This is a genomic window from Rhodococcus erythropolis NBRC 15567 (assembly GCF_001552595.1).
GTDB classification, from domain to species: Bacteria; Actinomycetota; Actinomycetes; order Mycobacteriales; family Mycobacteriaceae; genus Rhodococcus_F; species Rhodococcus_F erythropolis.
In genome coordinates this window covers 1-57,671 of the sequence record NZ_BCRM01000036.1, presented here as the reverse complement: position 1 = coordinate 57,671, position 57,671 = coordinate 1, and the positions used below count along the sequence as shown (strand labels likewise).

The window sequence follows — 57,671 nt, the reverse complement described above, 5'->3', positions numbered from 1 at the left end:
CCAGCCCGGCAACCATTGTCGTGTGCATGTTGTTCTTCGACTGGCGGCTCGGGCTGGCGCTGGTGGTCAGCGTTCCGATTCTGTTCGCGGCAGCCAGATTTGCCTCGACGATGACTGCGAAGGCGGACGATCGGGCACATGCCGCAGCCGTCGAATCGAACAATCGAGTGCTCGAGTACGCGCGTTGCCAACCGGTCCTGCGTGCTTTCGGACGCACACACGGGGTGTACGAACCGCTCGACGACGCGATCGAAGCGCAACACACTGCGGGTCGTTCACAACTGTGGTTCGTGGTGATCGGGTCCGTGGTCAACGGGATCGCCCTGCAATTCGTCTTCTCTGCCGTGATCATCCTGGGTGCATTCCTCGCGCTCGGCGGCGACATCGACCCTGTCACGTTGATCGCGCTACTCGGCCTGACCGCACGGTTCATCCAACCGCTGGGTGAGATCGGCGAGTTCGGCGGTGCAATCAGAATGGCACGCAACGAAATCCGTCGGATGTCCGAGATCCTCGAAGTGGAACCACTGGTAGAACCCGATACCAGCGGGCAGCCGACGGGGGAGACGGCCGTGCAGTTCGACGCCGTCGACTTCGGCTACGCGGACGGTGGGCAGGTGCTGCGGGACATCTCCTTCGAGGTGCCGCGGAAGTCGCTGACGGCGTTGGTCGGTCCGTCAGGGTCTGGCAAAACCACCGTCACCCGGCTGATCTCGCGCTTCTACGACGTCGACTCGGGGGTGGTGCGTGTCGGCGGCGTCGATGTGCGGGACCTCACGAGTGCCGATCTGATGTCGCAACTGTCCTTGGTTTTCCAGGACGTGTACCTCTTCGACGACACGTTGATCGCGAACATCCGCCTCGGTCGCCCCGAAGCCACGGACGATGACGTCTTCGACGTGGCTCGGATCGCGGGCGTCGCGGAAATCGTCGAGCGACTTCCGCGGGGTTGGGACACCCGCGTCGGTGAGGGTGGGACGGCACTGTCCGGTGGAGAGCGGCAGCGGGTCTCCATCGCGCGCGCACTCCTCAAACGCGCACCTATCGTTCTGCTCGACGAGGCGACGGCCGCGCTCGATCCCGAGAACGAGGCCCATGTACAGCGTGCGATGCAGGAACTCGCCAGTGAAAGCACACTGCTCGTGATCGCGCACAAGCTGTCGACCGTCGTGGCCGCAGACCAGATCATCGTGCTCGGTGACGACGGCTCGATCGTCGAAGTGGGAACCCACGAAGTTCTGCTCGCAGCCGGTGGGAACTACGCCGCGTTCTGGAACCAGCGCCACCGTGCGTCGGGATGGCGGTTGGTAGCGGGCTGAGCAGGTGGCAGGCTGAGCAGAATGCAAACCGGAAAGAAGACGGGGCGGCCGCCGACGTTGTCGACAGTGGACATCGTCGAGGCCGCCCTGGCTGGTGATCTGAGTGAATTGACCATGCCGAGTGTGGCAAAACGACTGGGCGTCAGCCATTCTGCACTTTATCGCTACTTCGCGGACCGTGAAGCGCTGCTGCGGGCTTGTGCGGATCACGTTGTGCGTCAGACTGTATGGCCGGACACGGATCGTCCGTGGCGTGAGTTTCTGACGGATTTGTGCGACGTTCTGTGGTCCTCGTTCGAGCGCTATCCAGGTCTAGCCCAGGTCGGTCTCGCAGTTCCGGGCACGCCACCGGCGATAATCGAGATCGTGGAGAAACTGGTCGGTTCGTTGACTGCGCAGGGTTTCACACCACATGACGCGGTCCTGGCCGTGGACTTCATCTCCGAGGTGACCATGACGCAGTTCGCAATGATGGCGGCGATGGACAAGACCGTGAGCTCCGCGGATTCGCGTTCTGCGCGCCAGGCGTATCAGGAGAGTTGGAATGCGTCGGAGTCGTTGGTCGAGGGGATCGGCGACGAATCAACGTGGCACGGGCGAGGTTGGTTGGACGAGAAGATCACGATCATGCTCGACGGCCTGGAAAAGCGTGTTATCGGCTGACATTTCTACTAGCTTTGAGAGTAATGCCCGTTTCGGCGTGATACAGGCTAATGTGCACACATAGGACGGGTGGTTGCTGCACCGGGAGGCGGGGATCATGGATCTCGAAGCGATTGTTCTCATCCAAAGACTCAAGTACCGATACGCACGCGCCTTGGACACCAAATCGTGGGTCGAATTCGCCGACACTCTGACCGTCGACGCCACCGCGATCTACGGAGAACAACTCAGTTTCGATTCCCGAGATTCGTTCGTCTCCTTCCTCGAGAACACCCTCGGATCACACGTCATCACTGAACATCAGTGCGGGCAACCCGAGATCGACGTCGACGGAGACACCGCAACCGGGATCTGGTGCCTCGCGGACACTGTGGTGATCCCCGAAGACGGCATGCTTCTTCGCGGATCGGCCTTCTATCACGACAGATACACCCGCTGCAGCGACGGTGAATGGCGAATCTCCCACACGAGCTACGAGCGGACCTGGGAATCGGTGGTGGCGCTCGCCGACATGCCGAGTTTCCGATTGACGTCCAACAAGTGGGCGCTGCTGCAGCAACCGTCGTTCGGCGACTCGGTAGTTCGCAACGTCTCCTGAGGCCGCCCGCGATTAGAGTCGGCTCATGGTTGATGCAGATTTTTCGCTGCCTGACGTACGGACGTGGATTCGCGGTATCCCCGCACTGACCGGAACTCCGCCGCCCGCGCCTGAACATTTTCCGGAAAAGCCGGGAGAGCTGTTCCTCGACTGGCTCCGTGCGGCCGTGGCCTTCGGCGTCGTCGAGCCACACGTATGTGCGCTCGCGACCGTCGACAGTGACGGTATGCCCGATTCCCGCTTCCTCATCCTCAAGGACGTGACCGAGGGTGGGTTCTGGTTTTCGGGTTCAGCTGCTTCGCCGAAAGGCATTGAGCTGAAAGAAAATCCGCGAGCATCGCTCGCCTTCTACTGGCGTGAGACGGGCCAGCAGGTCCGGATCCGCGGGTTGGTTCGCGAGGGCGACGACGCACTTCGAAGCCGAGACTTCGTCGAACGCTCCGTCACTGCGAGAGCGGTGGCGACCGCAAGTAAGCAGAGCGAGGTGCTCGAAGACTTAGGGGCGTACGACGCCTCGGTGGCGGCTGCGGAAGCAAGAATCAGTGACGACCCAGGGTTCGTGTCGGAGGACTGGCGTGCGTGGTGCCTCGAGCCGGAGTCTGTCGAGTTCTGGCAGGCAGACTCCGGGCGTCGGCATCAGCGATGGTTGTACCGGCGCGGCTCGGACCGAGCATGGACACGAGCAGTGCTGTGGCCCTGAACAGCTGGGTCGAGCTCAGCTGGCGCTGATCTCCGGCGACACGAGGTTGACGACGATCGACTGTCCACCGAGCTTGGCGTGGATTTCGGGATGTTCGAACCCCGAGGACAACAGGTAGCTGCCGAGCATCGTGAGCAACTCGTCCAGATCCATCGTGGGATCGGAGGAATGCGTGCTCGAGGGTGAGGCCTGATTCGCGATGAGTTCGGTGTGGGTGAGTCGACCGGCCACTCGAACGGCGGCTACGCCCATCGCGTCGCGCCGTACGACGGTGCGACTCCGAGTCTCGAGTGTCCTCGATGATTCGCGTGTTGAAGCTGGCACTGAAAGGTCCTCTCCGCTGCTGTGTGCGGCCGTGGTTCGGGCAGGAAGCGGAAACGTGAATGCATCCGATTGCTTGGGTGCGGTCGACAGAAAATCCGCTGTGGCGGTGGCACTGCTGGAACCGTTGCTCGTGGAAAGGTTGCTCGCAGAACCGTTACCCGTGGAAAGGTTGCTCGCAGAACCATTACTCGCGGAACTACTGGCTCTCGATCCGTTGCCGGAACCGTTGGCGCCCGTTATTCCGTGAGAATTCTTGTCTTCCATTGTTTCGCTCCTGATGCCCGTAAACAGACCGCTGGTTTGCTTAATCGACGCAAACATACCAGGAGTTCGTTTACGGTCATACCCCTTGTGGAGTCCGGCGCTGAATACGTAGCCACATCGCAAAGCCCCACAATACGAAGAATGCGTAGACCAGATAGAGGATTGCCGACGGGTAGTACCCGGCCCGGAATAGAAGGGGAACGCCGACAGCGTCGACGCCGATCCAGATGAGCCAGAACTCGGTCCAGCCGCGTGCCATCCCGTACGTCGCGAGGATCGAGCCGGTGAAGATCCAGGCCTCCGCCCACGCTCCGTACGAGCCGAGAAGGTCGAATATCCAGGCGAAAGCGATTGTGCCGCTTGCCATGACGGCGATCATGGCGACTCGCTCGCGAGTTGTCGCCCAGTGGGGCAGGACTGCGCGACCGGAGTCACGTGCCCCACGTCGCCACTGGGTCCACCCGTAGACGCTGACGGTGATGAACAACAACTGACGGCCGGCCTGGCCGTAGAGATTGAGCTCTTGCGGCGTGTGGAAAAGTGCGCCCATGAAGACCGTGAACAACAAGGCATTTCCGGCTATACCGACAGGCCACGCCCATACCGAGCGTCGCGCGCCCGCGATCGCGGAGCCTATTCCGAACGCGTTTCCGATGATCTCTCGCCAGAGAATTGTGGCGCTGCCGATGTGCAGTTCAGCGTCGAACAGCGCCTCGATCAGGCTCATCAGTCCGCAGCAGCGACGAGGGGTTCGAGCGTCAGATCCGGGAGTTCCTTCTGGATGTACTGCAGGCGCCACTTGTCACTGACAAGGGCGAGCAGGACACCGTCGGATCGGGTGAAGACCTCCACACCGCGCTGACGGTTCAGTTCGACCTCGGACGCGGCGTCGGTACGGCGGGCCAATGCGTAGCCGAGTGGTTCCATCTTGGCCTCGACGTTGAACTCGGCCTTCATGCGCGCTGCGACGACCTCGAACTGCATCGGGCCGACAGCAGCCATGACGGGGGAGGCGTCGCCGCGGATGTCGTTGCGGAGAATCTGGACGACGCCCTCGGAATCGAGTTGATCGACTGCACGGCGGAACTGCTTGTACTTGCCGGCGCTTTCGGCGCGCAGGATCGAGAAGTGTTCCGGCGCGAACGACGGGATCGGCGGGAACTCAACCTTCTTCTCGGTGTACAGCGTGTGGCCGGGTGCGAGTGCGGTGGCGTTGACGAGGCCGACGACGTCGCCGGGGAACGCGGATTCGACGGTGGAACGTTCACGGCCGAATACCGTCTGCGCGTACTTGGTCGTGAAGGGCTTGCCGGTTTGAGCATGTGTGACAACCATGCCGCGCTCGAACACGCCGGAGACGATGCGCATGAACGCCAGACGGTCACGGTGCGCGGTGTCCATACCGGCCTGCACCTTGAAGACGACCGCACTGAACGGATCGGTGACCTCGCGCGGCTTGCCGCTGAGGTCTTCGCGGCCCCGCGGCGGCGGCGCCAATTCGACGAGAGTGTCGAGGATCTGGCGGACACCGAAGTTGAGCATCGCGGACGCGAAGATCACCGGGGACGTCTGACCGGCGAGGAACATCTCCTGATCGTGGTCCTGGCCGGTAGCGGAGAGCAGTTCACTCTCCTCGGCCGCGGTCTCCCACTCGGAGCCTTCCTTGGCGAGCGCCGCGTCGGCGTCCATGACCTCTTCGGGGGCGATCTTCGCGCCGCCTGCGGTACGGGTGAAGCGGACGTACTCGCGAGCCTCACCGTCTTCGCCGCGCCGCAACAGTCCTCGGAAGTCGCCGGCGATGCCGACGGGCCAGTACAGGGGAGTGGGCGTGAGGCCGATGCGTTCGCTGATCTCGTCGAGCAGTTCGAGAGGAGTCTGGCCGGGACGGTCCCACTTGTTGATGACCGTGATGACCGGAATGCCGCGGTGACGGCACACCTGGAACAACTTGAGCGTCTGCGGTTCGAGGCCCTTGGCAGCGTCGATGAGCATGACGGCTGCGTCGACGGCGGTCAGGACGCGGTACGTGTCCTCGGAGAAGTCGGAGTGACCGGGGGTGTCGACGAGGTTGATGACGTTGATCTGCTCGTCCGGGGTCTCGGACGAGTGGTAGTTGAACTGCAGTGCGGTGGAACTGACGGAAATGCCGCGGGCCTTCTCCATCTCCATCCAGTCCGAGACCGTCGACTTGCGGCCGGCCTTGCCGTGGACGGCACCTGCCTCGGAGATCTTCTTCGCGTGCAGTGCCAGCGCTTCGGTGAGTGTCGACTTACCGGCGTCAGGATGCGAGATGACGGCGAAGGTGCGGCGACGCTCCGCCTCGGCGGACAAGCCCTTGGTCGTCGTCGTGACCGCGACCGCCCCGCTCTCGGTTGAATCGGGGCCTTCGGTGTCGGACTGGACAGTCGAGTCGGACGGGGTAGTCAACGAAGAACCTCTCGAAGTGGGCGTCGGTGCCGGCGACGTGCCGGGGCGCGGACAGGTGGAGAGTGCGGCAGCACAACAGAGAAAGGATACTCGCAGACCACGAGGCAGTAGCCACTGCGGCGTAACACTCGGCGAACGATCGCTGATTATCAATGTATGTGTGTGTTCGAACACACAGCCATTTGTGTCCTGCGAAAGAGTTGCACTGAATCGAAGAGTGACACTGACCGAGGAGTTGCGTTGAGCAAGTTCACCGAAGAGATGTACGCGACCGCCGCAGTCACCGACCGCGGCCTGGTGACGGGAGAGCCCGACAACGCTTTCCGTCAGACCTGGGGCGACATCCACCAGGAAGCTCGGCGCATGGCCGGTGGCCTGGCCGAGGTCGGCATCGATCGCGGCGTCGCGATCGGCATTCTCGCCGGACAGCCCGTCGACATCGCGCCTGCCTGCCAGGCGACGTGGATGCGCGGTGCGTCGGTGACGATGCTGCATCAGCCGACCCCCCGAACGGATCTGGGCGTCTGGGCTCAGGACACCGAGACGGTGATCGACATGATCTCCGCAAAAGCCGTCATTCTGGGTGCACCATTCGACGCGGCCAGGCCGCTCCTCGAAGAGCGTGGCATCACCGTCGTGACGGTGGACGAGCTTCGTGGCGGAACGTCGATCGATCCCGTGGAGACGGCCGAATCGGATATCGCACTCCAACAGTTGACGTCAGGTTCCACCGGTTCGCCCAAGGCCGTGCAGATCACGCACGAGAACTTCTACACAAATGCGTACGCGATGATCAACCGCATCAAGTTCTCCATCGAGGACGACGTGATGGTGAGCTGGCTTCCGCTCTTCCACGACATGGGCATGGTCGGCTTCCTGACGGTTCCGATGCAGGTGGGCGCCGAGGTCATCAGCATCACGCCGATGGATTTCCTGCGCACCCCGGTGCTGTGGGCGGAACTCATGGGCAAGTACGGCGGAACTGTCACCGCCGCACCGAACTTCGCGTACTCGCTCTTGGCTCGTCGACTCGCACAGGCAGAAGACGGGGCAGTCGACCTCTCCAGCGTCCGATACATGTGGAACGGCGCCGAACCGGTGGATCCCGACACGATGGATGCCCTCGCCGAGGCCGGTGCGCGTTTCGGTTTGAACCCGACCGCGCTCGCTCCCGTGTACGGAATGGCGGAAACCACGCTCGCCGTGTCGATTCCGGATCCCGATCAAGGTCAGGTCCTCGACTACGTCGATCCCGACTTCCTCGAGTCGATGTCTCGGGCGGTGCCGTCCAATCGCCCCAACGCTCGTGCCCTCGCCACACTCGGAAAGATGGTGCCTGACCTCGAGGGACGCATCGTCGACCGCGACGGCCAGGTACTTCCGGCCCGCGGCGTCGGAATCATCGAGGTTCGCGGCAAGGCAGTGACCCCCGGTTACGTCACGGTGGAAGGTCACAAGCCGGCGCAGGACTCCGACGGTTGGCTCGACACCGGTGACGTCGGGTACTTCACCGAAGAAGGACTGGTCGTGGTGTGCGGGCGAGTCAAGGACGTCATCATCATGGGCGGCCGGAACGTGTACCCCACAGACATCGAACGGGCGGCCGGAAGCGTTGCCGGTGTGCGCCCGGGAAATGCCGTCGCAATCCGTCTCGATGCCGGCCAGAAGCGTGAGAGCTTTGCGGTCGCCGTCGAGACCAACGCTTTCGAAGATCCGGAAGAGGTCAAGCGCATCGAGCGCGAAGTGGTCCACGCCGTGGTTGCCGACGTCGGTGTCCGACCTCGCGCCGTTGCGGTTCTGGGCCCCGGCAGTATTCCGAAGACGTCGTCGGGAAAGCTCCGCCGCGCCAATTCGGCTGCCCTGCTGGGTAACTGACTGTCAGTGCAAGCGGTTCTGTGCGGCTTCGAGCCCGAGTTCGAGCAGTAGCTCCACTGCATCCGCAGCTTCTTCGCACACGAGATCGAGTTCTTTTCGCTCCGTGGACGAGAACGGCTTGAGAACGTAGTCCGCCGGGTCCATTCGGCCCGGCGGGCGACCGATCCCGACGCGCGTGCGCAGGTAGTCCTTGGTGGTCAACGAACTCGAAATGGACCGCAGACCGTTGTGTCCGCCTTCGCCGCCGCCGAGTTTGAGTCTGATGGTCCCGAAATCGAGATCCAGTTCGTCGTGGACGACGATGATGTTCGCGGCATCGACCGAGAAGAATCGCGCGAGACCGGCGACCGCGCCACCCGAGAGATTCATGTACGAGCGTGGTTTTCCGAGAATCACACGTCGGCCGGCGAGGCGACCTTCGACGATTTCGGCGCCACTCTTCTTGTGTACGTTGAACTTTCCGCCCATGCGCCCGGCAAGGGTGCCGGCGACCATGAAGCCGACGTTGTGCCGGGTCTTCTCGTACTGCGGGCCGGGATTACCCAGGCCGATGACGAGGGCGGTATCTGTGCTCAACGGACGCTACTTTCTGGCTTGTTTTTCCTGCTACGCACGAACGGCGCGTCACTCCGAATCGGAATGACGCGCCGCGCGCAGTGAGTTCTGTTGGAACCGAGAGGATCAGGCCTCTTCTGCAGCCTCGTCGGCGGCGGGAGCTTCTGCGCCCTCTTCGAGGTCAGCCTCGGTCGGTGCAGCAACGACGTTGACGATCAGGGTGTCGGCGTCAGCCTGCAGGACGGAGCCGGCGGGCAGTTCGAGCTGGCTTGCCAGGATCTGGGTGCCGATTTCGAGGCCCTCGACCGAGACCTCGATCTGCTCGGGGATGTGGAGGGCGTCTGCCTCGATGGAGATGGTCGATGCATCCTGCGCGACCATGGTGCCTGCAGCAGCGTCACCGACGACTACGACGTGAACGTCGATGGTGACCTTCTCGCCCTTCTTGATGACGAGGAGGTCAGCGTGCTCGATGTAGCTGCGGATGGGGTGCACGACGACCGACTTGGTCAGTGCAACTTGCTCCGTGCCCTCGATGTCGAGGGTGAGGATGGCGTTGGTGCCCTGTGCGCGGAGGATGCGAGCGAAGTCGCGAGCCGGCACGTTGAGGTGGCGGGGATCTTCGCCGTGGCCGTACAGAACCGTGGGGACCTGGCCGTCGCGACGTGCGCGGCGAGCTGCGCCCTTGCCGAATTCGGTGCGGACGACGGCGACGAGGTTGTTTTCTTCAGACATGATGAAACGGCTCCTACAACTCACGGGGTTCGTGCTCGGTTTACTGACGTGTGGTTTTGCCTGCGGCAAGGCGGACAGGCGCGCACACGGCCAGGAGCGAAACGCTCGAGCTGAGCCGTAGCCGCGTCGATCACGGTAAACCTGCAACGTGTGGAACTGCTGCGATTCACCCTCGCCGAGACAACTTTGGATACGTTACCGGAGTTTGCTCCCCGCCGCTAATCGCAGGTGGTGGGGACCTGGCCGTGTGGACGTGGTTCGCGTCACATCGAAAGCGGTAGCCTGACGGAGTGACCACCGTGGGGAGCGCTCCCGAAGGCAGTCGGCTCGGTGCCGTCGTGCCGGGTACCGACCTGTCGCAGCATGCGCGCCTACTGAGCCGGGTGCACGACGCAGTTCTCTCGGGGCAGGAACCACCGGCGCAGCCGCGGACCGTCGTGGCGCGATCGTGGTCGCGGGTGGCCGCGGGTGGGCTCGCGCCCGATCATTGCGGCGCGTCCGCTGTCGCCGATTTCTCCGAGTTGGAGTCGAGGCGTTCGCGTACCGCGCTGCGCAGCGTTCTGCCCGAACTGAGAACCACGCTCACCGAGGTCGCCGAGGACGCGGGCTTCATCGTGGTCGTTGCCGACGCCGACGGTGTCCTGCTCTGGCGCGAAGGGGCGAAGACCGTCAAACGTGCGGCGGACGCACTCGGGTTTGCCGAAGGCGCGCGCTGGTCGGAGCAGTCGGTGGGTACCAACGCGATCGGTACCGCGCTGATCGAAGATTCTGCGGTGCAACTCTTCTCGGCCGAGCACTATGCGCCGACGCATCACAATTGGTCATGTACCGGCTCGCCTGTGCACGACCCCCGGACAGGCGAGATCCTGGGTGTGGTGGACATCAGCGGGTCCGCAGCCTCGGTGCATCCCACCACTGTCGCGCTGGTTCGCACCGCGGTTCGCCTCGCGGAGGCGACGCTGTGGCGCGAGCATGCAGCTCAGCTCGATCGCCTGCGCTCGCGGGCGGCGCCATTGTTCGCGGCGGGCACGGGTCCGGCATTGGTGGTCGACGAGTTCGGCTGGGTGGCCGGCGCCAGCGGGATTGCCGCGCCTGACCGGGTGGCGGCACCCAGTGCGGGAAAGCCCGTCATCGTGCCAGGTCTTGGGATGTGTCTGCCTGAGCCGCTCGGTGACGGCTGGCTGTTGCGCACCGGCGTCGGCGGGCCGGTGATCGAGCTCGAGCTGTCACTCGGTGCATCGCCGCAGGTGACGGTCCGTGGTGATGCAAACTGGACGCGCGCGCTTTCGCCGCGTCACGCTCAGATCTTGCGTGCGCTGGCAGCCGTGGGATCGGCTGGCGTGGATGCCGCAGGCCTGAGCGAAGTGCTCTTCGGTGATCGCGAGCATGTGGTGGCAGTGCGCGCCGAGGTGTCCAGATTGAGGAAACACCTCGGCGCGGTTCTGCAGACTCAGCCGTACCGCTTTGCCGACGGCGTGCGGGTTGTGGTGACCTAGCGCGCTGCGCTGATTCCGGCACGACGTCCGAAGAAGCTGCCGTCGCCGAGACTGGTTCCGCTGGCGTAACCACCTGCGCAGACACCGGACGTGCAGCGCCCCGCTGCGAATAGTCCGGGGATCGGCGCACCCGAGACGTGCAGAACCTCGGAATCGACGGTTGTCTTCAATCCTCCCAGCGTGAATCCGCCTGTGCGGCCACGTAGATCGATTGCCGCGAACGGGCCGACGATCGGCTTGACCCACTCGGACTTCTTGCCGAGCACCGGGTCGGACCCTTCAGCCGCGTGACGGTTGTAGAGGTCGACGGTCGATTGCAGCGATCCGGCGGGAAGCCCCATCTCGGCTTCGAGTTCCTCGACGGTTTCCGCCACCCAGGTCGGCTGCGCCCGCAACTGCGCACTGGACGATTCGGCATTCATGCCTTCCTCGTACGCAGCTTCGTCGATCACGAGGAATGCCTGGTTGTCCTGCTGGAACAGTGTTGCCTGTCCGATGCGGCCCGGGTAGGTGTCTTCGGGGATGTATCGCTGACCACGGCCGTTGACAAGAATGCCGCGCACCATCAACTGTGGGTCGCAGAAGAACGCGACCTCGGTGGCGTCCATGTGTGCGGTGTCGGCGCCCAGAGCCTGACCGATCTGGATTGCGCGGCCGTCGTGCGCTTCGATCGAGGCCGCCGGGTGGCCGAAGATACGCGGTGCGTTCGAGCGCACCATCTCGTTGTTGTACGCGAAACTGCCCATCGCAAGCACGACGCCTTTGCGGGCACGAATCGCGACGTCCTTGCCGTAGCGCTTGGCGACAACTCCCACGACCCGATCGCCGTCGACCACCAAAGTCTGGACACGCAGATCGTATTCTGCACGGACACCGAGCTTTTCGGCCGTCTCGACGAGTGGCTTCATCAGCATGTAGCCGCCGCCCTGCTCGCCGGTCTTCTTCTCGCTCATCTGCGGGACGTGTCCGCGGGGCGCGGGATCGACGAGCGCGTTGAACGGTGCGGCGTTTTCGCCGCCCGAGTACATGAGGCCGTCGTCGTACGGCGGTTCCCAGCCGGGCTGACCCCAGAACGATTCCTTGAACGGGACGCCGGCGTCGACGAGCCAGTTGTAGTGATCGACGCTGCCCTCGCAGTACGCGTCGATCTTCGTGTCGTCGGTTCCGGGGCCGAGCGCTGCCTTCATGAACGTCTTCATGTTCTCGACCGAGTCCTCGAACCCGCACGCCTTCTGCAACGGCGTTCCACCGCCCAGGTAGATGAATCCACCAGCCAGTGACGCGGCTCCGCCCCAACCGCCCGTCCGCTCCAGGACGAGCACCTCGGCGCCCGCACGCGCTGCTTCGATCGCAGCGGTGACGCCGGCGATGCCGTATCCCGCGACGACGACGTCGGCCTCGTAGTCCCAGGTGGTGATGTCTGCAGCGGAGATCGGTCTGACGGTCGGGTCGGCCATGCGAAGCGTCCTTTCGGAAGACGAAACTACTGATCGCCACACAGTTGCAGTTTCGACTTCCGCGGATCAGGTGTGGTCCCGGTCAACGGGAGGTTTGTAATCTCCTGACCGCGCCAAGGAATGCGTCCAGGTCCGCTTCGTCGACGAAGTAGTGCGGCGATGCGCGAACCACGGCGTCGAGCCCGCGTGCATCCATGTCGAGGAGCGTGGACCCGCGACCGCTGACGGTGACGGTGATGTTCTGTGCTGCAAGCTGATCCCGCACGAGGTGCTCGGAAATACCTTCGACGGTGAAGGAAACGATGCCGCTCAGCTGGGTCCCTCGATCGTGGACGTCGACTCCGGGAATCGATGCCAGCCCTTGCCGCAGCGCGACTGCTCTGGATTCGATCTGTGCCCACACCGTGTCGGTGCCGATCGAGAGCAGATAATCGGCGGCGACGCCAAGACCCAGGCGCGCAGCGACACTCGTCTCCCAGAGTTCGAATCGTGTTGCGTCCGGTGCAGGGACGAAGCTGTTCTCGCTCGTCCATTCCGCTCCGTGCAGATCCATCGCAGCAGGTTCGAGCGCGTCGACGAGTCCGGGGCGGACGTACAGGAATCCGGTTCCGCGTGGCCCGCGGAGCCACTTGCGGCCGGTGGCGCTGAGGGCGTCGATGCCGAGTTCGGTGACGTCGATGGGCAACTGGCCGAAGGACTGGCACGCGTCGAGCAGAACGAGAGAGCCATGGGCTCTGGCCAATTCGACGACCTCGCGGACTGGGTTGATCAGGCCGCCGTTGGTGGGGACGTGGACGACGGAGACGAGGCGAACCCGATCGTCGAGCATGTTCTCGAGTGCGTCGAGGTCGATGCGTCCGCACTGATCGCTCGGGATGATCTCGACGTGGGCGCCGGTCGAACGCGCCCGCCCCAGGGCAGCGATGGCGTTGCTCGCGTATTCGACTCCGCTGATGAGGATTCGATCACCAGGTCCGAGCGAAACCGAGGCGAAGAAGTCGTTCCACGCGCGGGTCGCGCTGTCCGTCAACGCGATATCGGTTGCCTGAGCGCCGATGACCCGGGCCAGCGAATGCGGAACAGCAGCCAGGGCGCCGCTCTGACGAGCAGCTGCGACGTATCCGCCGACGTCGGCTTCACGTCGCAGGTGCTCGATCATCGTGGTCAGCACCGGCTCGGGCGGGAGCGAGGATCCCGCGCTGTCGAGGAACACCTTGTCGAGGCATCCGGGAGTGTCGCGGCGGATCGTGTCGAGATCGAACATGGCACCTTCCGTTCATGTCGGTGTGGTTCAAACTACCTGTGAACGAAGCTGTCCCGATGGAGCGAAGGCTGGGCACGGTCGATGCCGTGGTGATCGGCCTCGGCGCGATGATCGGCGCCGGAGTCTTCGTGGTGTTCGCGCCCGCTGCCGCAGTAGCCGGTACCGGGTTGCTTGTGGGCCTGGCGATTGCAGCGTTCATCGCATTCTGCAACGCGACGTCGTCGGCGCAGCTTGCGGCCAGATACCCAACGTCAGGTGGGACCTACGTCTACGGACGTGAGCAGCTCGGACCCTGGTGGGGGTTTGCCGCAGGCTGGTCGTTCGTGATCGGGAAGACCGCGAGTTGCGCGGCAATGGCCCTGACTTTCGCGACGTATGTTGCGCCTACCGCCTGGCGTGTTCCCGTCGCGGTATTGGTGGTGGCGGCGCTGGTTGCAGTCAACTACCGCGGAGTGACGCGGACGGCGCACATGGCCAGGGTGATCGTCGCTGTGTCGGCGACAGCACTGTGCGTAGCGCTGCTGGTTGCCGTCGTCGGTCCTGGTGCAGTGCGCGAGCTCCCGGATCTCGCGTTCGGGTCGTGGTACGGAATCCTGCAATCGGCCGGGCTGCTGTTCTTCGCCTTCGCCGGCTACGCCAGGATCGCGACGCTGGGGGAGGAAGTGCGCGATCCGCGCCGCACGATTCCGCGGGCGATCCTGATTGCTCTCACCGTCGCCGTCATCCTCTATGCACTGGTAGCAGTGGTGCTGTTGGTGACGTTGGGACCTGATCGGCTGGCGAACTCGGCACGGCCCTTGGCCGATGCAGTGGGCGCGACCGGGTGGAACTGGGCGCTTCCCGTAGTGGTGATCGGTGCCGCGGCGGCGTCGGCGGGGGCGCTGCTGGCTCTGATCGCGGGGGTGAGCCGTACGGCGATGGCGATGGCACGCGAGCGTGATCTGCCGGTTGCCCTGTCAGCCGTCCACCCACGGTTCGAGGTACCTCACCATGCGGAACTTGTGGTCGGTGCTGTCGTGATCGTTTTGGTGTCGACAACCGATCTTCGTGGGGTGATCGGCTTTTCGTCGTTCGGAGTGCTGCTCTACTACCTCGTCGCGAACGTGAGTGCGTACAGCCAGCGCGGGGTGGACCGGATGTATCCGAAGTGGCTGCAAGCGGTCGGCGCGGCTGGTTGTGTCGTTCTGGTGGTCACACTTCCGTGGATCGCGGTTGTTTCGGGGGTAGGTGTTGTTCTGGCCGGTTGTGGGTACCGGTGGATACGACTGAAGAAATTCAACGACACGTAACACCACAAAGGGTGCATCTCGGACGTTGGCGTTCTATCGTCGGTAGCGACCGCGAAGACCGCCCGAAGGGGAAGTCGAATGGTGACAGCAGCGTTGACAGCAGCACAGACCACGCAGGTGGATTCGCGTCCTGCGGCCGAGGCCTACGTCGGTGGTGTGTGCTTCAAACAGGGGCCACCCCGCTTGGTAGGAGCTGAGCTCGAGTGGCTGACCAGCCACGTTCCCGGTGGAGAGAGGCCGTCAGCCGCGACTCTGGCAAGGGCACTCGGGCGACATGCACCCACCAGCATCGACCCTGATTCACCGGCGGCACCGCTTCCTCGTGGCAGCCTCGTCACCGTAGAACCTGGCGGACAAATAGAACTCTCCTCAGCGCCGCGCACGTCCGCTCGCGAACTGTGTGACTGCCTCGACGACGACCGTCGTACTCTCGAAACACTCCTCGCGCCGTACTCCATCGAAATCAGTTCGGCGGCGGCCGACGTCGCCCGCCCACCTTCCCGGATTCTCCGGCTGCCGCGTTATTGCGCAATGGAATCCCGCTTCGCCGGGATAGGACCGTACGGCACCTTGATGATGTGCAATACCGCGGCAGTACAGATCAGTGTCGATGCCGGCGGCAGCCCGGAGTCCATCGCCCAGCGTTGGCGGCTCCTCGGGGACATGGGCCCGGCTCTCATCGCAGCGTTTGCGTGTTCTCCACGCTTGCAAGGGGTTCCGAAGGGAGATTGGGCGTCCCAACGCATGCGGACGTGGCTCGAACTCGATTCCTGGCGAACGGTCGCAGTCCCGGAAGTGCAGGACTACGCCGGCTGGGCGCTCGATGTTCCGCTGATGTGTGTGCGAAACGAGGGTGACGATTGGACGGCTCCGCGGGGTGCCACTTTCGGAGACTGGATAGACGGCGCTGTGGATGCCGAGATCGGACGCCGACCCGTCTGGGCAGACTTGGACTATCACCTGTCCACGCTGTTCCCGCCGGTTCGCGCCGTCGGGCATCTGGAGGTTCGCTACATCGATGCGCAGCCGGGAGATCTGTGGCGAGTACCGGTAGCAGCGATCGACGCGTTGCTGTCCGGGCCTGCCGTGATGAGGGAGGCCAGTGATGCTGCAGCATCTACGGCCGGGCGGTGGCGAGACGCGGCGGAGTACGGATTGGACGATGTCGAACTGCGTTCGGCTGCAACCTCTCTGATGTCGCTCGCCGCGTCGTACGCGCCGGAGCCGCAGTTCGTTCGTCTTCTCGATGCCGCAGCCGAACGGTGTTGTCGCGCAATCGTGCCCGGTGAGAGCGACACATGACGGGGGAGATCACCAAGGAAGCGGTCGAGGCCGTACTTCTGCGAGCGCGTGAGCGGTCGACGCTGCTCACCGACTGCGTCGACGATACCGAATTGATCGCTCAGCATTCCCCGTTGATGAGTCCACTCGTGTGGGACCTGGCGCACATCGGTAATCAAGAGGAACTCTGGTTGGTGCGTGATGTCGGTGGTCGCGATCCGGTGCGTAGCGACATAGACGAGCTGTACGACGCTTTCAAGCATTCGAGATCGTCGAGACCTACACTTCCCCTGCTCAACCCGGCCGAGGCGCGCGAATACGTACGTACGGTCCGTGGGAAGGTCTGGGATGTGCTCGAAGCCAGCACGTTCGGTCGTACAGAACTCGACGTGGACGGTTTTGCCTTCGGGATGATCGCGCAGCACGAGCAGCAACACGCCGAGACCATGCTCGCGACCCACCAATTGCGTTCGGGGCCCACGGCACTCGTTGCGACTCCCGCTCCGCAAGCGGCCCGCATGCCGGAACTCGACGAGGTCACCATCGCGGCCGGCCCCTTCGTCATGGGGACCGACGACGAACCGTGGGCACTCGACAACGAGCGCACTGCGCATCAGGTCTATGTCACCGACTTCGCGATCGACAGATTCCCGGTCACGAACGGGCAGTTCGTCGAATTCATCGAGGACGGCGGGTATTCCCGACCGGAACTGTGGTCTCGCGACGGTTGGCGGCATCGCGTCGACGCGAAACTTCGTGCACCCCTGTTCTGGGAACACGACAGTTCGGGTTGGTGGCACGAGACTTTCGGCGTCGAGGCTCCGGTTCCGCCGGACAAGCCGGTCGTGCATGTGAGCTACTACGAGGCTGAGGCCTACGCCAGCTGGGCAGGCAAACGGCTTCCCACCGAGGCGGAATGGGAAAAGGCCGCGCGCTGGGATTCGGAATCCGGAAGATCACGACGGTTCCCCTGGGGGGACGTCTCCGCAGACGAGAATCTCGCCAATCTCGGTCAACGCCATCTCGGCCCTGCCGGCGTCGGCTCTTACCCAGCAGGGGCGTCAGCAGCGGGTGTCGAGCAGTTGATCGGCGACGTATGGGAGTGGACGTCTTCGGGTTTCCATCCGTATCCGGGTTTCCGGGCATTCCCGTATCGGGAGTACTCGGAGGTATTCTTCGGCGGCGACTACAAGGTGTTGCGAGGGGGATCGTTCGGGACCGACAGCGTTGCCTGTCGTGGGACGTTCCGTAACTGGGACCATCCGATCAGGCGCCAGATCTTCTCGGGTTTTCGTTGCGCCAGAACGATTTCGGGTAGACCCTGACATGTGTCGGCACCTCGGGTATCTCGGGCCGCCACGTTCGGTTCGTGAACTCATCCACGACGGCGAGAACTCACTGATGCGACAGTCGTGGGCACCTCGCGAGATGCGTGGCGGCGGGACCATCAATGCCGACGGATTCGGTGCGGTGTGGTGGAACGGTGGGAGACAGGGACGGTACCGCAGTATCTCGCCGATCTGGTCGGACCCGACCGTCGACGAGACGTTGTCCCACATCGGTTCCGGAGCCGTCCTCGCCGCCGTACGTTCCGCGACGGAGGGGATGGCCGTCGAGATCGGTGCCTGCGCACCGTTCGTCGACGGAACCTACGCCTTCAGTCACAACGGAGCGGTATCCGGTTGGCCTGGATCACTTGCCGACTTGGCGGCAGAAGTTCCGGCCGTCGAACTGCTGAAGATGCCCGCCCCGACGGATGCTGCCTTGTTGTGGACAGTGCTTCGGCATCGGTTGAAGTCGAAGCCCGCGGAGGACGCCGTGACGAGCCTCGTTCACGATGTGGCTGCGGCGGCGCCGGATTCACGATTGAACCTCCTGTTCGGCGACGGGCAGGAACTGTGGGCCACGGCTTGGGGCCACACGTTGTACACGCGGGTCGACGAGTCGCGGGCCCTGATCGTTTCCGAACCGTTCGATCGATCCCCGGACTGGGAGCAGGTGCCGGACCGGCACATCGTCTGCGCGCGTCCCGGCCATGTGATCATCACCCCGATCCCGATGGGAGAAAAATGAAAACCCCTACGCTCGAGGTTTATCTGACACCGGCCGAATCGGTCGACGCACTGCGAGCCGAGGCCAGGGAAGGGCTCAGCGCAACGCCGAAGTGGCTCTCGCCCAAATGGTTCTACGACGCGCGTGGAAGTGAACTGTTCGAGGAGATCACGGCCTTACCCGAGTATTACCCCACCCGTACTGAACGCGGCCTTCTCGCTCGGTACGCCGACGAGATCGCGGCGTTGACCGAACCCGAGATCCTGATCGAACTGGGTTCAGGTTCCTCGGAGAAGACGCGGTTGCTCCTCGACGCGATGACGGCTCGCGGAACTCTGCGAACGTATGTACCGCAGGATGTTTCGGTGACGGCCCTCGAAGGCGCGGCGCAGCAAGTCGGTGCCGAGTTTCCCGGAATCGACGTGCTCGGAGTGGTCAGCGACTTCACCGGTTCGCTGCATCATCTGCCCGGTGGTGGACGGCGCGCGGTCGCTTTTCTCGGCGGAACTCTCGGTAATCTCGTTCCCGCAGAACGAGCCGAGTTCCTCTCGGGGATCGCAGCGGTGCTCGCTCCGGGGGAGAACCTGATCCTGGGGGTGGGATTGGTGATCGATCCGGCGGTTCTCGTGCCCGCCTACGACGACGCTGCCGGCGTGACTGCCCAGTTCAACCTCAACGTTCTCGCGGTCCTGAACAAGCAACTGGGAGCGAACTTTCCCTTGGAAGACTTCCGTCACGTCGCGCTCTGGGATGCCGAGAACCAGTGGATCGAAATGCGGTTGGAAGCACTTCGTGAACTCTCGGTGCATATCGACGACCTGGATCTGGAGATCACCTTCGCGGCGGGCGAGCAGCTGCGCACCGAGATCTCGGCGAAGTTCACCGAGGACGGGATTGCCGCGGAGCTCGCATCCGCGGGATTTGGGGTACGGAAGGTGTGGACGGATCAGGATCAGCGCTTCGCGCTGTTGTGCGCGCAGCGGGCGTGAAGCGAGCGCATGTCAGAGGATGCGGTCTCCTCCTAGGGGATCGGTGAATACCCCGGGATTCCGCAAGACTTGTCGGTGGGCGCCCGTAGAATCGCTCATATGTTCGAATCGAAGACTTCCGCGGACGCGCTGTTTCGGCAGCATGCGGAAATCGCGCGCGCCCACTTCCTCGAGATCGACGCGGTCACTGCGCTGTACTTGGACCGTTGTGAGGAGGATGCCGCGGTTGGAGTCAATGAGGCTTTTCGGGGTCAATTCGCGCACGTGGAGATCGCGTCGATACTGAGCATTACGGAGTACGCCGCGCAGAAAATGATTGCACTGGGATGTGACCTGCGCTGGCGACTTCCGCGGGTGGCGGCCGCTTTTGCTTGCGGTGACATCGATCTGGCCAAAGCGACGGCACTGTCCGAAGCTCTCGCCAACGTTTCCGAGCACGCGCTCGATGACATCGAGCGACTCCTCGTGGACGGTGCCTGCCGTGTAACCGGTAACAAGTTGAAGGCGCGCGCACGAGGTCTCATTGCTCGGCACGACCCTGATGGGGTGCGTGCCAGGCGAGTTCGTGCGGAGGCGGATCGGGACGTTCGGACGTGCGCGTCGCACGACGGTATGTCGACTCTGGACGGAATGCTTCCAGCGGTCGGCGCTCAGACTTTGGCCACCAGGCTCCGTGCGATGTCGATGCAGGTGTGTGGTTCCGATCCGAGAACTTTCGGGCAACGTCGTGCCGATGCACTGATCGCATTGGCGGAAGGAAAGACGTCGTTGGATTGTCAGTGCGACGGCGATTGCACCCGTAGGGATGATACGAAGACCTCCGCGCTCCCGATTGCGACAATTCTTGTGGGTGTCAACGCTTCCACCCTGCTCGGATTCGACGATCTGCCAGGCTATTTGCAGGGGTACGGCCACATCGATGCCGACCTTGCGCGCGCGATCGCCGCGGACGCCACGTGGCAGAGAGTCCTCACCCTTGCACCGTCCGAGATGCAACACTGTTCGACTGCGGGGGCGGTCGGACCGGTGCTCGGCCTGGGTCGGTCGATGCGCTCACCGGAGATATTGCCCGCTGCGGCAAGGGGTAATCGCTCGAGAAGGAACAGTGGTTCGCGGCGCGGTGAATCCACGTACCAGCCGTCCGCGGCGTTGGCGACGATTGTAAGGACGCGAGACGGTACGTGCCGCTTTCCGAATTGTGTTGTGCGTTCTGATAGTTGCGATATCGACCACACGGTGCCGTTCGATCACGGCAACCCCGCTCAGGGAGGGCCTACTGCAGAACAGAACTTGGCCTGTCTGTGTCGAAAACATCACCGACTGAAGACGTTTGGCAGGTGGACAGTGAAGCAAATCGGAGGTGGTCTTCTGGAGTGGAAAAATCCGTCAGGACGACGAACGGTTACCGCGCCCGTAGGCCCATTCTGTGACCCGGAACTGAGAGTGCCCGACGCGGCGAGACTGCATTTGACGGACGACGATGCGCTGGAACGACGTTTCGGACTTCGGGACAGGGGAGTGGAAGCGGATCTCGAATACCTCCTGGACTGGAGTGTGCCCGGCTGGCGGAAGGCACGATCTGCATCAAGACGCAACGAGTCCCCACTGGCGAACGCCTTGCCGGAGTTTGCCGACTTCTGAAGGGGTTTCGCTTCTCCTGTGGCCTGCGGGTATAGCGAGAGGGCCCGAAAAATGGTGTTTGTCTGTTTATAGTGAGGCGCAGAACGGTTTCCGACCCGAGGAGAACGCGTGCGTCATCCGAAGCTCGCCGCATTGACCGTGGCCCTGACTGCAGTACTGGTGATGCCGGTAACGCAGAGCGTGGCTCAACCCTTTCCCTTCGACCCCGGCAGTTTCGGCAACGGAAGCACCGGATCGCTGGGCGGTGACGACCCGGACATCCCCATCGAGAACACCCTCCCGCAGCTGTCGGTCACCACACTCGTCGACGGACTCGACCACCCCTGGGACGTCGTGGCAGCCCCGGACGGCGCGATCCTGACGGGACAACGGTCCGGCGGATTCTTCGTTCGCCGAGGCGACAACACGACAGGTCCAGTCTCTGCTGACCTTTCGGATCTCTACGCTCAGTCCGAAACCGGGCTCATGGGCATCGCGCTTGCCCGTGACTTCGCTCAGTCGCGCACCCTCTACACCTGCCAGGGATTCAGCGCTGGGGGAGTCACGGACGTTCGAGTGATCTCGTGGACCGTCGACGCCGGATGGACCGCCCTCACTCGAACCGGAACCGTATTGCCAGGAATCCCGGTCTCGTCCGGGCGTCACGGGGGTTGCCGAATTCTGGCGGCCCAGGACGGAACGCTGTTCGTCGGGACGGGTGACACCGCGACGCCGAGCGTTCCGCAGGATCCGAATTCGCTGGGCGGCAAGGTCTTGCACATCAACGCCGACGGATCTCCAGCAGGGGGGAATCCGAATGCAGGCAGCCCCGTCTACACGCTCGGGCATCGCAACGTCCAAGGCTTGGCCGTGCAACCTGGAACCGGCCGGGTCTACTCGGTTGAACAGGGCACAAGCGTCGACGACGAAGTCAATCTGCTTACCCCCGGCGGAAATTACGGCTACCGCCCGGATCGGCTTCCCGGAACGTACGACGAATCCGTGCCGATGACCGATCCGGTGCGAGTGCCGGGAGCAATTGCGGCGGTGTGGCGTTCGGGTAGCTCCACGTTGGCTACCGCCAGCGCTGCCTTCACGGGCGGAGCCGCGTGGGGTGCCTGGGACGGTGCGCTCGTAATAGGTGGTCTCAAGAGCAAGGAACTGATTTTCCTCCGCCTCAGTGCCGACGGACGCTCGGTCGACGCGCAGACCTTCGGATTGGTGAACCAGTTCGGGCGCTTGCGCTCGGTGACTCCGACGCCGGACGGCTCGCTCCTGGTGACCACCGACAACGGAGCAGGCGACAAGGTGCTGCGGGTGACGCCAACGCCCTGATCTTCAATACCAGGCGATGACCCGGCACGGACCACCCGAACCACCCGCATGCGTCGGCGCTCCCACCATCACCGTGGCGCCGACGGCCGGAAGTGCGGACAGGTTCGCGAGGGCTTCGACTGCGTACTTTCCTGAGCCCAAAGCGCTTCGGTGAGCCCCGTGGGTGGTGCTTCGGCCCGCGTCGATGCTGAGAGTGTCAGAACCCACGGCCACTATGTTGCGCTCGCAGACGAGAAAGTCGATCGCTTCGGGGGCGAATCCCGGAGTGTGTTGCACGCCGTGTACATCTCGATTCGTGAAGGCTCCGCCGGCACCGGCCCGGGTATCCCAGCCCGAGTTCATCGCCACCAGGCTGCGAGGAGAGATCGTCCCGTGGACGGCTTCCCAATCGAGGATGTTCTGGCGGGTGAGCAACGCGTCAGGGTCGACGGAAGCTCGGGCGCTGATATCGACGACCGCAATCGGTACGACGAGGTCGGCGACCGGAATCTTCTCGACGGTGATTCCGTCCGCACTGGCGTGCGCGGGCGCGTCGATGTGCGTACCGGTGTGTTCCTCGAGGCGGAGTTCGTTGAGGTAGAAGTTTCCGCCGAAACCAGAGGACCCGAGCGAGCCCATGGACCCGCCGGCGTCGGCGATCTTCGCCAGGTTCCTCATCTCGAACGAGCGCGCGCCCGGCCACACCGGGAAATCCGGCGTCAGTACATGGGTCAGATCGACGATGGTCCGACCCGATGGCGCTGCCGACGCGATGGGCTGCACCGCGCCGGCCACGACGGTCGCACCGAGCGCAGTAGTGCCGAGCGCCGCGAACATCGATCGTCGGCTGACTTTCCTGCCCTCTCGTCCGATCGATTCGTAGACCTCCGACAACACCTTCGGTGAGCACATCAGAAACTCCAGATCACTGGGATCAACACCGTCGCAACTACCAGGAACCACAACAACATCGGGAGTCCGAGCTTCCAGTAGTCGCCGAACTTGTATCCGCCAGGTCCCATCACCATCATGTTCGCGGGAGTGGCGACGGGTGTCAGGAAGGAGGCTGCGGCAGCGACAGTCACCGTCATCAGAAGGGGCACCACCGAGATATCGAGTTCGCTGGCGACCGAGATGGCGATCGGCGTGATGATCAGCGCGGTCGCGGTGTTGCTGATCAGCTGACCCAGCGTCGCCGTCACGACGAAGAGTCCGGCGACGACGACATACGGGCTTGCACCACCGACGACGTCGACGAAGGCATGAGCGAGTTTCTCGGCTGCGCCGGTCTGCTGGATCGCGGTCGAGAGCGGGATCATTCCGCCGACGAGAATCAACGTGGTCCACGAGATGGACCGATGCGCTTGCTCCACGCTGATCACTCGTAACAAAACCATCGCACACGCCGCGAGGAGTCCGGCTATCGCCGACGGCACCAATCCGAAGGTCAGCAACACGACCATCGCCGCGACGACGACGAGGGCGATGACCGCGCGAGTTCCCAACGGCGCTGCCTGCTTACGGATCTGACCAGGTGCGTCGACCACGAGGACATTCGGATCGACCGCGGTGTGGGTGTCGAGATCGTCCCAGTTGCCTTGCAGGAGGAGCGTGTCACCTGCCGCCAACTTGACGCCCTTCGGGCCGCAGTCCTCACCGGCACGCTGGACCGCGAGGATCACCAGATCGCCACTGTCGGTCACCATGCCGGGAAAAGCCCTGTCGCCGATCATTTCCGAGCGCGGCGGGATTATCACTTCGACCACACCGTCGTGCTTGGTGATCAAGGGCTCTGCGGACGGCGCATCCTTGCCCATCAACTGATACTGCTTCGCGAGGGTCTTGGCATGCCGGCTCAGGTCAGGCGACATCGACGTCCCCGCACGATGGGGGAGGACGTGAGGACCGAGAAGTACGGCGATCGCGATCGTTCCCAAAACGAGCGGCGCGCCGACCAAGGTGAAACTGAAGAACCCGAAAGCACCGGCCCCGGATTCCTCGGCGGCTTCGGAAACGATGATGTTGACCGGTGTTCCGGTCAAGGTGAGCATCGAACCGGCATGGGCGGCAAATGCCAACGGCAGAAGCAGTTGTGACGTCGACTTACCGAGACGCACTGCCAAGACGACCACCATCGGCACCAGCGCGGCTACGGCTCCGTTGACGCTGATCAATGCGGTCAACGCGGCAACCAGCAACATGATCGCACTCAAGAGGCGGACACGGGATTCGCCGACTTTCGCCAGTAGTTTCTCGCCCGCCCACGTGGTGACACCGGTGGCGTCGAGGGCTTCGCTGACGACGAAGAGCGCGGCGATGAACACCACCGTGGGATCGCCGAATCCGGCAAGCGCCTGCTCCATCGTGATGACACCGGTGGCGTAGAGCGCCAGGGCAGTGCCGATCGCGATGATGCCGACCGGGATTCGGCCGAACACGAACAGCGCCACGACCAGTGCAAGCACGACAAAGGTGATGGTGATGTCATTCACGATTCGTAAAGGTACCTGCTCATACAGAACGGCCCCGTCTCGCAAGGGAGACGGGGCCGTGGGACGGACGCGAAGGAATTAGTTGGAGGCGGCGATGCGAGCCTTCTCGAGAGCGGCCAGCGTGCGAAGAACCGTGGCCTTCTGCTTGTTGAGATCGCTCAGTCGCGCGCGCGCCGGCAACCCTTGTGCGAGTTCGGCGACCTTGATCTGCTCGTCGATCGAGCCGAGCTGATCGAGAAGCCCTAGGACGCGAGCCTGGAGCGTATCGATGTCCACGGTGTCCGTCTTGACCGGAGCGGCAACGCGCGTCGCTGTGCCCGTGCTGGCGGGGCGGGAAGCCCGTGCGGGTGACGTGTCGGCGACAACCGTTGCGGCACGGGGCCGAATTGCCTTGCGAACGGCGGCCGCATCGGGAAGGACGTCCATGCGGATCTCGTTCAGAACTCGGCGAGCCTCGCGAGCGTTGACGCGGTACTCGCGCTCTTCGTCGTCGTCGGACTGCAGCGTGCCGCCGAGCGGGCGCAGACCGTACATACCGAGGAAGCGCTTCGCGTCGTCGATGATGCCTTCGTTTTCACGACATTTTCCACAGCGGGGTTCGTTGCGGAACATGTCCACGGAGTTGTCGTCTCCGCACCAGACACAAGATCCTGGGCGCCACCGCCGGATCGTCGGAACTGATGAATTCAGGGAATGAGATTCGGGCCGGGATTCCAGGGTTTGCGCGTCGATCACGACGAGCCACACTAGGCGAAGATTGCGGCGCGGTGAACACCGCCCCAACATCGACCTGGGTTTCTGGTCGTGGGCGTGATCAAGATCATGCTGAATGCCGCATTCGGTGGTATTCGTGTGTCCCACAGGTGGTTTCATGGTGACCGGGTGGTCTGTTTCTATGGTGTTCACGAAGACGACGACGGGCGCGTACCAGTGACCGTGAAGTCACAGGTACGCGCCCGTAGAGCAGCGTGAGACTAGGCGCTGCCGTTGAACAGCGAAGTCACAGAACCGTTCTCGAAAACTTCCTTGATGGTGCGAGCCAGCAGCGGTGCGATGGACAGCACCGTCAGCGTCGGGAACTTCTTCGACTCGTCGATCGGAAGTGTATTGGTGACAACAACTTCCTTTGCGCCACACGTCGACAGACGCTCGGCAGCAGGGTCGGAGAGGACGCCGTGGGTTGCAGCGATGACGACGTCACCCGCTCCGGCCTCCTTGAGTACCTTGACCGCGCCGGCGATGGTTCCGCCGGTGTCGATCATGTCGTCGATCAGGATGCAGGTGCGACCTTCGACATCACCGACGACGCGGTTGGATTTGACCTGGTTGGGTACCAAGGGATCGCGCGTCTTGTGAATGAACGCCAGCGGCGCTCCGCCGAGCGAGTCGGCCCATTTCTCGGCGACACGAACGCGGCCCGAGTCGGGGGAGACCACCGTGATGTTCTCGAGGTTGTAGCCCGCGCGAATATGGTTGGCCAACTGGCTGTGTGCGTGCATGTGATCGACGGGGCCGTCGAAAAAGCCCTGGATCTGATCGGTATGAAGGTCGACCGTGATGATGCGATCGGCGCCGGCAGTCTTGAGCAGGTCAGCGATCAGGCGAGCGGAGATCGGCTCGCGTCCGCGGTGCTTCTTGTCCTGGCGGGCGTACGGGTAGAACGGAAGAACGGCAGTGATGCGCTTTGCCGATCCACGCTTGAGAGCGTCGATCATGATGAGCTGCTCCATCACCCACGTGTTCAGCGGTGCCGGATGACTCTGCAGGACGAACGCGTCGGAGCCGCGAACCGACTCTTCGAATCGAACGAAGATCTCACCGTTCGCGAAGTCACGCGCGGTCTGCGGGGTGACGCTGATGTCGAGTTCCTTCGCCACCTGCTCCGCCAACTCGGGATGTGCGCGACCCGAGAACAACATCAGGTTCTTCTGGTTGTCGATCCAATTCGCAGTCACTGGTTCATGCCATCCTTTTGTACTTGCCGGTCGATCTGGTGGTGATCTGTGCTGTCAGGTAGTGCAGGGCTGTCAGGTTGTTGCAGGGCCGTCAGGTTGTGCAGCTGCTGCTGCAGCATCGGCCGCGGGCGTGCCGGGACGATTCTTCTGGACCCAGCCCTCGATGTTGCGCTGCAAACCACCGGAGACGGCAAGCGCCCCTGGCGGTACGTCGTTTCGCAGAACGGTTCCGGCCCCGGTATATGCGCCGTCACCAACGGTGAGCGGGGCGACGAACATCGTGTCGGAACCGGTTCGCACATGCGACCCCACCACAGTACGGCTCTTGTTCACGCCGTCGTAATTGACGAAGACGCTCGAAGCCCCGATGTTGCTGTGATGGCCGATGGTGGCGTCGCCGACGTAGGTAAGATGCGGAATCTTCGAATGCTCGCCGATGTCCGCGTTCTTCGTTTCCACGTATGCGCCGATCTTCCCGTGGTCACCGAGGCGTGTAGCCGGCCGCAGGTAGGCGAAAGGACCGACGGTCGCGTCGGCTCCGATTACGGAGTCGGTCCCGTGGGAGCGGACGACTTGCGCGCGCTCCCCGACGCTCACGTTGTCCAAGGTGGTGTCGGGGCCGATCACGGCGTCCTCGCCCACCGACGTTGTGCCGGTCAACTGAACTCCGGGCAGGAGCGTCACGTCCTGTGCGATGTGCACGCCGCAATCGATCCACGTGCTCGCCGGATCGACGACGGTGACGCCGGCACGCATCCACGTCTCGAGGATCCGACGGTTCATCTCGCGGGCGAGCGTCGAGAGCTGCACGCGGTCGTTGGCGCCCGCGACGAGAACCGAATCCGCGATGTGCTGCGCGCGAACACGCTTGCCCGCGCGACGGGCGATCATGATCACATCGGTGAGATAGAACTCGTGCTGTGCGTTGTTGGAGTCGAGAGACGCCAGCGCATCGCGCAGAGTCTCGAAGTCGAAGGCGTAGACACCTGAATTGACCTCGGTGATCGAGCGCTGCGAATCGGTGGCTTCCTTCTCTTCGACGATGGCGTTGACTTCGCCGTCCGTCGTGCGAAGGATCCGTCCGTAGCCGGTGGGGTCGAGGGCAGTCGACGTCAACACCGTGACCGCAGCCGCGGGGGCGGCAGTGTGCTGAGCGAGGAGGTCTGCGATGGTCTTGCCGTCGAGCAGCGGCACGTCGGCGGCCGTCACGAGTACGGTTCCGGCGAAGTCCGCCGGCAGACCCTCGAGTCCGCAACTGACGGCGTGCCCGGTGCCCTTCTGCTCGTCCTGAACGGCGACGGTGACGGGCCGGCCCAGTTCACCCGCGACTGCGTTGACTGCTTCGGTGACACGCTCACGATCGTGACCGACGACGGTAACCAGGTGCGTGGGGTTCAGTGAGGTTGCCGCGTGAAGCGAATGTGCCAGCATGCTGCGTCCGGCAAGAGTGTGGAGGACCTTGGGAGTCTTCGACTTCATTCGTGTACCGGCACCCGCTGCGAGAACGATCACGGCGGTCTGCACTGGTTTGAGCTCCCTCTGTCGATCAAACTGTCGATCAAGACACGCATTTCCGCTCGGAAAATGCATGTTGTTCACCAGCTCCGCCGCCAGGACTCGAACCTGAACTATCTGAACCAAAATCAGAGGTGCTGCCATTACACCACGGCGGATTGCCACGCATTGCCGAGCCTTGCGGCCGAACGCGCGCAAGAATAATCGCATGCCGACCCGCCGTAGGTCGAACCGCTCCTCTGATTGGGTCCCCGAAGTCCCGATAGGCTGAGCGTCCACAGCAGTAATTTGTGTGTCGGCGAGAGGAAGACAATGGCGGCGGTGTCCGGTTCGGGTGGCGGGGATCCAGTTCCCGAACGAGTGACACGGATCCGGATGACCGGTACCCAACGTCGGCAACAACTGATCGAGATCGGGCGGGCATTGTTCGCCGAACGGGGATACGAAGCGACGTCGATCGAGGAGATCGCCCAGCGAGCAAACGTGTCCAAGCCGGTCGTGTACGAGCACTTCGGAGGCAAGGAGGGGCTGTACGCCGTAGTAGTGGACCGGGAGATGTCGCGACTCCTCGAGATGATCACGTCGTCGCTCTCGCAAAATCGCTCGAGAGTTCGAGTCGAGCGGGTTGCGTTGGCTTTGCTCACCTACGTGGAAGAGCACACTGACGGATTTCGGATACTCGTGCGCGATTCGTCCGTCGTCGCGCCCAGTGGGACGTATTCGAGCTTGCTCAACGATGCGATCAGTCAGGTGGGCTACCTGCTTGCGGGGGACTTCTCCAGACGCGGTTTCGACCCCGGACTAGCAACGATGTACGCACAGGCGCTTGTCGGCATGGTGTCCACTACGGCTACTTGGTGGCTCGACGAACGGACTCCGTCGAAGGAAGTTGTCGCCGCTCACCTCGTGAATTTGTGTTGGAATGGGCTGACGAATCTGGAAGCCGACCCACAATTGGAGGGTTAACCAGGCGCGCCTGCCGCGCAGAGATGGATCGCGGTCTAAGCTGTGTTCGCTGTATCACGATCGTTTGATGGGCAAATGTCTCATTTGTTTGCAGGGTGGGTTGAATGCCGAACCGTGCCTTCCATTTTGACGCTGTGAACGGGTAAGACCAAGGATTCGTTCGATGTGTGGTGATTGGAGGCCGGATCGATGGTGAGGCAAGAACGGGCAGAAGCCACCCGTGATTCGGTGCTGCGCGGAGCAGCGGGTGTGTTCTTGCGCCTGGGTTATGCCAATGCCAGCTTGAGCGAGATCATCGCTGAGTCGCAGGTGACCAAAGGCGCGCTGTACTTCCATTTCGGGTCCAAGGAAGAACTCGCGCGGGCGGTGATCGACGAGGGTTCGGCGCGTTTCGACGCAAAATGTGAGCTCTGGTTGGACCGTCGCACTCCCGCACTCGAGTCGCTGATCGGTATTTCGTCGGTCATCGTCGACATCGGTGCGCATGACGCCATGGTTAGAGCGACGTTCCGCTTGTTGGTCGAGATCGGGGACTATCGGGGCTCCGGGCCGGCGACTCTGGACGTGTGGCTCGACATTTACCGTGAACTTGCCAGCCGTGCGGCAGACGAAGGTGATCTGCGTTCGGACGCGGATTCTGCTGACATCGCTCGTTTCCTGTTGGAAGTGGCGTCCGGAGTTCGGCTGATGGCAGCCGCGACCGGGACCGTTCGTGAGCTTTCGGACTCCATGAAGGCATCGTGGAACCTGATACTTCCGATCGTGGTCCCGGAATCGAAAGTGGAGTACTTCAGGCAATTCGCGGCCCGCCGCCTTGCCAGCGATCACTGAAATCACTGGCTCTCCGTACTGCTCCTTTGGTCAGTTTGCTGCAAATGTCCTGGTAGCGACATTGTTCTCTTTGTTCTGCATTCGAAACAAACTAAGAGTATGTTTATAGTGTGGATGGGAATCTGGAAGTCTGATCTTGCCCATCATCTTCGGATTGCGGTATGTTCTACCGGTAGCTGAAGAATTGCTGAGAATGAAGGTTTGTCAGGGCAGGGTGACGGCGTCGGCGCACCGGGCAGCATAGGGGGCTGCCCGGCGTGTACGACCCCAGATGGGGAGTCAACAGATGGGTGACACTGCGCCGACGCCGATGCTCGATATCGGCCCGCGGATCGGCTGTGACGTAGTGAACGTCGTAGATGTCACTCGAAGTATCGAACTCTTCGGGCGGAGGTATCTCGATCGGACCTTCACCCCGCACGAATTGCAGACGTGCGCCGGGCCGGCACGGGATCAACGATTGGCTGCACGCTTCGCCGCCAAAGAGGCTGTTGTGAAGGTACTGCGGCCCGGTGACGTCCCCGTTCCGTGGAATTCCATCGAAATCACTCGGGCCGAGTGGGGTGGCTGTGGGGTGACGCTGTCCGGTAATGCCGCGGAACTCGCGCAGGCCCAGGATCTGCACGATTTTCAAGTATCTATCTCGCACGAAGCGGACGTGGCCATCGCAATGGTGATCGCAACACGCTCGGGCGCTCGCATCGAAAAGAAGGACGACATCGCTGATGATTGATCAGGCAATTCGGAAAGTGCTCGTCGAGCACGGTCGGCTGGCAGTCGACGTGAGCACGATCGATGGAGAGGCCGATCTTTACGAGTTGGGTTTGACGTCGCACGCGAGCGTGAATGTCATGTTAGCGCTGGAGGATTCGTTCGACATCGAGTTTCCTGACGAGTTGTTGCGGAAGAGTACTTTCGCAAGCGTCAAGGCGATCGAGGGTGCGTTGACGGAGTTGGGTGCTGCATGAACGCTCCGCAATCGCAGTGCGCCACCGGGACGGCCCTCGAGCGGGCCACACGGTTGGCCGACGAAGTTGCAGCGGCGTGGGCCGACGAAGTCGATGCCGAGGCAAGGTTTCCGCGTGAAGCTGTCGACGCCATGCGAAGCGAACGGCTGCTGTCCGTAGCTGTGCCGAGGGAACTAGGCGGCGAAGGACTCTCGCTGCAGGAAGTGTCGCAGATCGCCCGTGTGATCGGAACACGCTGTGCAGCAAGCGGAATGATTTTCGCGATGCATCAGACGCAAATCTACTCGTTGGTCAAGCACGGCAACACCGAAGCGCTACGCGGGTTTGTCGAAGAAACGGTCGACAAGCAACTGCTGTTGGCATCGGCAACCACTGAGCTGGGAATCGGTGGTGACGTCAGCCGGAGTTACTGCGCGGTCGAAGACTTGGGCGGTCATCTGCTGTTGATCAAGAACGCGCCTGTCATTTCGTACGGCGAACACTCCGACGCGATAGTCGTGACGGCTCGGCGAACCCCGGAGAGTCAGCCGAACGATCAGGTTCTCGTTGTGTGTCGTACCCCAGACCTGACGCTCGAACGCACCACCGAGTGGAACACGCTGGGACTCAGGGGAACTTGCAGTCTTGGTTACATCCTTCGGGCCACCTCGACGCCCGAGATGGTCGCCGACGTACCGTATTCCGATATCTCCACCCATACGATGCTTCCGGTCTCGCACGTCGTCTGGAGCTCGGTGTGGTTGGGAATTGCCGACGCTGCAGTCGAGAAGGCACGCAAGTACGTGCGTGCCGCCGCCCGCAAGCAGCCCGGAGTCACTTCCCCCGGAGCGCTGCGGCTCGCCGAAGTTGCTGCTTCGGCACAACAATTCGCCGATCTCGTCGACGCCTCTGCACGCAGGTACGACCGCGCAGTCCACGCTGCGGAAGGCGCCGCCGATTTCGAGGCGACGGGAGCGGTGGGCTTTTCGCTCGCGATGAACAACCTGAAAGTCACAGCCTCCACCGCGGTGGTGGAAATCGTGGGGCAGACAATGCTGATCTGTGGCATCTCGGGATATCGCGAGGACACCGAATTTTCACTCGGTCGGCACCTTCGTGACGCGCACGGCGCAGCGGTGATGGTGAACAACGATCGAATCATGGCAGGTTCAGCGCACATGGCTATCGGATACCGGGGAACGCTATGACGACGGAGAATGTGACAACCGAGACTGTGACAGGCGAGACCGATCTGGATCGGGCTCGGGCTGCATTTCAACGCGAACTGCTCGTCGAAGGACTACTCGTCGAGACAGAGGTACCGGGACTCTACGGGCGTTCCGGCGTGTTCGAGGACATCGTCGACGGTATCGACCGAGTGGTGGTTGCAGCGGGGCCAGGCGACGCCGCGACTCGGCTGCGGTTCCCGCCGGTGTTCCCGCGTAGCAGTTTCGAGCGCACCGACTACATCGCTTCGTTTCCCAACCTCACCGGCGCCATCAACACCTTCGCTGGTTCCAATCGCGATCACGCGCGACTGCTGGCCGATCGCGCCGACGGACAATCGTGGGATCGCCACCTCGAGCCGACCGAGACCATGCTCGTCTCCGCAGCGTGCCATCCTGCCTATGCGCGATACACCGGAGTTCTCCCCGAAGGCGGGGTACTGCTGGACATCTACGGTTTTTGCTTCCGGCACGAACCGGCGATCGATCCGGCTCGCATGCAAGCGTTTCGGATGCACGAGTTCGTGACGATCGGTGACGCCGCGGCAGCGCGAGCGCATCGCGAGCACTGGATCGAGCGGGGGCTCGAGGTGCTCGGCCGGCTCCAACTCGACGCCACCCCGGTGATTGCCAATGATCCTTTCTTCGGACGCGCCGGAAAGATGCTTGCAGCTAACCAGCGTGAAGAGAATCTCAAGACGGAACTGACGGTTCGGCTCTACGGAGATCTCGACGAGGGCACGGCGATCGTGTCCTCGAACAACCATCTCGACCATTTCGGTGTCAACTTCGACATCCGAACGGCGGAGGGGGAGGTGGCGCACAGCTCGTGCGTCGGCTTCGGGATGGAGCGAATCGCGTTGTCCTTGTTGCGGACTCATGGTCTTGATGTGGCTGCGTGGCCAACCTCCGTACGCGAACGAATGGGCATCTGATGTCCCGGCTCATCGACATTTCACCTGATCGCTACCAACCCCATTCGTTGCACCAGGACGACCGGGTGTGGGCGCAGACCAACTGCTATACGGATCTGTGGATCGAAGTGTTGCATTCGCTGGGATTGGACCCCGTCCCGGCGCTGGCATGTGCCTTCTCATCGCGGTTCGACGGGACTCAGTGGACGTTCCTCAAGCTCAAGGCCGAGGACATCTACGCGCTGTACGGAATCGAAGTCGCCGAGATGAACGTCTGGCGGGCCCCGCTGATCCATGTCGAGGACAACCTCGCGGTTGGGATGCTGTCGACGGTTGAAGTCGACGGATACTGGCTTCCCGACACTCTTGGAACGAGTTATCACGAGGGGCACACCAAGACCACGATCGTGCCCAATCGGATCGATCGCGTTGCCGGCGAGCTTGAATACTTCCACAACAGCGGGTACTACGTGCTGCGAGGCGACGATTTCTCCGGTGTCTTCGATCTCGATCGTTGCTCACTTCCTTCGTTCGTGCCCTACGTCGAACAGATCAGGTTGAATCCGGTTCACGCGACCAACGCCGGAAACATCGCCGAAGTGGCTCGGCGGAACGTAGCGGTTCGAGCGGCGGGTAATCCCGTGCGAGAGCTGGGACGCCGGGTGATCGACGACCTCGAATGGGTGCAGGGGGCGGGCATGGATGCCTTTCACCTCTGGTCCTTCGGGCTACTTCGTCAGTGCGGTGCCAGCGCGGAGTTGGCAGCCGACGCCAGCGAGTTTTTGGACACTGCAGGTTTCTCCGGGACAGGCGAAGCTGCGCCAGATTTCCGAAAAGTGGCGTCCGGGGCCAAGAGCGTGCAGTTTCAGATGGCGCGTGCCTCCAGGGGCCGCGCGGTGGACCCGCGTGAACAACTCGACGAGATGGCCGTGTCGTGGAAGAGGGCGATGGAAGTCGTTGCCGACACAGTCGGCGTCGACTCGCATCGACACTTGAGGTTGGTCTAACAGTGCCTCGTTCGTCAGCAGACCTGCTGGCCGGCGCGATATGGCGATGCGCTGCAACCGAACCCGGATCCATATCTGATCCGGATGCCCTCGAAACCGTGACCGAGTGGGTCGCAGCGTCTGTGCCTGGGACAGTCATTGGTGCGATACAGGCGGCGCAAACGGACGCCGGACGCACGAAGTCCGTTGCATCGTCGTCGGTTTCATCATCGTCTGTTTCATCATCGGACTGGTGGTTCGTGACTACCGTGGCCACGACCGGTGAGGGGTCGTGGCTGCTCCAGTTCGACGGTGTGACGGCGTTTGCCGATGTCTGGATCGGCGGCGTCCATGTCGCGTCCACTGAATCCATGTTCACACCTGGGGAAGTGAGCATTCCGGCCGTAGTCGGCGCTGGTAAACGCGTCCAGGTCGCTATTCATTTTCATTCTCTGTCCGCGATTCTGAGATCGAGGCGTCCTCGAGGACGTTGGCGCTCGTCGATGGTCCGTGAACAGGGTCTTCGGTGGATCCGAACCACGATGCTCGGTATGGCTCCCGTATTCAGTGGCGTTCCGGTACCGGTGGGACCGTGGCGGGGTATCCGGTTGTTGGACAAGGGAGTTGCCGCCGTAGTCTCGGCTGTCAAGCACGCGAGTGTTGACGGCACAACCGGTCACGTTGCCGTCAGCGCTCGGCTCACCGGATTGCCGGCCTCGCTGGAGTACGTGACCGTGCGCGTCGGCGAACACTCGCGACAATTGGCTGTAATTGCCGGACCGGACGGATTCCTCGAGGTGTCCGGCGTCGTCGAAGTGCCGGACGCGCAGTTGTGGTGGCCGCACACTCATGGCGCTCCTCGCACGTATCCGGTGACGATAGAAACGGTCGGAGTCTCCGAGCATCTCGGTTCAGTGGGCTTCCGGACGGTGGAGGCCGACAGATCCGATGGTGGATTCCGTTTGAATGTCAACGGCATCCGGGTGTACTGCCGTGGTTCGGTGTGGGTGCCGACCGACCCGATCTCGCTTCAAGACGACGCCGGCACCACTCGTGTCTTGGAACGCCTGGCTGAGGCGGGCCTGAACATGATTCGAATCCCAGGGACGATGGTCTACGAGAGCGACCACTTCTGGGAGGAATGCGCGCGACTGGGCATTCTCGTGTGGCAGGACATGATGTTGGCGACTCTTGATCCGCCCGACACCGACGAATTCTTCGAACTCGTTGCAGCAGAGGTCACCGCGTTCTTGCACAGAGTGCGTGGAAATCCCGCTTTGGCAGTCTTCTGCGGCGGCAGCGAGACCGAACAGCAGCCGACCATGCTGGGCTTGGTCGATCAACACATCCCGCTCATTCATTCGAGACTGCCGGAGCTGATCTCGGCGGTGGCACCTGAACTCGAATACGTGACGTCGTCGCCCTCGGCGCCTCGCGGGGGAGAGCAATTGGCAACGCATGTCGGAAGCGGGGTCGCCCACTACTTCGGGGTGGGTGCCTATCGTCGTCCACTGGCCGACGTGCTCAGCGCGCGAGTACGTTTTGCGACCGAATCACTGGCATTTTCGATTCCACCGTCGAATGCCGTGATCGAGAACGAATTCGGTTCGCTCGCCGTCGCAGGGCACCACCCGGCATGGAAAGCCGCGGTGCCGCGGGACAACGGATCGTCGTGGGATTTCGAGGATGTTCGGGATCACTACGTCCACGCGCTTTTCGGCGAAGACGCTCGTGAAGTCCGGTGGTCCGACCCGGAACGCTATCTCGACCTGGGGCGAGCAGCCGTATGTGAGGCGTTCGCCTCGACGCTCGGCTATTGGCGTCGCCCGGATTCTCGGTGCGACGGCGCCTTGACACTCGCACTGCGAGACCTGGAGCCCGGGCCGGGATGGGGGGTCCTCGATTGGAGCGGCAGCCCCAAGGCTCCGTGGTTCGTGCTCCGTAGGAGCGCCAAACCGATCGCGCTCCTCGTCACGGACGACGGTATGGACGGATTGAGGCTCGACGCGATCAACGAGACTGCCGAACCTGTCGTCGGCGAGATCAGGTTTCGAGCGCACAGTCGGTCAGGTGTCGTCCCAGTCGACGTCGCGCTACCGGTCAAGGTGGAATCGCACTCGAGTCTGACCTGGTCCGTGGACAGCCTTGTCGGCCGTTTCACCGACCTCACTCACGTCTTTCAGTTCGGGGCGCGGACATACGACGCCGTCACCGTCACGCTCGAAGACGAAGACGGCGAGATGGTGGACGAAGTGGTGCACCTCCTGGGGAGTCCGGCACGGCCCCTCGAGCGGTCGGTCGGACTTGTCGCCACGGCGCGCAACGTCGGCGACGAAGAGTGGGTAGTCGACGTCTCGACGGATGCTTCCGCCCAATACGTTGCCCTCGAACTGCAGGGCTTCGAGCCCGAAGACTCCTGGTTCCACCTCGCGCCGAACGGTCGCAGGACTGTACGTCTACGGAGAACCAGCCAGGCAACGAAGGTAATCGGCCGGGTTCGGGCGCTCAACTCTCACACCAGCGTGGCCGTGGCACCGCCGAGCGCCCCGGCCACCCGATCTTCACCGGCCAAGCGGACGACGAAGAAGCCGAGCGTTACGGGAAACTGAACGGATCGGACTGCGCTGCGAGATCGCGCACCGATAGAATCGAACCGGCGCACAACTCTGCCTCGGTGGAGATCTTGCGCTCGGGCTGTGCGTCCGCAACCCGTCATCACTGTTCAGGAGTGCGTTCGTTGACTTCCTTGTCCTCTGCCCAGACTGCGCTCGCTGGACTCGCCGAGGTCGCCCTCGCAGACGCCGCGTTCACTCCAGTGATCGACTCGATCGGTGCGCCTGCCCTGGACATCGTGGCGCCGAAGCCGGCTCGACCATTCATCGCCGCTGCACTTGCCGCGCGCACTCCGGTGCTGCTGGTGACGGCCACCGGTCGCGAAGCCGACGATCTGACGTCAGAACTCACCGAGATGCTCGGTGGAGGCGTCGCGCAGTTCCCGTCGTGGGAAACATTGCCGCACGAGCGACTGTCGCCGAGCGCGGACACCGTCGGGCGACGGGTGGAGGTACTGCGCCGACTCGCCAGACCAGACGACGCCTCGTACGGCTCGCCTCTTCGGGTGATCGTGACCACGGTGCGCTCTCTCGTTCAGCCAATGGCGCCGGGTCTTGGCGAGATCGAGCCGATCACGTTGCGCGTCGGCACCGAGATCGATTTCGATTCTGTTCTGGTTCGTCTGGTGGAGATGGCGTACAGCCGTGTCGACATGGTGGGAAAGCGTGGTGAGTTCGCGGTCCGCGGCGGCATTCTCGACCTGTTCTCGCCGACGGCGGATCATCCGGTACGTATCGAATTCTGGGGTGACGAGGTATCGGAGCTTCGGTACTTCTCTGTCGCCGATCAGCGTTCGCTACCGGACGTCGACGTCGATTCCGTGATCGCGCCGCCGTGTCGTGAGCTGATTCTGACAGCTGATGTTCGCGATCGAGCTGCGGCACTCGCTGCTGAGAATCAGGCTGACGCGTCGTTGGTCGAGATGCTGGACAAGATCTCGGCAGGCATCCCCGTCGAGGGGATGGAAGCTCTGCTCCCGGTTCTCAAACCCGGTGAACTGCAACTACTTTCCGATGTCCTTCCGGTAGGGGCACACATCCTTCTGTGCGATCCGGAGAAGGTGCGCACCCGCGCCACCGATCTGGTGCGCACCGGCCAGGAATTCTTGGAAGCGTCGTGGACGGCGGCGTCGATCGGCGGCGCTGCACCGCTCGACACGTCGATCCTCAACGGCGGGGGAGTCGATCTCGGTGCCTCCGCATACCGGTCGCTTCGTCATGTTCGCGAATCTGCCGAAGCTGCCGGCCGTCCGTGGTGGACGGTCAGCCCGCTGGCGTCGGGAAATGGTGAAGAACTGGAAATCCCGGTTCAGGCGGCACCGCAGGTACGTGGTTCCGACGACCTGTTGGCCGAGCTGTTCGTCAGCCTCCGGGCGCACGTGAGCACGGGCGGTCGCGCGGCGATCGTGGTGGCAGGCGCCGGCACCGCAAGCCGAGTCGTCGAGCGACTCGGTGAAGCCGAAGTGCCCGCCAAGATGCTCGATGGCGGAGCGACCCCTGCCCGTGGACAGGTCGCGGTGCTCCGCGGGTCTCTGCACGACGGACTGGTACTCGCCGGCGACGACTCGACGCCGGGGATGGTGATCGTCACCGAGTCCGATCTGACGGGCAACCGCGTTGCAGCGGTCGGCGACGGAAAGCGCTTGCCGGCCAAGCGCCGCAATCAGGTCGATCCCCTCGCGCTGTCTGCAGGGGACATGGTCGTGCACGATCAGCACGGTATCGGCCGGTTCGTCGAGATGGTCGAACGCACCATCGGCGGGGCGCGTCGTGAATACCTGGTCATCGAGTATGCGCCGAGCAAGCGTGGTCACCCGGGTGATCGTCTGTTCGTCCCGATGGAATCGCTCGATCAACTCTCCCGGTATGTCGGTGGAGAGTTGCCTGCGCTGAGCAAGCTCGGTGGATCCGACTGGGCGAACACCAAGCGTAAGGCTCGCAAGGCGGTTCGTGAGATCGCGGGTGAGTTGGTTCAACTCTACGCTGCGCGTCAGGCGGCCCCGGGGCATGCATTCGGCCCGGACACGCCGTGGCAGAAGGAACTCGAAGACGCGTTCGCCTTCACCGAGACCATCGACCAGTTGACCGTCATCAGTGAGGTCAAGGCCGACATGGAGAAGCCGGTTCCGATGGACCGGGTGGTGATCGGTGACGTCGGGTACGGCAAGACGGAGATCGCCGTTCGTGCCGCGTTCAAGGCAGTCCAGGACGGCAAGCAGGTGGCGGTACTGGTCCCGACGACTCTGCTTGCACAGCAACATCTTCAGACGTTCACCGAACGAATGGCGTCGTTCCCGGTGAAGGTGCGAGGGCTGTCCCGTTTCACCGACGCCAAGGACTCGAAGGAAATCATCGCCGGCATGGCCGAAGGCGAGATCGACATCGTCGTCGGTACTCACCGGTTGCTGCAGACCGGTATTCGCTGGAAGGACCTCGGGCTTGTGATCGTCGACGAGGAACAGCGATTCGGAGTCGAGCACAAGGAACACATCAAGGCACTACGCACCCACGTCGACGTCTTGACGATGTCGGCTACCCCGATTCCTCGTACTCTCGAGATGAGCATGGCCGGGATCCGTGAGATGTCCACGATCCTCACACCGCCGGAAGAACGTCATCCGATCCTCACTTACGTCGGCGCGTATGCGGACAAGCAGGTTGCCGCGGCCATCCGGCGTGAACTTCTGCGCGACGGTCAGGTCTTCTACGTACACAACCGTGTCAGCTCGATCGACAAGGCGGCCAAGAAGATCCGTGAACTCGTCCCGGAGGCTCGCGTCGTCGTCGCGCACGGTCAGATGAACGAGGACACTCTCGAAAAGACCGTGCAGGGCTTCTGGGAACGCGACTTCGACGTGTTGGTCTGTACCACGATCATCGAAACCGGTCTGGACATCTCGAACGCGAACACACTGATCGTCGAACGTGCGGACTCGCTTGGCCTCTCGCAGTTGCATCAGCTCCGCGGACGCGTCGGGCGTAGTCGTGAACGTGGATACGCATACTTCCTGTACCCGGCCGAAAAGCCGTTGACGGAAACGGCATACGACCGACTGGCAACGATTTCGCAGAATTCGGACCTCGGCGCCGGTATGGCAGTCGCGATGAAGGACCTCGAAATCCGTGGAGCCGGAAACGTTCTGGGCGCAGAGCAGTCCGGCCACGTCGCGGGCGTCGGGTTCGATCTGTATGTCAGGCTGGTCGGCGAGGCGGTCGAAGCCTTCCGGGCTGCAGCCGACGGCAAACCGATCACCATGGACGAGGGCACGAAGGAAGTCCGGATCGACCTACCGGTGGACGCGCACATCCCGCCCGACTATGTCACCAGTGACAGGCTCAGGTTGGAGGGGTACCGCAAGCTCGCTGCGGCAACTGATTCCGACGGCATCGCTGCCGTAGTCGAAGAACTGGTCGATCGCTACGGCCCACTGCCCGAAGAGGTTCGACGGCTGATCTCGGTGGCCAAGCTTCGACTGCTCTGCCGCGAGTACCAACTGGAGGAAGTCGCCGTCACCGGAACTCAGCTCAAGATCTCGCCGATGTCACTGCCCGATTCCAAACAGATCAGGCTCAAGAGGATCTATCCGAGCGCGCAGTACCGGGCAACGACCGGGCTCGTGCAACTCCCGCTGCCTCGCACCGGCGGAGTCGGCTCGGATCGCCTGCGGGACGTCGAACTACTTCAATACATCGCGGACTTCATCTTGGCGATAGACGGGCGCGCCGCCGGTGCCGTCCTGGTCGAGGCGTGAGCACTCGGTGAACGAATCGCCCGTCGTCGTACTGCTCGATCCTCTGCGGCCGCATGTCTTTCCGCTGGAGGCGCTCCCGTTCCTGTCCGGCGCGATCGATATCGACCCGGACGTTCCCGACTCGGTACGCGGCGCATTGCCTGCCACGACACCCGGCGCCGCGGTGACTGTGATGATGGACACCGCCGAGCCGAAGATCGAGGCGTTGTCTGCCGCTGGGGTAAAGATGATTCGCGCCGAACCCATTCACGGCGATCGATTGGTGGAAGCGGCGTCGATCATGGACCGGTTGTGGAATCGCGGCGGTTGGGAGTCGACCCAGACGCACGAGAGCCTCTCGGTTTACCTCGTCGAGGAGACCTATGAGGTACTCGACGCGATTCGAAGCGACGACGAGAGCGATCTCCGTGAGGAACTCGGCGATCTGTTGCTCCAGGTGTTGTTCCACTCGCGGATCGCTCAATCTCACGGCGTTTTCGAATTGGACGACGTGGCCGGCGCACTGATCGCGAAACTCGTGCATCGCAGCCCGCACCTGGTCAGTTCCGGGGTGGTCGACATCGCTGAGCAGGAGCGGGCGTGGGACGCTTTGAAGGCTGCCGAGAAGGCGCGCGCGTCGTCCATGGACGGCATCGCTCGGTCGCAGCCGCCGTTGCTCCTCGCCGAAAAAGTACTGAGCAGGGCCGCCAAAGCCGGTGTGATCGAAAGCGCCGACGAAGCTGATCTGGAAGCTTTGATCGAACAGTGCCGACGCGCCGACACTGCACTCCTGGGCGCCCTGGACATGCTGATCGCCGACATTCGGATTCGTGAGGGAAGACGTCTCGAAAATGTGGAGGATTAGCCCACTTTGACGTAATTGCCCGGTAATCATCTGGCAACCGGAAAATAGCTTGGACTCGGTGAGTGCAGTTGAAACAAACCTAAGGTATGTTTACGTACGAAATGAGCAACACTGGGTCGTTTTATCGCACGAAGTGGCCCTTGATCGGCAGTTATGTAGGGGGTCCGATGACGGTTCGTTTCTGCACTGCGAGCAGCGAGGTACGGCAACCGGCGGGGTGTTGCCGTACCTGGAGGCTCGCGGTGGCTACCGATCAGCGATCCGCTGAATCCGTTCGACCCGCTGAAGTCATTCGAATGACTAGAAGGACTGATGGCAAATGAGCGTTCATGCTGAGGTGGAGAGCCGGTCGGCAGCATTGCAGGATTCCGCTCATGTCGGCACCGACTGGCGTCGGGCATACCGGAAGCGGATTGCCGTGAGCGATTCGATCACGGTTCTGTTCGTGATCGCGCTCGCACAGATCGGCAGCATGTGGCCGCATCCGATCGAGTGGCTGACACCACTCAAGGTGATTGCGTCTGCAGCGCTGGGAGGGCTGTGGATGATCGCGCTCGCACGCGGACGCAGCCGTCATCAGTCGATGCTGGGCGAGGGCAGCGACGAGTACGAGAAGGTGCTGCTCGCTACCGGCCAAGTCTTCGGAGTGGGCGCATTGGCCGGGATCATTCTCGGCGTAGGAATCGCGCGTAGCTATCTCATGATCGCACTGCCCGTCGGGCTCGCTGCGCTGCTTCTCGGGCGCTACCTCTGGCGGCGCGACATTCGAAAGAAGCGTGCGAGCGGGGATTGCCGCAACTCGGTGCTGTTGGTCGGTGGACACGCGTCCGTCGTTGCTACTACGCGAGCCTTCGTGCGGGACTCCTCGGCAGGCTACGACGTTGTGGGAGCGTGCATTCCGCGTCGGGCGACCGCGCTGGACGATCACATCGTCGTCGACGGCGCAGCGGTCCCGGTATTGGGCAACGAGTTCGAGGTGGTCGAGGCGATGCGCGCAAGCGGCGCAGACACCGTCATCGTCACCGGAACCGAAGACCTCGGGCAGGTGGGCATACGCAAGCTGATGTGGGATCTCGAAGCCGAGGGCGTCGACATGGTGGTTTCACCGGTCGTAGCTGACGTGTCGAAGGCTCGCTTGATGTTTCGCCCGGCAGCAGGACTCCCGTTGATTCACGTTGCGCGACCGCGCTACCAGGGCGCCAACCGGCTTGCGCCCGCTGTTTTCGACGCGGTGTTCTCGATGCTGATGATCCTCCTCGTGGCGCCGGTCATGGTCGCCGCCGCCGCTGCGGTCAAGTTCACGTCGAAAGGCCCGGTGTTCTACAAGGCAGAACGCATCGGCCTCAACGGGAAACCGTTCCCTATGTTGAAGTTTCGTACCATGGTGGAAGGCGCCGATCAGCAGGTTGTCGATCTGATGGGGGACAACGAAGGCGCGGGAGGCGTGTTGTTCAAGATGCGGGAGGATCCACGAATCACGTCCGTCGGCAAGATCCTTCGTCGATTGAGCATCGACGAGCTACCACAGTTCTTCAACGTCATTCGCGGCGAGATGAGCGTTGTCGGTCCGCGGCCGCCGTTGCGGCGCGAGGTCGAGATGTACGACGACGAGGTTGCCCGGCGCCTGCTGGTCAAGCCTGGCATCACCGGTCTCTGGCAGGTAAGTGGTCGCAGTGACCTCTCCTGGGAAGAATCTGTTCGTCTCGACTCGTCGTATGTGGAGAATTGGTCTGCGGCGCAGAATATCTCGATCATCACCAAGACCGTATCCGCAGTGCTCAGGAGCGACGGAGCGTACTGACCGGCCAGAGGCGGTCAGCATTCCTGGAACTGGGCGCGAACATACCCGGCGGTTTGCCACACGTAGTTCGCGGCCCAGACCCAGACCGGAAGTGGTCGGGGGTCCGCGACTACGTCGATGTCACCGTCCCAGCAACGGTTGATGATGTAGCGACTGCGAGAGACATGGGGAACGAAGGTCACAACGATGACGCGCTTCCATCCCTGTGCCTCTGCGCGACGCCGAATCTCCTGTCCTTCACCACGCGTGGTCGACGGATCTGGCTTGAAACAGCTGACCTCGAAGTCGTAGGTTCCCTCGCATATCGCGTTGATCTTCGGATCATTGCTTCGATACGGATTCGAAAAGATGATCTGGGGCGCGTAGCCCTGCTCGGCCAAGGACAGTCCGTACTCTTCTCTGCCGTCGTGATCACCGCCGAGAACAACTATCGCGTCGGCTATTTCGGGTGTGTCGATCACCGGATCGACGTAGACCGGCCAGCCGGCGGCAGTGATTGCAGTAAGTCCGCCGACAATCCCGCTGAGAACGAGTATGCGTCGACGGACCTTGGGGCGAGTGGATTTCACAATTACTTCCTGTAGTGCAGATGTGGGAGCCGCTCAGAGCCCGTACTGGGTTTCGAGCACCGCACGAACGGCAGGCATTCCTAGTCGTTCGCGAGCAACATTTCGCGCGCGGGCGCCCATCTCTGCTGCGACGACGGGATCCTTCAAGAGCGACGAGATCGCCGCAGTCAGTGACTCGGTGGCGTTGTCGATCACGAGGCCACAGCGACCGTCCCGAATCAGTGGTGCGAGGCCACACGTGTCGGTGACGACTACGGGCAGTCCAGCGGCCATCGCTTCGAGTACGGACATTGGGAACGGCTCGTTCACGGAGGGCAAGACGTATACCGCGGCTTGACGAAATCGTGCGGCAGACTTGTCGAACGGAAGTGGGCCTTCGTACCGGATGACACTGCTGTGCCCGGAGCGGTCGATCAGTCGGTTGACGGCTTCTGCTTCGCCCTCATCCGGTCCGACTATCGAAAAGTGCGCCGTGTGTCCGCTGTCCAACAACGCTTTTGCGGCTTCGACGAAGACCTGGGGTCGCTTTCTTGCCTGTAATCGTGCGAGGTACAGGACCTCGGGCGGGTCGCATCTGTCCACAGGCGGCGACTCGAGGTCTTCCGCCTCCGGAATCCCGTTGTTGAGTTCCACCAAGTTGAGGCGACCGTCTCCGACAACGGACTGCAGGTCTGCATGTTCTCGTTCGGTGAGATAGAACACTGTCCGTGCGCGTTTGAGGACCGGGATCGTGAGAGCAGCGTCCAACGGTCTTGCCAGCAGCTTGTCTGTTTCGTCGATCATCCCGTGAGTCTGTGCGAAAACTGGAATGCCGTATGCAAGAGCCAACTTGGCGGCAGGAAGGGTCACCAGGTCGCGCGCGAGATGAATGTGCACGACGTCGAATTCTCGGATGTGCTTGCGAAGCCACACAAGCATCGACGGCGCGCCGATTCCCGCGTACCCGATCTTGGGGATCACGGTTCGCGCCGGAAACAATTTCAGAGCGATACCCTGCTCGCGTGTCGGGGGGACCGCGTACCCACGCTCACCTGCGACAATAGTTACGTCATGGCCATTGTCCTGCAATGCTTTCGACTGATTGAGGGCGACCCTGATAGGCCCTCCGTAAGCGGCGTCCGGTGAGAAGAGAGTGACGATCTGCAGTATCTTCATCGTGCAGCGCCGGCCCGTGGCGCCAACATCGTGGTTCCGGCGGAAACATCGGACGTCACCAAAGCCGTCGCGCCGACGATTGCGTTGTCTCCGATCGTTACACCTCGGAGTATCGTCGCGCGGGCGGCGATCCATGCCTGGTCGCCGATGACGATGGGGGCATTGTCGAACTCGAATGTGGGACTTCGGTGATCATGACTGCCCGTACACAGGAGGACATCCTGCGAGATAGCCGTGTTCGCCCCTATCGTGACGGGTTCGAGATTGAGTATCCAGGTTCCCTCGCCGATCCACGAGTCTGCTCCGACCGTGAGCTTCCACGGCCAGTGGATACGGACGCGGTGCCGAATCAGGACCCCGTCGGCGATGTCTGCACCGAACCGCCGGAGAACTGCAACGCGTATCCCGTTGGGGCACCACCAATGAGAAAGCAGTACACCGGAAATCACGAGCCAGGAGATTTGAACCAGCGGACCGCGTCCCTTGTCGTATCCGGCACCGGTGAATCCGGACAGAGTGCGGATTGTGCTCACAGTCGGACCGCTGCAGACGAGTCCCGTACGTGTTCGCGATACCAGGCAACGGTCGACTCGATGCCCTCGCGGGTTGAGATCTGTGGTTGCCAACCGGTGGCCATCAGTGTGGACACGTCGAGTAGTTTGCGCGGTGCACCATCGGGCTTGCTTGTGTCCCAGTCCATTCGGCCTTCGTATCCGACTGCTTCGGCCACAATGTTTGCGAGATCTTTGATGGTTTCGTCGTGACCGGTACCGACGTTGATGTGTCCGGACTCGTCGAAGGTGTCGAGTAGGTGAAGGAGTGCGTCGGCCAAGTCGTCCACGTGGAGGAATTCTCGACGTGGGCTCCCAGAACCCCAGTTCGTGACGGATTCAACTCCATCCTTCTTGGCTTGGTCGAGACGGCGAATCATCGCAGGAAGTACGTGCGAAACATTCTCCGAGAAGTTGTCGCCGGGTCCGTACAGGCTTGTCGGCATCGCCGAGATCCAGGGCAACCCGAACTGCCTGCGAACGGCCTGGACCTGGATGATTCCCGCAATCTTGGCGATCGCATATGCGTCGTTGGTCGGTTCGAGATGGCCGTTCAGTAATTGATCTTCGGTGATCGGCTGTGGTGCCAGGCGCGGGTAGATGCACGAGGACCCGAGGAACAGCAATCGACGCACGCCGTGCCGCAGCGCTGCGTCGAGCACGTTGGTCTGGATCTGGAGGTTGTCGGAGATGAAGTCGACCGGATATGTGTTGTTCGCGACGATTCCCCCGACCTTCGCGGCAGCCAAGACAACGCACGACGGTGTGGTGGCTTCGAAGAAGGCGAACACGTCTGCGCGGTTTCGCAGATCGAGTTCGGCAGATGTGCGGCCGATCAGGTCGGTGAAGCCACTCTGCTCGAGCTTGCGCCACAGCGCGGATCCCACTAGCCCCTTGTGTCCGGCGATGTATGTCGGGGCGCTGCGATCAAGAGGTGCAATCGATTTCGTCGTGATCATGAGAGCGAGATCTTCCAATCAGGGAGATGTGGCGTGTCGATCCACGGTGTGCCGGCATGTGCCAATGCTGCGATGTCGGCGTCCATCATGATTCGAGCCAATTCTGGGGTCTGTACTGTCGCTTTCCAGCCCAATTTGTCCTCGGCTTTGCCTGCGTCGCCGACCAGAGCGTCCACCTCTGTCGGGCGAAGGTAACGAGGATCGAATTTGACGTACTTCTGCCAGTCGAGACCAACGTGTTCGAATGAGGCCACGACAAAATCCTGGACCGTGAAGTTTCCTCCAGTGGCCAACACGTAGTCATCTGGTTCGTCGACTTGAAGCATCCGCCACATACCCTCGACGTACTCGGGTGCGTAGCCCCAGTCCCTTACCGCGTCCAAATTGCCCAGGTACAGCGAATCTTCGATCCCGGCCTGGATCCGTGCGACTGCACGCGTGATCTTTCTCGTGACGAATGTTTCACCGCGGCGGGGTGACTCGTGATTGAAGAGGATCCCGTTCACTGCGTGAATTCCGTAGGCCTCGCGATAGTTCCTGGTGACCCAATACGAGTACACCTTTGCGGCACCGTACGGCGACCGAGGATAGAACGGGGTGTCCTCGTTCTGTGGAGGCGGACTGGCTCCGAACATTTCCGAACTCGAAGCCTGGTAGAAGCGACACTGCAATCCCGTCATGCGGACTGCTTCGAGCAAACGAATAGACCCGATTCCGGTTGTGTTGCCGGTGTGTTCGGGCTCGTCGAAGCTGACCCGCACGTGCGACTGCGCAGCGAGGTTGTACACCTCGTCTGGTGCGATCTTCGACAAGAGCGTGACGAGTCGTGCGCCGTCGGACAGGTCACCGTAGTGCAAGAACAGCCGTGCGCCCTGTTCGTGAGGGTCCTGATAGAGGTGATCGATGCGTGACGTGTTGAAAGTTGATGCGCGTCTGATCAATCCGTGTACTTCATAACCTTTGGCCAACAACAGTTCTGCCAGATAGGAACCGTCCTGTCCGGTGATCCCTGTGATGAGTGCGCGTTTGGTCATCGAGCGTCAGCTGCCTTGTCTGTGTTCGTCGTCTTCGGATCCGAGTCGAGATGTGCGTCGAGATGTGTGACGTGTTGTTCCGAGTGGCTCGCGTGCTGACTCCGGCCGGCCACCAGGTCGCGGATCCACTGTTCGCATTTGTCGATGGACGCGGTTTTACCGACCGCGGTAGCGCAGTACCGGACCCCGGCGGCGCCAAGTCTGGCGGAGGTCTCCGCGTCGCCCGCGAGTTGTAGGGCCGCGGTGAGCAGGCCGGCGGGATCGCCGTTCTGCGTGACGACGCCGGCACCGGAAGCACGGATCTCGTCAGCAGTCGTGGATGCCACGTCGGTCGCGGCGACGATCGGGGTACCGCTGCTGAAGTACGACGTCAACTTGCTCGGCACTGCCATCCCGACGATTCCGGGTGCCTCGTTGACCAGTAGAACGTCAGCGGCGGCCATGGCAGTACGGAAGTCCTGGTCGTCGAGTGGACGGACGAAGTCGATTCGATTGACTCCCACTGCCGCGGCTTCGAGGTTCGGTCGCTGATTGCCGTCGCCGACCAGAACGAATCGGATGGGCAGATTCTGCTCGTCGGCGAGTCGAGCCGCCTCCACCACATTCTCCAAACCTTGCTTCACGCCCATGTTTCCGGTGTGCAGAACTATGGTTTCGTCGGGCGACCACCCGAATCTGGTGCGTGCGGCGGTGAGATCGTCCACATCGATCGGTGCCACATGCGTCCAGTTCCGAACGACGGTGACTCGTTCGCGTGGGACGTGAAGTTCGTTGACGACGTGGTCGACGAAACGGTCATGGACGACGGCGATTCCGTCGGCGGACTTCACGACAGCCGCCTCGAGCTTCGACGTTGCGCGGGCACTGCGGCCTGTCATCGCGCCGGTCTCCACGACGCCTTGTCCGTACAAGTCGTGGACCCAGACCCCGATGGCCGGACGTTTGGGCGTCAGCCGAGCACGTCCGAGGACCATCGCAGTGGCCAGCAATGCCGGACTGGTACACACGATCACATCAGGTGTGTTCCACCCGGAGCTGGCGGCACGTGCGCCGAAACTCAGCTCCATTTTGATTCGTCCCAATGCGTTCGGTGGGTTCGGCACGAAGTGGCGGCGTCGGTGAACATGAACGCCGTTCACGACCTCGTCTATCGACCGTCCCTGATACGAAGCGTCGATTTCCCATGCCGGATAGTGCGGGTACCCGGTGACAACGTGCACCTCGTGTCCGCGCTCACCGAGCGATTCGGCAAGGTCCGTCATGTACGGAGCTATCCCCGTGGTTTCCGGCGCGTAGTTGATGCCGAGGATTGTGATGTTCAGCGAGCCGACAGTGGCACTTGTCGGTAACTCGGGAATCGCCGAATCGTCGACAGGGTGCTCGTGCATCTGGTCGGTCTGTGTACTGATGACGAACCTCCGGTTGGGAAAATGCGCGTTAAACAGTCAAACGGTTTTATTCAAGCTATTTAAGCGCCAGTAGGGCGGTTTATCAACCTGGTCAGCTGGATGGACTCGACAAAATGGGCGAATCGCCCTGGTGGATTCCGACATGCAACCGTCTGGACGACTGATTTAGCCGAAAAATAACTGGGTGGATGTGATTCTGGTGATAGTTGCGTCGAGGTGGGTGGTGTGCGTCCGGGCGGGTCCAGATTCTGCGCTCTCGCACCATGTGCAATTCTGTGCTCATGCAATGGTCTGCGTGAATGTTCGATCGCACTTTGACCGTCTTGCGGTTTGTTGTGTATTCGGCGGCGGAGGGGAAATGATGAGGTCTGATCCGTGGGGGAACATCTACTGCTGCAATACTCAGCAGGCGTTTGCGACAGTTGTACCGTCAGTAGTCGACGACGCGATTTCGGTGTGGATCAGCAATGTTTTCGATCCCGCGGACGACATCCGTGTGCGCGTCGTGCTGGTGCGCCGAGTCGATGAATCCGAAATCGAACCCGAGCATCTGGTGCTCGACGACGTGGCAGGCGATCTCCCCGACGAGTTCGACACCGTCGATGTCGACGAATTCAACAAGGTCTTCGTGAGTTTCTTCCACAACAGTCGCCTCGTCGACCCGTCGACAATCGTGTTGGTCGTAAGTGCCGGAATGCTCGGACTGATCTACTCGCACCGATTCGGTGACGAGACCGTGTTCATGCCGAAGTCGGAACGACTCTTTCTGGCATTGAGTGGGTTGAGTCCTGACTGTGCGCCCGATCGTCAGGACCGGCGGCCGTTGACTGCGCGCAGGATCGTCGAGGGCGGACTTCGGATGTCCGTCGCTCGTCCCAAAGCATCTTTCGGCGCGATACGGCAGATTGTCGGTATGCGGAACGAGGTTCCGCGTCCTGTTGCTCGCCCGGACGAGTCGGGCATTGATGCATTGGATTCACGCGCGTGGTGGTATTTCGCTCGGCTCGAGGGCAGTACTGATCGCAAATTGCCGTCGGTCTACTTCTACTGCGCACTACTCGCCGCGTTGGGACGTGGGGCTCACGAGAGTCATCACGTGGTGGCGGACCTTCGCTCGTATTCCCCGGTTCTCGGGCTCACCGATGGGAATGCGTTCAGTCACATACCATTTCGGGCCGATTGGTCGGTCGATGACCCTGCGGACGTAGCGCGTGAACTGTCGTCGCGAATTCGGTCGGGTGAGGCGCTGATCCGTCGATCAGTAGGCGAGGTGGTCGCGCGCGCAGCTGACTACAGGCACGGATCCAGCGGTGGGGCCGGCGAAGGTGACGAGATTGTGGAACAGCCTCTGACCACCAGTATGTCGTGTTTTCGTTTCCCAGCCGATCGACCGTATGCGAAGCTGGATGGCCGACTCGTGTACTCCGGTGGCATGCAGACCTACGCCCCGAACGCGCTGTCGATCAACATTCGGGCGACTGGGAACGTCTCCGATTGCACGTTCAGTCATTCCGGTGGACATGTCGCGAAGGCCTCATTGATGGCGGCGGTGAAGACTGCCGCTGGCCTGTCGGGTGCCGACGTCACGATGGAAACAGGATTTCACTTCGGCGAGCGATAGCGGAAACCTGCGTCCCACGGTGCGTCTGCAGGCACTTCGTACTCCTCGGCTACTTCGCAGTAAACAATCCTATAGACTGTTTTGAGTGAACTGAGCCGACCGATGGTTTCAAATCGATCTCGGTCTTGAAATCTCGGTCGCGGAACATCGAAGTCTCGGAGTGCAGCGAGCGCAAGGGGGGAGGTGAGAGACGTGGCGGGTCTCAAACTGCGCGTGCTGTTCAGCGCGGGTGATCAGGTGCTGTCCAGTGTCAGCAACGCGTTGATTCTGTTCGCGATGGCAGGCCCGTCGTCCGTGAGTGAGTTCGGTCTGGCGATCCTCGTTTTCTCCATCCTCACGGCTGCGCTCGGATTCGTTCGAGGCGCAGTGGGCACACCGCTGCTGTTGATGAGTGCATACAGCCGCAACAGGATTCGCACGGAGAGCAGACATGCGACCTCGGGTGCGGCCTTCTTCGGAATCGTAGTCGGGATCGTTGCCCTCGGAGTCTCTGTTTTCCTGCACGAACCGCAGGTGGGGATTGCATACGCCGTCGCCGCACCGGTTGTCCTCGCGCAGGATGCCTTGCGGTTCACCGCGATGTCGATGGGAGAACCGGAACATGCGTTCTTCAGCGACGCGTTGTGGGCCAGTGTGGCGTTCGGTGTGCTTGTCGTGACTTGGCTTCGACCAGAGGCACTTTCGATCGCTGAGATGATCTGGCTGTGGTCCCTCGCCGGAGCGCTTGCACTCGTTTACCTGATGATTCGCGTACAGACGCTACCGCGACTGACTGGTCTGTATCGCTGGTGGACGTCGTTCTGGACCCATCGAATCCGGTTCGGATTCGAGAGCGGTATCGACCAACTGGCCGCAATCGTGATCGTCGCGGTGTCCACAGCCTTCATCGGAACGGTGGCTGCCGCGTCTTTGCGCGGAGCAGTGACCGTCCTGGGTCCGTTCGCCGTGCTGATCAGTTCGCTACCACTGATCGTCATTCCCGAATCCGTTCGGGCCGGCCACACCGCGCGCCAGGTGTGGAGCACACTGCGCTATGCAGCGTGGCTCACATCCGCGATGGCGGCAACGATCGGATTTGCCGCTCCCTTCCTTCCAGATGCACTCGGCCGGGTCGTTCTCGGAGAGTCCTGGGCCGAGGCGCGCCATGTCCTGCCGTTTCTCGGACTCGAGTACGCGGCGATCTGTTGGATAGCGGGCGTTTACAATCTTTACCGCACTCAAGGAGCCAGTGGACGACTGCTCAAACTGCGAATCGTCCAGAGTCTCACGGCAATTGTCATCTGCAGTGCGGCTGCAGCCCTCACTGGAACCGCGGTCGGAGTCGCGATCGGACTGGCGCTCTCATCCATCCTGGTCGCAGTCTGCCTGGTGGTTGCTGCCCAACGGAAGCACTCTGGCCGCGAAAGCCCTGCGATCGTGCCGTCCACTGTTGATCGTTCCGAACCCGGCGACCTGCGCCGAACACGAACAGGCGCACTGGCCGGGACGACCACGTGAAAACAATTTCCAGCGGGCGGACAAAGCCTCACGAGTTCGCGGAATTCGACGTCAGTCGGCGAGACTCGTTGATGCCACCACTGATTGCGATCTGGACCGCGGTGATCATGGTGATCATCGTGCCTTTCGCAGTCGTCGAGTTCACTCCGACACCCCCAGGGCGCGTGTGGATGGCGGTACTTGCCGTCACCACGATTTCGGGATTGCGCTACGCGTGGATTGTCGGCGAGGGCTTTCGTCGGCTCGTCGAGATGTCGTTCTGGGTCTTCACCTATGTCTTCATGGGTCTTGCCCCACTTGCTCAGCTCCGCCTGCGAGAGATTCCTCCTACGACGCCGCGAGTGGATCCGTCCCTCAACTCGACGGCGGTCTCGATCGTCCTTCTGGGGATCGTCGGCTTCCTGGTGGGATTAGTGTTCTCCGGTGCGGTCTGGCGTCGAATCAGAGACACGCGATGGGGAAACGCCACGAGCGTGCGTGTGGATCCCGTTCGGGTTTTGATTCTTGCCGGTTGCGCCCTGGTCGCCAACGCGTACTACATCAAGAAACTCGGTGTAGGGACGCTTCTGTCGAGCCGAAGTGCCGTGGTGGAGCAGGCGAGTGCTTCGCTGGGGCAATCCACGGTCGCCAGCATCATCGGCGCCGTCGCGATGATGTCCTTGCTCGTCGCATTCATCGCGGTGGTCAAATACCGTGATCAGAATCCCGGAGCGGATCGTCTGTTTCTTCTCTGCGCCATCGTGCTCGGAGCCGTGTTGTTGTTGACGTTCAATCCGATCTCGAGTGCGAGGTATCTGTTCGGTACTGCAGCACTCGCCGTGGCGGCACTTTTCGGACTCTTCGCGACCCGCGTTCGATTCCGTGTGGTTGCCCTGCTTGCCGTGGCGGCACTTGTCCTGGTCTTTCCGCTCGCCGATGCGTTCAGGTACAGCACGTCGGCACAGTTCAAGACAAGCTCGCCTCTCGAATCGCTCACGTCTCCGGACTACGATGCATTTGCGCAGGTCAACAACACCGTCAACTTTGTGAATACGCACGGGGTTACCGATGGCAAGCAGGCACTCGGAGTTGTTCTTTTCTGGATTCCGCGGACCATCTGGCCCGGCAAAGCTACGGACACGGGCATCCTGCTCGCGGAGAGCCGCAACTACACGGTCAAGAACCTTTCTGCGCCGTTGTGGTCCGAGTTGTTCGTCAACGGTGGGTGGATCGCGTTGATAGCCGGAATGGTTGCTCTGGGCCTGATCGCAGGGATTCAGGACAGAAGAATCGAAATGTCGCTGCGCCAGTCCAGGGCGCCGACGATTCTTGCCTGCATCCTGCCCTTCTACCTGATCATTCTTCTCAGAGGGTCCCTGCTGCAAGCGATGTCGTACTTCCTCGTCATCATCGGCTGTGCATTCTTCGTCTCACGACGGGAGGCGACTCGATGACTCGGACGAGCCGATTCTCGTCGAGAATCTCTGCCCGTCGCCCGCTGGAACTCGTGGGTCTTGCTCTACTGGTGGTATTGGTCGTCTGTGCGACGACGCTGGCCGTGCGTCAGAATTCGGCTGCCGAAAACGGCCGGTCCGCCCTCACCTCAGCGACCACGGTTCCTCAGTTGCCGCCGGACACAGCGCCGGCATCGATGTGGTTCGGCGACAGCTTCACTGCGGGCATCAACGGAATCGGGCTCGGGGCGTACCCGAGAATCATCTGCGTCCGGATGGGGTGGGACTGCAATGTCGATGCACAGGGAAGCACCGGTTTCGCCAACGACGGCGCACCGGAGTATCAGGGAACTACAACACGATTCGCGAATCGACTACCGGTGTCGATCGAGCGGTATCGAGCGGACATCATTTTCGTGGACGGTGGGCGAAACGATCTGCACATGAGTCCGATGGATTTGTTTCCCGTCATGACGTCGTACATCGACGCCGTCCGGGATGCATGGCCGGATGCGCGTCTGGTGATCATCGTGCCGACATACGTCACACCAGTGCCGTACGAAGGATACGAGCAATTCGTGTCAGCGCTGCGAAGTTACGGGGAATCGGTTGCCGCGACCGTGATCGATCCCGTTGCAGACGGTTGGTACGCCGACGTCGACCTCGAATCACTGAAATTCGAGGACGGTGTACATCCGAATGCAGTGGGGAATGCAGTGATTGCTCAGAAGCTGGTGGAATCGCTGACTGCCTCCGGTGTGATTCGCGACGGCGCGCCCAATGGTGGGATTCTCCGATGAACCCGTCCCGTTTCTTCGAAGTCCTTCGTGACAGGTGGATTGTCGTCGGCATCTCGACAGTGCTCGGCCTGCTGGTAGGCGTTCTGTTGACAATGCTCACGCCGACCACTTTCAAGTCCTCGACCGAACTCTTTCTCACCACGCCAGGGTGGGGAACACCGACCACTCTGGGCAATGCCGATTCGAGCCCTTTCCAAGGTGACGAGTTCTCGCAGCAACGAGCCGGTACGTACACGCGTCTGGCGGAAGGTGCGGACTTCTCGGCCCGTGTCGCAAGTCGTCTGGGCGAGAGTGGTCTTCGTGACGTCGAGAGCCTTTCGGTTCGCGTTGTGCCCGACACCGTGTTGCTCGAAATCTCTGGGACCGCCGACAGTGCAGATCGGGCGCTGCAACTGACGAACGCGGCTTCGGATGAGATGAACGAGACGATCCGGCGGCTCGAGACGCCGAGTGGGACTTTGATCCCGACGGTTCAGCCGCTGACTGTCGTCACGGCGTCAGCACCGACGAGCCCGTCTGGCCCGCAGACGATTCCGAACCTTCTTCTGGGGTTGGTCGTCGGATCGATGGTTGGAGTGACTGGTGTGATCTTGGCTGCTGCGAGGTCGAGAGCAGTTCAGGGTGTCGACGAATTGGCGGCCTGGACGGGTCTACCTGTGCTCGAGTCCATCCCGTACCTCGGTGACAGGGGACTGTCCGCCGAGGAAGGTGCTCAGTCGGCATCGAGAAGTTCTTTCGAGAGACTGCAGTTCAACCGAGATCTCATCGGGTCAGGCACGCCGGCATCACCTGTGCTCGTGACCGCTGCCGAAGAGGGGGAGATCAGCAGGTTCGCAGCTGGCGGTATCGCCGATGCTGCTTGCGCTCTGGGGTATTCGGTGGTTCTCGTCGACTGCAACTTCCGATCCTCGCGTGCTCATATCGAGTTGGGGGTCACCGACATCGTCATGTCGGACAGCGTCCTCGACGATGTTCTGATCTCGACACCGCTGCAGCCGACTCTCCTCCGGAGCGGTTCGCCGACCGAAACTCCCGAGCGAGTCTTCGAGTCGGAGTCGTTCGGACGCATGTTGCGAGATCTGAGTGCCAGGTTCGACGTTGTGGTTGTCTTCGACTCCGGCGGGACGCAGTACGCTGACTCGAGCCGATTGGCCAAGGTGTGTCGTTCGATAATCCTTGTCGTTCAGTCTCATTCGACGAACAGGCAGGACTTGATGACGAAGATTCACGATCTGGAAATCGCAGGTGCGAAAATCGAAGGTTCGGTCCTCCTGACCACCACACGCCGAGGGCAGCGAGGGGCAGTGTTGCCCGGCGGTCGGCCCGAAACAACTGACTCGGTGGCAAGTCACACGCCACGGCGCGACGGAGACACACGCACACAGCGGTCTCCAAGAAAGGCGAACACATGAATGCACTCAGCTCTGCCGCGCGAATCCTGAGGCGGGGGTGGGCAGTACCTGTCTTCGCGGTGTTCGGCTTGATCCTCGGTGCTTTCATGGCCATTTCGAGTCCGTCTTCGTACACGTCGACAACTGTGCTGTTCATCGGCTCGCCGATCAGCGCCGACTCGGCCGGTGCCTATCAGGGCGATCTGTTTTCTCAACAACGAGCGGCGACCTATGCCCAATTGTTTTCGAGCGACGATCTCGCGGTCAAGGTGATCGACGACCTGGGTCTTCCAATGAGCGGACACGAGTTGGCCTCGCAGGTCTCGGCGGCAGCAGTGGAGAAAACTGTGCTCTTGCAGGTCTCTGTCACGGATTCGACGGCCGAAGGATCGGCTGGTATCGCCAATGCGTATGCGAAGAATTTTGCACAATATGTCGGGCAGTTGGAGACCCCTAACGGTGGTGGACGTCCGAATACGTCTGTCCAGGTGGTCACCGAGGCGAACGCTGAAGATGCCAGTGGGGGTTCGAATCTCGTGATGACGTCCCTGTTCGGCCTCGTCGGTGGCCTGGTCGTCGGCGTCGGCGTCCGGGTGCTCCTCGGGCGGCTCGATCGATCCGTTCGAAGCGCTTCCATGCTCTCGGCCGTTGCGGGTGTACCGATTTTGGCGACAGTTCCGGAATCGGCTTCGCGGGGATCTCACGCGTTGACATTCCCCGCCGACGGCGCGACCGCCTATGCCGAGTCGATACGCAAGCTCAGGACAGGTATCGAGTTCGCCGGCCCGAGTGCCGACGCGATCCGTTCGGTCCTTATCGCCTCGCCTCGGTACTCGGAGCCTGCGGGGTGCATCGCAGCCGATCTCGCGGTTGTCCTGTCCGAAGCGGGACGTCGAGTACTGTTGGTGGACGGTGACTTGAGGTCGCCGAGCTTGGATTCATACTTGGGGATGAAACCGGCAGCCGGCTTTTCCGACGTTCTTGCCGGCGCAATTCCGCTCGTGGACGCGCTCGTTCAGGTACCTGGTCGCTCATTGACCCTGCTGCCCGCCGGCTCGATACGATCCGATTCCGGTGACGCCATCGCATCGGTCTCAGCACGCGAGGTGCTTTTGGAGGTCACCGAGAATTTCGAATACACGATCGTCGTGGGCCCACCTTTATCGCTCTATACCGATTCGACTGTGATCGGCTCAGTCGTCGACGGTGTGGTTCTTGTTTCAACACAGAGTATTTCGTCGGTGGACGAGGTGGAAGGGGCAGTGGCCACTCTGCGCGCTGCCGGCGCGAACTTGTTGGGTGCTGTGCTGACGGGTGCCGGACGTAGTGGCTCGGTCAAGGGCCGCAGCCGAGTGAGCGTGGTCGACAAGCCTTCGCCGAGCGAGCCTCCGGTTAATGATGCATCGAATGAACGAGTCGGCGCGTGGCCCCCCGTCGAACGGGGAGCCGCTGCGCATTCGGTCCATACAGAACCGGGCATGGGCTCGACCGGGAAGAATGAAGTGGACAAGCATGATTCGGCCGATTCCGGTGAATCTATTGCCGACGGTGTGCGAATCGATTTCGACGAATGGGAGCCGGCAGAGACCGAAGAGCGCTACACGCGGAGTGATCTGGACAGTCCCACGGTGGCGATCCCGCGCTCGATGCTCCGGACGAAAGTCGCGCCGAAGGTAAACCGGTCGAGCGACGAGTTGCCGACCGATGAGCGGCAGGTAAGATCACCTGGTGAAAGCGGCGATTCCGATTCCATGTCGAGTCACCTCACGCAAGCTTCGGATTCTGTGCAGCAGAATTGAATTGGAATTCGATTTCCAGGTTCGGGATGTCAACGTCACCGGACATTGCGGCGTAAGGCCGTGTGTGAGAAGGGGTGGCTGATTCGGTGAACGCCGATGCTCGAAAACGGAAACGGGTGAGTATCGAAGGTTCGCGGGGCAGGAAATTTCGTGCAGTTGCAATCGGCATTGCGCTGGTGTCGTCAGCGCTTCTCGTAGCGGCCGGCCTCAGGCTCTCTGATGGAGTGGACCCAAACGCGAGGGTTGACGCGGCGGTTTCATCACATCCCGCCGTCGAGCTTCCGGACAACGGACAGTCGACCGGCAAAATGGTCTTTGCGCACTACTTCCCGCCGTATCCCCTTTCGATCGACAACCTACCGTCGGGCGAAGACTATTACGCCACTCATT

49 protein-coding genes, 1 tRNA gene and 1 pseudogene (1 of these 51 running past the window's edge) are annotated in these 57,671 nt (G+C 62.1%); 32 read left to right on the top strand and 19 right to left on the bottom strand.

Annotation, left to right across the window (positions count from 1 at the left end):
* From RE4_RS28270 to RE4_RS28255, 4 genes are all read left to right on the top strand, one after another.
* Window positions 1-1,319, top strand: the 3' portion of a protein-coding gene (locus RE4_RS28270; RefSeq protein ID WP_060939777.1) for an ABC transporter ATP-binding protein. It extends 418 nt beyond the left edge of the window; 1,319 of the gene's 1,737 nt are visible here — the last part of the coding sequence; the start codon falls outside the window, past its left edge; the stop codon is at window positions 1,317-1,319.
* Window positions 1,320-1,340: 21 nt separating this feature from the next.
* Window positions 1,341-1,982, top strand: coding sequence for a TetR/AcrR family transcriptional regulator (locus tag RE4_RS28265; protein WP_019744674.1), 642 nt, complete (start codon window positions 1,341-1,343; stop codon window positions 1,980-1,982).
* A gap of 97 nt (window positions 1,983-2,079) precedes the next feature.
* The gene (locus RE4_RS28260) at window positions 2,080-2,580 is read left to right on the top strand and encodes a nuclear transport factor 2 family protein (RefSeq protein ID WP_020970307.1); all 501 of its coding nucleotides are present in this window, start codon (window positions 2,080-2,082) and stop codon (window positions 2,578-2,580) included.
* 25 nt (window positions 2,581-2,605) lie between these two features.
* A complete protein-coding gene (locus RE4_RS28255) occupies window positions 2,606-3,280 on the top strand; it encodes a pyridoxine/pyridoxamine 5'-phosphate oxidase (RefSeq protein ID WP_060939776.1) in 675 nt (224 codons plus the stop codon).
* 15 nt (window positions 3,281-3,295) lie between these two features.
* On the opposite strand, the gene RE4_RS31900 is transcribed toward RE4_RS28255, so the two are convergent.
* Window positions 3,296-3,604: a hypothetical protein gene (locus RE4_RS31900; protein WP_283301934.1), complete on the bottom strand. Its 309-nt coding sequence runs from the start codon at window positions 3,602-3,604 to the stop codon at window positions 3,296-3,298.
* Window positions 3,605-3,659: 55 nt separating this feature from the next.
* Here RE4_RS31900 and RE4_RS31895 point away from each other — a divergent pair, with 55 nt between their 5' ends.
* A complete protein-coding gene (locus tag RE4_RS31895; protein WP_306490524.1) occupies window positions 3,660-3,851 on the top strand; it encodes a hypothetical protein in 192 nt (63 codons plus the stop codon).
* 93 nt (window positions 3,852-3,944) lie between these two features.
* Here RE4_RS31895 and pnuC read toward each other — a convergent pair whose 3' ends face one another.
* Together pnuC and RE4_RS28240 are read right to left on the bottom strand one after the other, a co-directional pair.
* Entirely contained in the window at window positions 3,945-4,595 is a 651-nt protein-coding gene (gene pnuC / locus RE4_RS28245; RefSeq protein WP_019744670.1) for a nicotinamide riboside transporter PnuC, read from the bottom strand.
* Window positions 4,595-6,199 (bottom strand): peptide chain release factor 3, encoded by a 1,605-nt coding sequence (locus RE4_RS28240; protein WP_135000451.1) that lies wholly within the window; start codon window positions 6,197-6,199, stop codon window positions 4,595-4,597. Before RE4_RS28240 ends, pnuC begins: the two co-directional genes overlap by 1 nt.
* Window positions 6,200-6,535: 336 nt before the next feature.
* Between RE4_RS28240 and RE4_RS28235 the strand changes: the two genes are divergently transcribed.
* A complete protein-coding gene (locus RE4_RS28235) occupies window positions 6,536-8,170 on the top strand; it encodes a fatty acyl-AMP ligase (RefSeq protein ID WP_029255898.1) in 1,635 nt (544 codons plus the stop codon).
* Between the two features lie 3 nt (window positions 8,171-8,173).
* Here the strand turns inward: RE4_RS28235 and pth are convergent, their stop codons facing one another.
* The gene (gene pth, locus RE4_RS28230) at window positions 8,174-8,746 is read right to left on the bottom strand and encodes an aminoacyl-tRNA hydrolase (protein ID WP_003946229.1); all 573 of its coding nucleotides are present in this window, start codon (window positions 8,744-8,746) and stop codon (window positions 8,174-8,176) included.
* A gap of 105 nt (window positions 8,747-8,851) precedes the next feature.
* Window positions 8,852-9,460 (bottom strand): 50S ribosomal protein L25/general stress protein Ctc, encoded by a 609-nt coding sequence (locus RE4_RS28225; protein ID WP_020908579.1) that lies wholly within the window; start codon window positions 9,458-9,460, stop codon window positions 8,852-8,854.
* A gap of 290 nt (window positions 9,461-9,750) precedes the next feature.
* On the opposite strand from RE4_RS28225, the gene RE4_RS28220 reads away from it, so the two are divergent.
* The gene (locus RE4_RS28220) at window positions 9,751-10,956 is read left to right on the top strand and encodes a GAF domain-containing protein (protein ID WP_019744666.1); all 1,206 of its coding nucleotides are present in this window, start codon (window positions 9,751-9,753) and stop codon (window positions 10,954-10,956) included.
* Here RE4_RS28220 and RE4_RS28215 read toward each other — a convergent pair.
* Complete coding sequence (locus RE4_RS28215) at window positions 10,953-12,413, bottom strand: FAD-dependent oxidoreductase (RefSeq protein WP_029255897.1); 1,461 nt, start codon at window positions 12,411-12,413, stop codon at window positions 10,953-10,955. The two genes, RE4_RS28220 and RE4_RS28215, sit on opposite strands and share 4 nt — an antisense overlap.
* Window positions 12,414-12,495: 82 nt before the next feature.
* Window positions 12,496-13,677 carry an aminotransferase class V-fold PLP-dependent enzyme gene (locus RE4_RS28210; RefSeq protein ID WP_060939774.1) on the bottom strand — a complete coding sequence of 394 codons (1,182 nt, stop codon included), beginning with the start codon at window positions 13,675-13,677 and terminating at the stop codon, window positions 12,496-12,498.
* 14 nt (window positions 13,678-13,691) lie between these two features.
* Here RE4_RS28210 and RE4_RS28205 point away from each other — a divergent pair, with 14 nt between their 5' ends.
* From RE4_RS28205 to RE4_RS28175, 7 genes are all read left to right on the top strand, one after another.
* Window positions 13,692-14,966, top strand: coding sequence for an APC family permease (locus RE4_RS28205; protein ID WP_060939773.1), 1,275 nt, complete (start codon window positions 13,692-13,694; stop codon window positions 14,964-14,966).
* Window positions 14,967-15,044: 78 nt separating this feature from the next.
* Entirely contained in the window at window positions 15,045-16,268 is a 1,224-nt protein-coding gene (gene egtA, locus RE4_RS28200; RefSeq protein WP_060939772.1) for an ergothioneine biosynthesis glutamate--cysteine ligase EgtA, read from the top strand.
* Window positions 16,265-17,572: an ergothioneine biosynthesis protein EgtB gene (egtB, locus tag RE4_RS28195; RefSeq protein WP_060939771.1), complete on the top strand. Its 1,308-nt coding sequence runs from the start codon at window positions 16,265-16,267 to the stop codon at window positions 17,570-17,572. The genes egtA and egtB overlap by 4 nt, the downstream gene beginning before the upstream one ends.
* Before the next feature lies 1 nt (window position 17,573).
* Window positions 17,574-18,320 (top strand): ergothioneine biosynthesis protein EgtC, encoded by a 747-nt coding sequence (gene egtC, locus RE4_RS28190; protein WP_060939770.1) that lies wholly within the window; start codon window positions 17,574-17,576, stop codon window positions 18,318-18,320.
* On the top strand, window positions 18,317-19,288 hold the full coding sequence (gene egtD, locus RE4_RS28185; protein WP_020970297.1) for an L-histidine N(alpha)-methyltransferase: 972 nt from the start codon (window positions 18,317-18,319) through the stop codon (window positions 19,286-19,288). Before egtC ends, egtD begins: the two co-directional genes overlap by 4 nt.
* A 99-nt stretch (window positions 19,289-19,387) precedes the next feature.
* On the top strand, window positions 19,388-20,929 hold the full coding sequence (locus tag RE4_RS28180) for an HNH endonuclease signature motif containing protein (RefSeq protein ID WP_060939769.1): 1,542 nt from the start codon (window positions 19,388-19,390) through the stop codon (window positions 20,927-20,929).
* Window positions 20,930-21,037: 108 nt separating this feature from the next.
* Window positions 21,038-22,243: a PQQ-dependent sugar dehydrogenase gene (locus RE4_RS28175; RefSeq protein ID WP_060939768.1), complete on the top strand. Its 1,206-nt coding sequence runs from the start codon at window positions 21,038-21,040 to the stop codon at window positions 22,241-22,243.
* A 3-nt stretch (window positions 22,244-22,246) separates the two neighbouring features.
* Here RE4_RS28175 and RE4_RS28170 read toward each other — a convergent pair whose 3' ends face one another.
* The 6 genes from RE4_RS28170 to RE4_RS28145 all read right to left on the bottom strand — a co-directional run bounded on the left by RE4_RS28170 (window position 22,247) and on the right by RE4_RS28145 (window position 28,342).
* On the bottom strand, window positions 22,247-23,134 hold the full coding sequence (locus RE4_RS28170) for a cyclase family protein (protein WP_060939767.1): 888 nt from the start codon (window positions 23,132-23,134) through the stop codon (window positions 22,247-22,249).
* Complete coding sequence (locus RE4_RS28165; protein ID WP_060939766.1) at window positions 23,134-24,714, bottom strand: SLC13 family permease; 1,581 nt, start codon at window positions 24,712-24,714, stop codon at window positions 23,134-23,136. Before RE4_RS28165 ends, RE4_RS28170 begins: the two co-directional genes overlap by 1 nt.
* Before the next feature lie 78 nt (window positions 24,715-24,792).
* Window positions 24,793-25,449, bottom strand: coding sequence for a hypothetical protein (locus RE4_RS28160; RefSeq protein WP_024487329.1), 657 nt, complete (start codon window positions 25,447-25,449; stop codon window positions 24,793-24,795).
* Window positions 25,450-25,688: 239 nt separating this feature from the next.
* Window positions 25,689-26,669, bottom strand: coding sequence for a ribose-phosphate diphosphokinase (locus RE4_RS28155; RefSeq protein WP_020970292.1), 981 nt, complete (start codon window positions 26,667-26,669; stop codon window positions 25,689-25,691).
* Between the two features lie 72 nt (window positions 26,670-26,741).
* Window positions 26,742-28,193, bottom strand: coding sequence for a bifunctional UDP-N-acetylglucosamine diphosphorylase/glucosamine-1-phosphate N-acetyltransferase GlmU (gene glmU, locus RE4_RS28150; protein WP_019744653.1), 1,452 nt, complete (start codon window positions 28,191-28,193; stop codon window positions 26,742-26,744).
* 78 nt (window positions 28,194-28,271) lie between these two features.
* A tRNA-Gln gene (locus RE4_RS28145) sits at window positions 28,272-28,342 on the bottom strand.
* A 154-nt stretch (window positions 28,343-28,496) separates the two neighbouring features.
* Here RE4_RS28145 and RE4_RS28140 point away from each other — a divergent pair.
* The 11 genes from RE4_RS28140 to RE4_RS28090 all read left to right on the top strand — a co-directional run bounded on the left by RE4_RS28140 (window position 28,497) and on the right by RE4_RS28090 (window position 43,063).
* A complete protein-coding gene (locus tag RE4_RS28140) occupies window positions 28,497-29,150 on the top strand; it encodes a TetR/AcrR family transcriptional regulator (protein ID WP_019744652.1) in 654 nt (217 codons plus the stop codon).
* A 189-nt stretch (window positions 29,151-29,339) separates the two neighbouring features.
* On the top strand, window positions 29,340-29,981 hold the full coding sequence (locus tag RE4_RS28135; protein ID WP_003946317.1) for a ScbR family autoregulator-binding transcription factor: 642 nt from the start codon (window positions 29,340-29,342) through the stop codon (window positions 29,979-29,981).
* Window positions 29,982-30,267: 286 nt separating this feature from the next.
* Window positions 30,268-30,714, top strand: a complete 447-nt coding sequence (locus RE4_RS28130; RefSeq protein WP_060939765.1) for a holo-ACP synthase — start codon at window positions 30,268-30,270, stop codon at window positions 30,712-30,714.
* On the top strand, window positions 30,707-30,949 hold the full coding sequence (locus RE4_RS28125; RefSeq protein WP_003946296.1) for an acyl carrier protein: 243 nt from the start codon (window positions 30,707-30,709) through the stop codon (window positions 30,947-30,949). The genes RE4_RS28130 and RE4_RS28125 overlap by 8 nt, the downstream gene beginning before the upstream one ends.
* Complete coding sequence (locus RE4_RS28120) at window positions 30,946-32,136, top strand: acyl-CoA dehydrogenase family protein (protein ID WP_047888907.1); 1,191 nt, start codon at window positions 30,946-30,948, stop codon at window positions 32,134-32,136. The genes RE4_RS28125 and RE4_RS28120 overlap by 4 nt, the downstream gene beginning before the upstream one ends.
* Window positions 32,133-33,089, top strand: a complete 957-nt coding sequence (locus RE4_RS28115) for an amino acid--[acyl-carrier-protein] ligase (protein WP_060939764.1) — start codon at window positions 32,133-32,135, stop codon at window positions 33,087-33,089. Before RE4_RS28120 ends, RE4_RS28115 begins: the two co-directional genes overlap by 4 nt.
* On the top strand, window positions 33,089-34,075 hold the full coding sequence (locus RE4_RS28110) for a DUF1839 family protein (RefSeq protein WP_060939763.1): 987 nt from the start codon (window positions 33,089-33,091) through the stop codon (window positions 34,073-34,075). Before RE4_RS28115 ends, RE4_RS28110 begins: the two co-directional genes overlap by 1 nt.
* 2 nt (window positions 34,076-34,077) lie before the next feature.
* Window positions 34,078-36,663, top strand: coding sequence for a glycosyl hydrolase 2 galactose-binding domain-containing protein (locus RE4_RS28105; RefSeq protein ID WP_060939762.1), 2,586 nt, complete (start codon window positions 34,078-34,080; stop codon window positions 36,661-36,663).
* 128 nt (window positions 36,664-36,791) lie between these two features.
* Window positions 36,792-40,418, top strand: coding sequence for a transcription-repair coupling factor (gene mfd / locus RE4_RS28100; protein ID WP_031331022.1), 3,627 nt, complete (start codon window positions 36,792-36,794; stop codon window positions 40,416-40,418).
* Between the two features lie 7 nt (window positions 40,419-40,425).
* The gene (locus tag RE4_RS28095; protein WP_046378951.1) at window positions 40,426-41,262 is read left to right on the top strand and encodes a nucleoside triphosphate pyrophosphohydrolase; all 837 of its coding nucleotides are present in this window, start codon (window positions 40,426-40,428) and stop codon (window positions 41,260-41,262) included.
* Window positions 41,263-41,581: 319 nt separating this feature from the next.
* Window positions 41,582-43,063, top strand: a complete 1,482-nt coding sequence (locus RE4_RS28090) for a sugar transferase (protein WP_060939761.1) — start codon at window positions 41,582-41,584, stop codon at window positions 43,061-43,063.
* Window positions 43,064-43,077: 14 nt separating this feature from the next.
* Here RE4_RS28090 and RE4_RS28085 read toward each other — a convergent pair whose 3' ends face one another.
* From RE4_RS28085 to RE4_RS28060, 6 genes are read right to left on the bottom strand one after another with little or no spacing between them, the layout of a single operon-like run.
* The gene (locus RE4_RS28085; protein ID WP_060939760.1) at window positions 43,078-43,632 is read right to left on the bottom strand and encodes a YdcF family protein; all 555 of its coding nucleotides are present in this window, start codon (window positions 43,630-43,632) and stop codon (window positions 43,078-43,080) included.
* A 33-nt stretch (window positions 43,633-43,665) separates the two neighbouring features.
* Window positions 43,666-44,787, bottom strand: coding sequence for a glycosyltransferase (locus RE4_RS28080; RefSeq protein WP_060939759.1), 1,122 nt, complete (start codon window positions 44,785-44,787; stop codon window positions 43,666-43,668).
* Window positions 44,784-45,320 (bottom strand): DapH/DapD/GlmU-related protein, encoded by a 537-nt coding sequence (locus tag RE4_RS28075; protein WP_029255881.1) that lies wholly within the window; start codon window positions 45,318-45,320, stop codon window positions 44,784-44,786. The genes RE4_RS28080 and RE4_RS28075 overlap by 4 nt, the downstream gene beginning before the upstream one ends.
* Window positions 45,317-46,297, bottom strand: coding sequence for a GDP-L-fucose synthase family protein (locus RE4_RS28070; protein WP_029255880.1), 981 nt, complete (start codon window positions 46,295-46,297; stop codon window positions 45,317-45,319). The genes RE4_RS28075 and RE4_RS28070 overlap by 4 nt, the downstream gene beginning before the upstream one ends.
* Complete coding sequence (gene gmd, locus RE4_RS28065; protein WP_060939758.1) at window positions 46,294-47,331, bottom strand: GDP-mannose 4,6-dehydratase; 1,038 nt, start codon at window positions 47,329-47,331, stop codon at window positions 46,294-46,296. The genes RE4_RS28070 and gmd overlap by 4 nt, the downstream gene beginning before the upstream one ends.
* Window positions 47,328-48,719 (bottom strand): glycosyltransferase family 4 protein, encoded by a 1,392-nt coding sequence (locus RE4_RS28060; protein WP_223257898.1) that lies wholly within the window; start codon window positions 48,717-48,719, stop codon window positions 47,328-47,330. The genes gmd and RE4_RS28060 overlap by 4 nt, the downstream gene beginning before the upstream one ends.
* A gap of 379 nt (window positions 48,720-49,098) precedes the next feature.
* On the opposite strand from RE4_RS28060, the gene RE4_RS28055 reads away from it, so the two are divergent.
* The 7 genes and pseudogenes from RE4_RS28055 to RE4_RS31470 form a co-directional block, all read left to right on the top strand.
* Window positions 49,099-50,361 carry a hypothetical protein gene (locus RE4_RS28055; protein ID WP_127160010.1) on the top strand — a complete coding sequence of 421 codons (1,263 nt, stop codon included), beginning with the start codon at window positions 49,099-49,101 and terminating at the stop codon, window positions 50,359-50,361.
* A gap of 192 nt (window positions 50,362-50,553) precedes the next feature.
* Window positions 50,554-51,858, top strand: coding sequence for an MATE family efflux transporter (locus RE4_RS28050; RefSeq protein WP_127160009.1), 1,305 nt, complete (start codon window positions 50,554-50,556; stop codon window positions 51,856-51,858).
* Window positions 51,855-53,291 (top strand): hypothetical protein, encoded by a 1,437-nt coding sequence (locus RE4_RS28045; protein ID WP_029255875.1) that lies wholly within the window; start codon window positions 51,855-51,857, stop codon window positions 53,289-53,291. Before RE4_RS28050 ends, RE4_RS28045 begins: the two co-directional genes overlap by 4 nt.
* On the top strand, window positions 53,288-54,091 hold the full coding sequence (locus RE4_RS28040) for an SGNH/GDSL hydrolase family protein (protein ID WP_024488192.1): 804 nt from the start codon (window positions 53,288-53,290) through the stop codon (window positions 54,089-54,091). The genes RE4_RS28045 and RE4_RS28040 overlap by 4 nt, the downstream gene beginning before the upstream one ends.
* Window positions 54,088-55,503: a hypothetical protein gene (locus RE4_RS28035; RefSeq protein WP_029255873.1), complete on the top strand. Its 1,416-nt coding sequence runs from the start codon at window positions 54,088-54,090 to the stop codon at window positions 55,501-55,503. The genes RE4_RS28040 and RE4_RS28035 overlap by 4 nt, the downstream gene beginning before the upstream one ends.
* Complete coding sequence (locus RE4_RS28030) at window positions 55,500-57,281, top strand: tyrosine-protein kinase domain-containing protein (RefSeq protein WP_070795953.1); 1,782 nt, start codon at window positions 55,500-55,502, stop codon at window positions 57,279-57,281. Before RE4_RS28035 ends, RE4_RS28030 begins: the two co-directional genes overlap by 4 nt.
* An 86-nt stretch (window positions 57,282-57,367) precedes the next feature.
* Window positions 57,368-57,671, top strand: a pseudogene (locus RE4_RS31470) (glycoside hydrolase family 71 protein); the annotation flags it as partial.

Coding starts and splice junctions, on each gene's coding strand:
- RE4_RS28265 (WP_019744674.1), top strand. CDS start 1,341: ATGCAAACCGGAAAGAAGACGGGGCGGCCGCCGACGTTGTCGACAGTG.
- RE4_RS28260 (WP_020970307.1), top strand. CDS start 2,080: ATGGATCTCGAAGCGATTGTTCTCATCCAAAGACTCAAGTACCGATAC.
- RE4_RS28255 (WP_060939776.1), top strand. CDS start 2,606: ATGGTTGATGCAGATTTTTCGCTGCCTGACGTACGGACGTGGATTCGC.
- pnuC (WP_019744670.1), bottom strand. CDS start 4,595: ATGAGCCTGATCGAGGCGCTGTTCGACGCTGAACTGCACATCGGCAGC.
- RE4_RS28225 (WP_020908579.1), bottom strand. CDS start 9,460: ATGTCTGAAGAAAACAACCTCGTCGCCGTCGTCCGCACCGAATTCGGC.
- RE4_RS28215 (WP_029255897.1), bottom strand. CDS start 12,413: ATGGCCGACCCGACCGTCAGACCGATCTCCGCTGCAGACATCACCACC.
- RE4_RS28210 (WP_060939774.1), bottom strand. CDS start 13,677: ATGTTCGATCTCGACACGATCCGCCGCGACACTCCCGGATGCCTCGAC.
- RE4_RS28205 (WP_060939773.1), top strand. CDS start 13,692: ATGTCGGTGTGGTTCAAACTACCTGTGAACGAAGCTGTCCCGATGGAG.
- egtA (WP_060939772.1), top strand. CDS start 15,045: ATGGTGACAGCAGCGTTGACAGCAGCACAGACCACGCAGGTGGATTCG.
- egtB (WP_060939771.1), top strand. CDS start 16,265: ATGACGGGGGAGATCACCAAGGAAGCGGTCGAGGCCGTACTTCTGCGA.
- egtC (WP_060939770.1), top strand. CDS start 17,574: ATGTGTCGGCACCTCGGGTATCTCGGGCCGCCACGTTCGGTTCGTGAA.
- egtD (WP_020970297.1), top strand. CDS start 18,317: ATGAAAACCCCTACGCTCGAGGTTTATCTGACACCGGCCGAATCGGTC.
- RE4_RS28180 (WP_060939769.1), top strand. CDS start 19,388: ATGTTCGAATCGAAGACTTCCGCGGACGCGCTGTTTCGGCAGCATGCG.
- RE4_RS28170 (WP_060939767.1), bottom strand. CDS start 23,134: ATGTGCTCACCGAAGGTGTTGTCGGAGGTCTACGAATCGATCGGACGA.
- RE4_RS28140 (WP_019744652.1), top strand. CDS start 28,497: ATGGCGGCGGTGTCCGGTTCGGGTGGCGGGGATCCAGTTCCCGAACGA.
- RE4_RS28135 (WP_003946317.1), top strand. CDS start 29,340: ATGGTGAGGCAAGAACGGGCAGAAGCCACCCGTGATTCGGTGCTGCGC.
- RE4_RS28130 (WP_060939765.1), top strand. CDS start 30,268: ATGGGTGACACTGCGCCGACGCCGATGCTCGATATCGGCCCGCGGATC.
- RE4_RS28125 (WP_003946296.1), top strand. CDS start 30,707: ATGATTGATCAGGCAATTCGGAAAGTGCTCGTCGAGCACGGTCGGCTG.
- RE4_RS28120 (WP_047888907.1), top strand. CDS start 30,946: ATGAACGCTCCGCAATCGCAGTGCGCCACCGGGACGGCCCTCGAGCGG.
- RE4_RS28115 (WP_060939764.1), top strand. CDS start 32,133: ATGACGACGGAGAATGTGACAACCGAGACTGTGACAGGCGAGACCGAT.
- RE4_RS28110 (WP_060939763.1), top strand. CDS start 33,089: ATGTCCCGGCTCATCGACATTTCACCTGATCGCTACCAACCCCATTCG.
- RE4_RS28090 (WP_060939761.1), top strand. CDS start 41,582: ATGAGCGTTCATGCTGAGGTGGAGAGCCGGTCGGCAGCATTGCAGGAT.
- RE4_RS28080 (WP_060939759.1), bottom strand. CDS start 44,787: ATGAAGATACTGCAGATCGTCACTCTCTTCTCACCGGACGCCGCTTAC.
- RE4_RS28070 (WP_029255880.1), bottom strand. CDS start 46,297: ATGATCACGACGAAATCGATTGCACCTCTTGATCGCAGCGCCCCGACA.
- gmd (WP_060939758.1), bottom strand. CDS start 47,331: ATGACCAAACGCGCACTCATCACAGGGATCACCGGACAGGACGGTTCC.
- RE4_RS28060 (WP_223257898.1), bottom strand. CDS start 48,719: ATGCACGAGCACCCTGTCGACGATTCGGCGATTCCCGAGTTACCGACA.
- RE4_RS28055 (WP_127160010.1), top strand. CDS start 49,099: ATGATGAGGTCTGATCCGTGGGGGAACATCTACTGCTGCAATACTCAG.
- RE4_RS28040 (WP_024488192.1), top strand. CDS start 53,288: ATGACTCGGACGAGCCGATTCTCGTCGAGAATCTCTGCCCGTCGCCCG.
- RE4_RS28035 (WP_029255873.1), top strand. CDS start 54,088: ATGAACCCGTCCCGTTTCTTCGAAGTCCTTCGTGACAGGTGGATTGTC.
- RE4_RS28030 (WP_070795953.1), top strand. CDS start 55,500: ATGAATGCACTCAGCTCTGCCGCGCGAATCCTGAGGCGGGGGTGGGCA.